Annotated in this window: 54 protein-coding genes, 1 pseudogene and 1 riboswitch (2 of these 56 cut by a window edge); of the genes and pseudogenes, 33 read left to right on the forward strand and 22 right to left on the reverse strand. The window is 71.5% G+C overall.

The window, feature by feature from the left end; translation table 11 throughout:
- The 3 genes in view from OG753_RS25890 to OG753_RS25900 are tightly spaced (at most 3 nt apart) and all read left to right on the forward strand, a layout consistent with a single transcriptional unit that may run on beyond the window.
- Positions 1-932, forward strand: partial view of a hypothetical protein gene (locus tag OG753_RS25890; RefSeq protein WP_405790310.1) — the 3' portion only. 301 nt of this gene lie to the left of the window's left edge; only the last 932 of its 1,233 coding nucleotides appear in the window; its start codon lies beyond the left edge, outside the window; it ends in the stop codon at positions 930-932.
- A complete protein-coding gene (locus tag OG753_RS25895; RefSeq protein WP_405790311.1) occupies positions 929-1,312 on the forward strand; it encodes a hypothetical protein in 384 nt (127 codons plus the stop codon). The genes OG753_RS25890 and OG753_RS25895 overlap by 4 nt, the downstream gene beginning before the upstream one ends.
- A 3-nt stretch (positions 1,313-1,315) precedes the next feature.
- Positions 1,316-2,056, forward strand: a complete 741-nt coding sequence (locus tag OG753_RS25900; protein ID WP_405790312.1) for a hypothetical protein — start codon at positions 1,316-1,318, stop codon at positions 2,054-2,056.
- Between the two features lie 17 nt (positions 2,057-2,073).
- Here the strand turns inward: OG753_RS25900 and OG753_RS25905 are convergent, their stop codons facing one another.
- On the reverse strand, positions 2,074-2,565 hold the full coding sequence (locus OG753_RS25905; RefSeq protein ID WP_327264074.1) for a carboxymuconolactone decarboxylase family protein: 492 nt from the start codon (positions 2,563-2,565) through the stop codon (positions 2,074-2,076).
- 47 nt (positions 2,566-2,612) lie between these two features.
- Between OG753_RS25905 and OG753_RS25910 the strand changes: the two genes are divergently transcribed.
- The gene (locus OG753_RS25910; RefSeq protein ID WP_405790313.1) at positions 2,613-4,010 is read left to right on the forward strand and encodes a PLP-dependent aminotransferase family protein; all 1,398 of its coding nucleotides are present in this window, start codon (positions 2,613-2,615) and stop codon (positions 4,008-4,010) included.
- Between the two features lie 123 nt (positions 4,011-4,133).
- Here the strand turns inward: OG753_RS25910 and OG753_RS25915 are convergent, their stop codons facing one another.
- Positions 4,134-4,955 carry a hypothetical protein gene (locus tag OG753_RS25915; RefSeq protein WP_327266896.1) on the reverse strand — a complete coding sequence of 274 codons (822 nt, stop codon included), beginning with the start codon at positions 4,953-4,955 and terminating at the stop codon, positions 4,134-4,136.
- Between the two features lie 116 nt (positions 4,956-5,071).
- Between OG753_RS25915 and OG753_RS25920 the strand changes: the two genes are divergently transcribed.
- Together OG753_RS25920 and OG753_RS25925 are read left to right on the forward strand one after the other, a co-directional pair.
- Positions 5,072-5,374, forward strand: a complete 303-nt coding sequence (locus OG753_RS25920) for a hypothetical protein (protein ID WP_327264076.1) — start codon at positions 5,072-5,074, stop codon at positions 5,372-5,374.
- Positions 5,375-5,382: 8 nt separating this feature from the next.
- On the forward strand, positions 5,383-6,585 hold the full coding sequence (locus OG753_RS25925) for a glutathionylspermidine synthase family protein (RefSeq protein WP_327264077.1): 1,203 nt from the start codon (positions 5,383-5,385) through the stop codon (positions 6,583-6,585).
- 16 nt (positions 6,586-6,601) lie between these two features.
- Here the strand turns inward: OG753_RS25925 and rocD are convergent, their stop codons facing one another.
- Positions 6,602-7,807 (reverse strand): ornithine--oxo-acid transaminase, encoded by a 1,206-nt coding sequence (gene rocD / locus OG753_RS25930; protein ID WP_327264078.1) that lies wholly within the window; start codon positions 7,805-7,807, stop codon positions 6,602-6,604.
- A 131-nt stretch (positions 7,808-7,938) separates the two neighbouring features.
- Positions 7,939-8,029, forward strand: a riboswitch (ZMP/ZTP riboswitch).
- Between the two features lie 34 nt (positions 8,030-8,063).
- On the opposite strand from rocD, the gene glyA reads away from it, so the two are divergent.
- The 4 genes from glyA to OG753_RS25950 all read left to right on the forward strand — a co-directional run bounded on the left by glyA (position 8,064) and on the right by OG753_RS25950 (position 12,341).
- Positions 8,064-9,332 carry a serine hydroxymethyltransferase gene (gene glyA / locus OG753_RS25935; RefSeq protein WP_327264079.1) on the forward strand — a complete coding sequence of 423 codons (1,269 nt, stop codon included), beginning with the start codon at positions 8,064-8,066 and terminating at the stop codon, positions 9,330-9,332.
- A 139-nt stretch (positions 9,333-9,471) separates the two neighbouring features.
- Complete coding sequence (trpS, locus tag OG753_RS25940) at positions 9,472-10,485, forward strand: tryptophan--tRNA ligase (protein WP_327264080.1); 1,014 nt, start codon at positions 9,472-9,474, stop codon at positions 10,483-10,485.
- A 97-nt stretch (positions 10,486-10,582) separates the two neighbouring features.
- On the forward strand, positions 10,583-11,215 hold the full coding sequence (locus OG753_RS25945; RefSeq protein WP_383198696.1) for a 2'-5' RNA ligase family protein: 633 nt from the start codon (positions 10,583-10,585) through the stop codon (positions 11,213-11,215).
- A gap of 190 nt (positions 11,216-11,405) precedes the next feature.
- A complete protein-coding gene (locus OG753_RS25950; protein ID WP_327264082.1) occupies positions 11,406-12,341 on the forward strand; it encodes a YihY/virulence factor BrkB family protein in 936 nt (311 codons plus the stop codon).
- A gap of 75 nt (positions 12,342-12,416) precedes the next feature.
- Here OG753_RS25950 and OG753_RS25955 read toward each other — a convergent pair whose 3' ends face one another.
- The 3 genes from OG753_RS25955 to OG753_RS25965 form a co-directional block, all read right to left on the reverse strand.
- Entirely contained in the window at positions 12,417-12,845 is a 429-nt protein-coding gene (locus OG753_RS25955; RefSeq protein ID WP_327264083.1) for a hypothetical protein, read from the reverse strand.
- Positions 12,846-12,902: 57 nt separating this feature from the next.
- Positions 12,903-13,811 carry a hypothetical protein gene (locus OG753_RS25960; RefSeq protein WP_405790315.1) on the reverse strand — a complete coding sequence of 303 codons (909 nt, stop codon included), beginning with the start codon at positions 13,809-13,811 and terminating at the stop codon, positions 12,903-12,905.
- A gap of 343 nt (positions 13,812-14,154) precedes the next feature.
- Positions 14,155-15,393, reverse strand: a complete 1,239-nt coding sequence (locus OG753_RS25965) for a D-alanyl-D-alanine carboxypeptidase family protein (RefSeq protein WP_405790316.1) — start codon at positions 15,391-15,393, stop codon at positions 14,155-14,157.
- A gap of 121 nt (positions 15,394-15,514) precedes the next feature.
- Between OG753_RS25965 and OG753_RS25970 the strand changes: the two genes are divergently transcribed.
- From OG753_RS25970 to OG753_RS25980, 3 genes are all read left to right on the forward strand, one after another.
- The gene (locus OG753_RS25970; protein ID WP_327266897.1) at positions 15,515-15,817 is read left to right on the forward strand and encodes an SCO4848 family membrane protein; all 303 of its coding nucleotides are present in this window, start codon (positions 15,515-15,517) and stop codon (positions 15,815-15,817) included.
- Positions 15,814-17,070, forward strand: a complete 1,257-nt coding sequence (locus OG753_RS25975; RefSeq protein ID WP_327264086.1) for a metallophosphoesterase — start codon at positions 15,814-15,816, stop codon at positions 17,068-17,070. Before OG753_RS25970 ends, OG753_RS25975 begins: the two co-directional genes overlap by 4 nt.
- Positions 17,071-17,191: 121 nt before the next feature.
- A complete protein-coding gene (locus OG753_RS25980) occupies positions 17,192-18,748 on the forward strand; it encodes an ABC transporter substrate-binding protein (RefSeq protein ID WP_405790317.1) in 1,557 nt (518 codons plus the stop codon).
- Positions 18,749-18,770: 22 nt separating this feature from the next.
- Here the strand turns inward: OG753_RS25980 and OG753_RS25985 are convergent, their stop codons facing one another.
- The 6 genes from OG753_RS25985 to OG753_RS26010 form a co-directional block, all read right to left on the reverse strand.
- Complete coding sequence (locus tag OG753_RS25985) at positions 18,771-19,511, reverse strand: TetR family transcriptional regulator (RefSeq protein ID WP_405790318.1); 741 nt, start codon at positions 19,509-19,511, stop codon at positions 18,771-18,773.
- A gap of 11 nt (positions 19,512-19,522) precedes the next feature.
- Entirely contained in the window at positions 19,523-19,951 is a 429-nt protein-coding gene (locus OG753_RS25990) for a DCC1-like thiol-disulfide oxidoreductase family protein (protein WP_327264089.1), read from the reverse strand.
- A gap of 3 nt (positions 19,952-19,954) precedes the next feature.
- A complete protein-coding gene (locus tag OG753_RS25995) occupies positions 19,955-20,359 on the reverse strand; it encodes a hypothetical protein (RefSeq protein WP_327264090.1) in 405 nt (134 codons plus the stop codon).
- A 155-nt stretch (positions 20,360-20,514) separates the two neighbouring features.
- Positions 20,515-21,273 (reverse strand): alpha/beta fold hydrolase, encoded by a 759-nt coding sequence (locus OG753_RS26000; RefSeq protein ID WP_405790319.1) that lies wholly within the window; start codon positions 21,271-21,273, stop codon positions 20,515-20,517.
- A gap of 1,362 nt (positions 21,274-22,635) precedes the next feature.
- Positions 22,636-23,199, reverse strand: a complete 564-nt coding sequence (locus OG753_RS26005) for a hypothetical protein (RefSeq protein ID WP_327264094.1) — start codon at positions 23,197-23,199, stop codon at positions 22,636-22,638.
- Positions 23,200-23,255: 56 nt separating this feature from the next.
- Positions 23,256-24,374 carry a serine hydrolase domain-containing protein gene (locus OG753_RS26010; RefSeq protein ID WP_405790321.1) on the reverse strand — a complete coding sequence of 373 codons (1,119 nt, stop codon included), beginning with the start codon at positions 24,372-24,374 and terminating at the stop codon, positions 23,256-23,258.
- A gap of 129 nt (positions 24,375-24,503) precedes the next feature.
- Between OG753_RS26010 and OG753_RS26015 the strand changes: the two genes are divergently transcribed.
- Positions 24,504-24,896 carry a hypothetical protein gene (locus OG753_RS26015; RefSeq protein WP_327264096.1) on the forward strand — a complete coding sequence of 131 codons (393 nt, stop codon included), beginning with the start codon at positions 24,504-24,506 and terminating at the stop codon, positions 24,894-24,896.
- Positions 24,896-27,325, forward strand: a complete 2,430-nt coding sequence (locus OG753_RS26020; RefSeq protein ID WP_405790322.1) for a DUF4132 domain-containing protein — start codon at positions 24,896-24,898, stop codon at positions 27,323-27,325. The genes OG753_RS26015 and OG753_RS26020 overlap by 1 nt, the downstream gene beginning before the upstream one ends.
- Before the next feature lie 77 nt (positions 27,326-27,402).
- Here OG753_RS26020 and OG753_RS26025 read toward each other — a convergent pair whose 3' ends face one another.
- The 5 genes from OG753_RS26025 to OG753_RS26045 form a co-directional block, all read right to left on the reverse strand.
- Positions 27,403-28,161: a succinate dehydrogenase iron-sulfur subunit gene (locus OG753_RS26025; RefSeq protein ID WP_136229770.1), complete on the reverse strand. Its 759-nt coding sequence runs from the start codon at positions 28,159-28,161 to the stop codon at positions 27,403-27,405.
- Positions 28,161-29,915 carry a succinate dehydrogenase flavoprotein subunit gene (gene sdhA / locus OG753_RS26030; protein ID WP_327264098.1) on the reverse strand — a complete coding sequence of 585 codons (1,755 nt, stop codon included), beginning with the start codon at positions 29,913-29,915 and terminating at the stop codon, positions 28,161-28,163. The genes OG753_RS26025 and sdhA overlap by 1 nt, the downstream gene beginning before the upstream one ends.
- Positions 29,916-29,938: 23 nt before the next feature.
- The gene (locus OG753_RS26035) at positions 29,939-30,421 is read right to left on the reverse strand and encodes a succinate dehydrogenase hydrophobic membrane anchor subunit (RefSeq protein WP_327264099.1); all 483 of its coding nucleotides are present in this window, start codon (positions 30,419-30,421) and stop codon (positions 29,939-29,941) included.
- A gap of 5 nt (positions 30,422-30,426) precedes the next feature.
- Positions 30,427-30,807: a succinate dehydrogenase, cytochrome b556 subunit gene (gene sdhC / locus OG753_RS26040; RefSeq protein WP_078892868.1), complete on the reverse strand. Its 381-nt coding sequence runs from the start codon at positions 30,805-30,807 to the stop codon at positions 30,427-30,429.
- 152 nt (positions 30,808-30,959) lie between these two features.
- The gene (locus tag OG753_RS26045; RefSeq protein WP_327266898.1) at positions 30,960-31,517 is read right to left on the reverse strand and encodes a 2-oxo-4-hydroxy-4-carboxy-5-ureidoimidazoline decarboxylase; all 558 of its coding nucleotides are present in this window, start codon (positions 31,515-31,517) and stop codon (positions 30,960-30,962) included.
- Positions 31,518-31,932: 415 nt separating this feature from the next.
- Between OG753_RS26045 and OG753_RS26050 the strand changes: the two genes are divergently transcribed.
- Together OG753_RS26050 and OG753_RS26055 are read left to right on the forward strand one after the other, a co-directional pair.
- Entirely contained in the window at positions 31,933-32,676 is a 744-nt protein-coding gene (locus OG753_RS26050; protein WP_405792805.1) for an RNA polymerase sigma factor, read from the forward strand.
- Complete coding sequence (locus OG753_RS26055) at positions 32,676-33,665, forward strand: hypothetical protein (RefSeq protein ID WP_405790324.1); 990 nt, start codon at positions 32,676-32,678, stop codon at positions 33,663-33,665. The genes OG753_RS26050 and OG753_RS26055 overlap by 1 nt, the downstream gene beginning before the upstream one ends.
- A gap of 263 nt (positions 33,666-33,928) precedes the next feature.
- Here OG753_RS26055 and OG753_RS26060 read toward each other — a convergent pair whose 3' ends face one another.
- Complete coding sequence (locus tag OG753_RS26060; RefSeq protein WP_383198129.1) at positions 33,929-34,798, reverse strand: peptidoglycan-binding protein; 870 nt, start codon at positions 34,796-34,798, stop codon at positions 33,929-33,931.
- Positions 34,799-35,000: 202 nt separating this feature from the next.
- Here OG753_RS26060 and OG753_RS26065 point away from each other — a divergent pair, with 202 nt between their 5' ends.
- Positions 35,001-36,581 (forward strand): methylmalonyl-CoA mutase, encoded by a 1,581-nt coding sequence (locus tag OG753_RS26065; protein ID WP_405790326.1) that lies wholly within the window; start codon positions 35,001-35,003, stop codon positions 36,579-36,581.
- 45 nt (positions 36,582-36,626) lie between these two features.
- Complete coding sequence (gene leuE / locus OG753_RS26070) at positions 36,627-37,277, forward strand: leucine efflux protein LeuE (RefSeq protein ID WP_327264103.1); 651 nt, start codon at positions 36,627-36,629, stop codon at positions 37,275-37,277.
- 6 nt (positions 37,278-37,283) lie between these two features.
- Here leuE and OG753_RS26075 read toward each other — a convergent pair whose 3' ends face one another.
- Together OG753_RS26075 and OG753_RS26080 are read right to left on the reverse strand one after the other, a co-directional pair.
- A complete protein-coding gene (locus OG753_RS26075) occupies positions 37,284-38,675 on the reverse strand; it encodes a polysialyltransferase family glycosyltransferase (RefSeq protein ID WP_327264104.1) in 1,392 nt (463 codons plus the stop codon).
- Positions 38,675-39,655, reverse strand: coding sequence for a glycosyltransferase family 2 protein (locus OG753_RS26080; protein ID WP_405790327.1), 981 nt, complete (start codon positions 39,653-39,655; stop codon positions 38,675-38,677). Before OG753_RS26080 ends, OG753_RS26075 begins: the two co-directional genes overlap by 1 nt.
- Positions 39,656-39,831: 176 nt before the next feature.
- Here OG753_RS26080 and OG753_RS26085 point away from each other — a divergent pair, with 176 nt between their 5' ends.
- The 12 genes and pseudogenes from OG753_RS26085 to OG753_RS26140 all read left to right on the forward strand — a co-directional run bounded on the left by OG753_RS26085 (position 39,832) and on the right by OG753_RS26140 (position 53,128).
- Complete coding sequence (locus tag OG753_RS26085; protein WP_405790328.1) at positions 39,832-41,253, forward strand: DUF6716 putative glycosyltransferase; 1,422 nt, start codon at positions 39,832-39,834, stop codon at positions 41,251-41,253.
- A gap of 11 nt (positions 41,254-41,264) precedes the next feature.
- A pseudogene (locus tag OG753_RS26090) lies at positions 41,265-41,615 on the forward strand (cytidylyltransferase domain-containing protein); the annotation flags it as partial.
- A 426-nt stretch (positions 41,616-42,041) separates the two neighbouring features.
- Complete coding sequence (locus OG753_RS26095) at positions 42,042-42,950, forward strand: N-acetylneuraminate synthase family protein (RefSeq protein ID WP_327266900.1); 909 nt, start codon at positions 42,042-42,044, stop codon at positions 42,948-42,950.
- A gap of 52 nt (positions 42,951-43,002) precedes the next feature.
- A complete protein-coding gene (locus tag OG753_RS26100; RefSeq protein WP_405792807.1) occupies positions 43,003-44,193 on the forward strand; it encodes a hypothetical protein in 1,191 nt (396 codons plus the stop codon).
- A gap of 137 nt (positions 44,194-44,330) precedes the next feature.
- Positions 44,331-45,575, forward strand: a complete 1,245-nt coding sequence (locus tag OG753_RS26105; RefSeq protein WP_327266902.1) for an amidohydrolase — start codon at positions 44,331-44,333, stop codon at positions 45,573-45,575.
- A 230-nt stretch (positions 45,576-45,805) separates the two neighbouring features.
- Entirely contained in the window at positions 45,806-46,864 is a 1,059-nt protein-coding gene (locus OG753_RS26110) for a BMP family ABC transporter substrate-binding protein (RefSeq protein WP_327264107.1), read from the forward strand.
- 231 nt (positions 46,865-47,095) lie between these two features.
- Complete coding sequence (locus tag OG753_RS26115; RefSeq protein ID WP_327266903.1) at positions 47,096-48,754, forward strand: ABC transporter ATP-binding protein; 1,659 nt, start codon at positions 47,096-47,098, stop codon at positions 48,752-48,754.
- Positions 48,751-49,866 (forward strand): ABC transporter permease, encoded by a 1,116-nt coding sequence (locus tag OG753_RS26120; protein WP_327264108.1) that lies wholly within the window; start codon positions 48,751-48,753, stop codon positions 49,864-49,866. Before OG753_RS26115 ends, OG753_RS26120 begins: the two co-directional genes overlap by 4 nt.
- Entirely contained in the window at positions 49,863-51,125 is a 1,263-nt protein-coding gene (locus OG753_RS26125) for an ABC transporter permease (protein ID WP_405790329.1), read from the forward strand. Before OG753_RS26120 ends, OG753_RS26125 begins: the two co-directional genes overlap by 4 nt.
- On the forward strand, positions 51,122-51,520 hold the full coding sequence (locus tag OG753_RS26130) for a cytidine deaminase (protein ID WP_327264110.1): 399 nt from the start codon (positions 51,122-51,124) through the stop codon (positions 51,518-51,520). The genes OG753_RS26125 and OG753_RS26130 overlap by 4 nt, the downstream gene beginning before the upstream one ends.
- A 103-nt stretch (positions 51,521-51,623) precedes the next feature.
- On the forward strand, positions 51,624-52,901 hold the full coding sequence (locus OG753_RS26135) for a thymidine phosphorylase (RefSeq protein WP_327264111.1): 1,278 nt from the start codon (positions 51,624-51,626) through the stop codon (positions 52,899-52,901).
- Between the two features lie 98 nt (positions 52,902-52,999).
- Complete coding sequence (locus tag OG753_RS26140) at positions 53,000-53,128, forward strand: hypothetical protein (RefSeq protein ID WP_327264112.1); 129 nt, start codon at positions 53,000-53,002, stop codon at positions 53,126-53,128.
- 2 nt (positions 53,129-53,130) lie between these two features.
- On the opposite strand, the gene OG753_RS26145 is transcribed toward OG753_RS26140, so the two are convergent.
- Positions 53,131-53,691 (reverse strand): ferredoxin, encoded by a 561-nt coding sequence (locus tag OG753_RS26145; protein ID WP_405790330.1) that lies wholly within the window; start codon positions 53,689-53,691, stop codon positions 53,131-53,133.
- 56 nt (positions 53,692-53,747) lie between these two features.
- On the opposite strand from OG753_RS26145, the gene OG753_RS26150 reads away from it, so the two are divergent.
- The gene (locus tag OG753_RS26150; RefSeq protein ID WP_405790331.1) at positions 53,748-54,083 is read left to right on the forward strand and encodes an STAS domain-containing protein; all 336 of its coding nucleotides are present in this window, start codon (positions 53,748-53,750) and stop codon (positions 54,081-54,083) included.
- Here the strand turns inward: OG753_RS26150 and OG753_RS26155 are convergent.
- Positions 53,979-54,980: a sigma-70 family RNA polymerase sigma factor gene (locus OG753_RS26155; protein WP_405790332.1), complete on the reverse strand. Its 1,002-nt coding sequence runs from the start codon at positions 54,978-54,980 to the stop codon at positions 53,979-53,981. The genes OG753_RS26150 and OG753_RS26155 overlap by 105 nt on opposite strands.
- A gap of 199 nt (positions 54,981-55,179) precedes the next feature.
- Between OG753_RS26155 and OG753_RS26160 the strand changes: the two genes are divergently transcribed.
- Positions 55,180-56,423, forward strand: partial view of an MFS transporter gene (locus OG753_RS26160; RefSeq protein WP_405790333.1) — the 5' portion only. It continues 115 nt past the right edge of the window; only the first 1,244 of its 1,359 coding nucleotides appear in the window; its start codon is at positions 55,180-55,182; the stop codon falls past the right edge of the window.

Here is a 56,423-nt window from a genome sequence, read left to right on the forward strand (position 1 = left end):
ACGATCCCTTCTGCGGCGCCGGCGCGGCGTACCGGCCCTGGCACCTGTCGGTCGAGCTGCGCCCCCGCACGGACGGGACCGAGCCCGAACCGCTGGACAACGAGCGGATCGTGGCCCGGATCCGGCCGCGCCTGGAGGCCCTGCGCGTCCCGTCGCCGCACGGCTCGCCGGAGGCGGAACAGGCCGTACTGGACCGGCTGCGGGAACTGGTCATCGACGAGTGCGTGTTCCTGCCGGCCTCCGGGCTGCCCGCCGGCCGCGAGCCGGACCTCTCGGACGACGCGTTCGACGCGCACCGGGCGCAGGCCGTGGAGGAGGGCGGAGAACGACGTCGCCACTTCCTGCGGGTACGGGTCGGCGGCTGGGACGAGAACCTCGTCATCACCGTCTTCGTACGCGTCCACACCCAGGGCGGGATGCTGATGCTGGAGGTGGCGCCGCACGTGCTGCTGCCCGTACGGCCCCAGTTCCAGGAGGCCGACGACATCGCCCGGCGGTACTTGCGGAACAACCCCTTCGCCAAGGCGGTCTGGGCGTTCCGGCACGCCCCGCGCTCGCTCGCCAAGGCGCTCAGCACCCTGTCCGGCGGCAGCCGCGGCCCGTGGCAGATCGCCACGGAGGGCCACGGCGGCGCGCTCCCGGCCGGGCCGGCCGTCTCCGTACGCGAGCTCGCGGCGCAGGAGGACGCCTCCCTGTTCCAGCTGATGGACCTGGACCGGTACCTCAAGACCATCCAGGACCGGATCGTCGGCGGCGTGACCCTCGCCCTGCACGAAGCGGGCTGGCACACCGAGGAGTTCGCGCAGCGGGCGGTCACCGTGGCGGAGGGCGGGGTGTTCATCCAGTCGGTGAGCCACAGCGCGTTCAGCGTCGGCGGCAGCGGACACAACAACCGGACGGGCCACCACACGGATGGGGGAGATGGGCAGTGACACACGACGGGGAGAGCGGGGGGACCGGTGAGGTGCGGATCAACCGGATCGAGGGCAGCGCCTTCAGCATCGGCGGCACGAACATCACCAACACCACCGTCAACCACGACGGCACCGGAGAGGGCGCCCCGGGCGCGGCAGAACTGCTGGAGGCCGTACGGGAGCTGCGCGCCGCGCTCGTCCGCCTGCCTCGCAGCACCGACCGGTCGGCGCTCGACGCCGAACTGGACGAGGCCGCGGGCGAGCTGGAGGAGGCCGGCGAGATCCGGCCCGGCCTGCCCGCCCGGCTGCGCGGCGCGCTCCAGCGGTGGGCCCCGCTGGTGGAATCGGTGAACGCGGCCGCCGCCCTCGGCGGGCTGCTCGCCGCGCTGGGGAGCTGACCGGTGGCCACCGGCGGCGCCCACTGGAACCCGCAGTCGCAGCGCTGGGAATGGGCGGACCAGCCGGCCCCGCCACCCCCGCCGCCGGGCGGCGACCGGCCGTGGAAGGTCCCGCTGCTGGTGGCCCTCGGCGCCGCGGTGGTGGGCGGCTGCGCCGTGGCGGGGTGGCTGATCCTGCGCGACGAGGAGCCGAAGCCACCCGCCGCGGCCCCGTCGGCCTCGGCCACCCCCGACCTGTCGCCCGGCACGGGACCGGACGGGGCACCGACCACTGCCTCCGCCTCCGCTTCCCCCTCCCCTTCGGTCCCGCCGGCCTACACGGTGGTCCGCGACGACGCGGGCTTCTCGGTGGCCGTCCCCACGGGCTGGGAGCGCAGCCACGACGAGAACGGCAGCGGTTCCTTCTACCGCCGGCCCGGGGACCGCAGCGCGCTGGTCCAGATCTTCCGCGTGACCGAGCCGGACAGCGTCGGAGCGTGCGAGCTGCTGCGGGTCTCCTCCCGGGCCCTCGGCGCCAATCCCGGCTACCGGGAGGTCTCCGTCGAAGCTGTGTCCGGGGAGTCCTGCGAGCTGGTCTACGAGTACGACAGCCAGGAGGCGGGCGGGCGCCGCCACGGGATCGAGCGGATCACCGTCGCCCCGGACGGCGGACGCTGGGCGCTGCTGGCGGCCGGGCCGGCCTCGGACGGTACGGCGGTGCGCGCGAACCTGACGGCGGCCGTGGAGTCGTTCAGGCCGCAGTGACCGGTCCCCGGCCGCCCCTACTTGTACATGCCCGGGGTGTAGTGGCCCGGCACCATGCGGGTGGTGACGCCGAAGCGGTTCCAGACGTTGATGGTCGCGATGACGGCGATCAGCTGGGCCAGCTCGCGCTCCTCGAACTGCCCGGCGGCCTTCTCGTAGACCTCGTCGGGCACGAAGCCGTCCGTCAGGACGGTGACGGCCTCGGTGAACTCGATCGCCGCGAGTTCCTTCTCGGTGTAGAAGTGCCGCGACTCCTCCCAGGCACCCAGCTGGACGATGCGCTCGACGCTCTCACCGGCGGCGATCGCGTCCTTGGTGTGCATGTCGAGGCAGAAGGCGCAGTGGTTGAGCTGGGAGGCCCGGATCTTGACGAGCTCGACCAGGGCCGGCTCCAGACCCTTCCTGGAGGCGATCTCCAGGGCCAGTACGGCCTTGTAGACCTCGGGGGCGAGCTTCGCCATGTGCATGCGCGGGGTGTGCTCGGGGGCGTGTGCGTGGGTGGTCGTCATGTGATCCACCGTAGGCGGCAGGCGGCCCGCCGATATGGTCCATATCCATGACGGATCCTTGGGCCACTTTCGGCGCCGACCTGCATCTGGACCTCACCGCCGGACGCGGTCTGCGGGCCGGGCTCACCGAGGCCCTGCGCGAGGCCGCGCGCAGCGGGCGGCTCGCTGCCGGCACCCGGCTGCCGTCCTCGAGGACCCTCGCCGCCGACCTGGGCATCGCCCGGAACACGGTCGCCGAGGCGTACGCCGAGCTCGTCGCGGAGGGCTGGCTGACGGCCCGCCGGGGCTCCGGCACCCGCGTCGCGGAGCGGGCCCGCCCGCGCCGGTCCTCGGCGGCGGCCGCTCCCGTACGGCGCCCCGCACGCACCGGGCCCGCGTACAGCCTGATCCCCGGCTCCCCGGACCTGGGCGGCTTCCCGCGCGCGGCCTGGCTGTCCGCGGCCCGCCGGGCCCTGACCGCCGCGCCGAACGAGGCCTTCGGGTACGCGTCCGACCCGCGCGGCCGCGTCGAGCTGCGGCAGGCGCTCGCCGGCTACCTGGCGCGGGCGCGCGGGGTGTACGCGGACCCCGAACGCATCGTGCTCTGCGCGGGCTTCCTGCACGGGCTGGCGCTGCTGGCGGGCGTACTGCGGGCGCGGCGGGTGCGGGAGGTGGCGGTGGAGGAGTACGGCCTGGACTTCCACCGGGACCTGCTGGTGCGGGCGGGACTGCGGACGCGCCCGCTGGGCCTGGACGGGGAAGGGGCCCGGACGGGGGAGCTGACCGCGACGTCGGGCGCGGTGCTGCTGACCCCGGCGCACCAGTTCCCGACGGGCGTCGCCCTGACCCCGGCGCGGCGGGCGGCCGCGGTCGACTGGGCCCGGACCTCGGGCGGGCTGATCCTGGAGGACGACTACGACGGGGAGTTCCGCTACGACCGCCAGCCGGTCGGGGCGCTCCAGGGCCTGGACCCCGACCGGGTGGTGTACCTCGGCACTGCCAGCAAGTCCCTGGCCCCCGGGCTGCGGATGGGCTGGATGGTGGTCCCGCCGGGGCTGCTGGAGGAGGTCCTGGCCGCCAAGGGACCCACGGAGTGGGCGAGCGGCGCGCCGGACCAGCTCACGCTGGCGGAGTTCATCACCTCGGGGGCCTACGACCGCCACGTGCGCGGCATGCGGCTGCGGTACCGGCGGCGCCGGGACGAGCTGGTGGCGGCCGTGGGGGACCGGGTGGCGGTCTCGGGGATCGCGGCGGGGCTGCACGCGGTGCTGGACCTGCCCGGGGGGACGGAGCGGTCGGTGCTGCAGGCCGCGGCCTGGCAGGACCTGGCCCTGCACGGGCTGGGTCGCTTCCGGCACCCGGAGGCCGGTGCGCTGCCGCGGGACGCGGTGGTGGTCGGGTACGGGACGCCGTCGGACAGTGCGTGGTCGCCGACGCTGGCGGCCCTGGCGGCGGCCCTGCCGTGACCTGCGGCGCCGTTGCCGGGGCGCCGCCCCGGACCCCGCGCCTCAAACGCCGGCGGGGCTGAGTGGGTGGCGGGGCTGAGTGGGTGGCGGGGCGGGGCGGAATTCCGGCATGCGCGGCCGCGGTCATTGCTCCGTCGGGGCCGACGGTTCGCCGAAGCGGGCCAGGGCCAGGGAGCCGGCGACCGCCACCGCGAAACCCGTCACCGCCAGCCAGGCCAGGCCCTCGCGGGTGCTGTCGCCGAGCCAGGCCACGCCCACCACCGCCGGGCCGACCGTCTCGCCGAGCACCATGCCCGCCGTGGCCACCGTCACCGAGCCGCGCGCGAGTGCCGAGGTGAGGAGCAGGAAGGCCGCACCGCCGCCCAGCAGGAGGGCGTACAGGGCCGGGTTGCGCAGGTCCCAGGGGGAGTCGATGAGCCGCACCGAGACCTCCACCACCCCGAAGCCCGTGCCCGCCGCAAGACCCAGGACCAGCGCCCGCGGCCCGTCCGGCAGCCGCCCCGCGAACACCCCGACCAGCAGCACCAGCCCCGCCACCGCCAGCAGTCCCAGCTTCAGCGCCAGCGACCCGGTCCCGGTGCCCTCCTCCCCGGCGGACAGCCCCAGCATCAGGAGCCCCGCGCACACCACCGCCACCGCGGCCCACTCGGTCCGGGACAGCCGCACCCGCAGCAGCCGCGCCGCGACCACCGCCGTCACCGCCAGGCTGGCCGCCAGCGCCGCCCCCACCGCGTAGATCGGGATGTGCCGCAGCGCGATGATCTGGAGCACGAAGCCGGCTCCGTCCAGGCCGAGACCCGCCAGGTACCGCCACTGCCGCACCGCCCGCAGGAACAGCGCCGTGTCCACCCCGGACCCCGTGCCCGGCTCCGCCGACCGCGCCGCGACCGCCTGCAGGACCGACGCCGTACCGAAGCAGACCGCCGCACCGAGCGCGCAAATCATCCCAATGAGCACGAACTGACTCTAGGTCACGGATCTCACGACGGCCGGATTCCATCGGCCGGGGACCCCGCTCTACTCTGTCGGCAGTACGCGAGGCCTCAGGGGGAACAGCAGACATGGACAGCAGCAGCACCAATCAGCGCCGTATGCGCTCCGGCGCGGTCGCCCTCGGCGGCATGGGCCTGCTCGCGGCCACGCTCGTGGCCTGCGGCAGCAGCGACGAACCGGACAAGCGCTGTGCCTCCCGCTCCACTTTGCAGCACCTGAACAACAAGGAGTGCAAGAGCGGCGGCACCGGCGCCTACTACTACGGCGGCCACGTCGCCGCCGGCAAGGTCTCCGGCGGCAGCTTCGACAAGTCCGCCGTCACCCGCGGCGGCATCGGCGGCCACAAGAGCTCCGGCTCCAGCGGCGGCTGACCGGCACCATGCAGCGGCACACCATCGAACCCCGTCCCGGCTGGCAGAAGACCGTCGAGGAGCAGGGGGTGATCTACCCCCTCACCCGCTACCCCGACGACTCGCTGCGCCCCTACTGGGACGAGAGCGCGTACTACTCCTTCTCGCTCCCCGAGGTCGAGGCCCTGGAGAACGTCGTCGAGGAGCTGCACGCCATGTGCCTGGCCGCGGCCGCGCACATCGTCGAGCACGACCGCTTCGCCGACCTCGGCATCACCGACCCGAAGCTGGCGGCGCTGATCGCCGAGTCGTGGCGGCGCCGCGCCGAGCAGCCCTCCCTCTACGGGCGCTTCGACCTGCGCTACGACGGCACCGGCAGCCCGGCCAAGATGCTGGAGTACAACGCCGACACCCCCACCTCCCTGGTGGAGGCGGCGAGCCCGCAGTGGTTCTGGATGGAGGAGCGCTTCCCCGGCGCCGACCAGTGGAACTCCCTCCACGAGCGCCTCGTCGACGCCTGGCGGCGCCAGGCCGAGCTGCTCCCGCCCGGCCCGCTGCACTTCGCGCACTCCGAGACCGACGAGCTCGGTGAGGACCTGATGACGGTCGCCTACCTCCAGGAGACCGCCGAGCAGGCCGGCCTGGACACCCAGGCGCTGTCCGTCGAGCAGATCGGCTGGGACAGCCTCTCCGGCCGGTTCGTGGACGAGAAGCTCCGCTTCATCCGCTCCTGCTTCAAGCTCTACCCGTGGGAGTGGCTGGCGACGGACGAGTTCGGCCCGCAGGTCCTCGGTACGTACGACCACGGCGGCGGCTCCGGCACCACCTGCTGGATCGAACCCCTTTGGAAGATGCTGCTGTCCAACAAGGCGCTGCTCGCGATCCTGTGGGAGCTCTTCCCGGACCACCCCAACCTGCTGCCCGCCTACCTCGACGGCCCGCGCGAACTGGCCGCCCCCGGGTCCGCCGGGTACGTGACCAAGCCCCTCCTCGGCCGTGAGGGCGCGGGGGTCACCCTCCACGAGGCGGGCGAGGACGGCGTGCCCTTCGCACCGGAGGAGGGGGAGCGGTACTGCTTCCAGGGCCTGGCCCCGCTGCCCGACTTCGACGGCAACCGGGTGGTGCTCGGCGCGTGGGTCGTCGAGGACGAGGCGGCGGGGCTCGGCATCCGGGAATCGGCGGGGCCGGTCACGGACGAGTACGCCCGCTTCCTGCCCCACGTCATCCTCTGACCCGCACGGACGGGGTCTACGCGCCCAGCACCGACCGGAGCTGGTCCAGGCCCCAGTCCAGGTCCTCCTTGCTGATCACCAGCGGCGGGGCGATCCGGATCGTCGACCCGTGCGTGTCCTTCACGAGCACCCCGAGCTCCATCAGCTTCTCGGAGATCTCCCGGCCGGTGCCGCGCGAGGGGTCGATGTCCACGCCCGCCCACAGTCCGCGCCCGCGCACGGCGGTCACCGCGCCGCCGCCGATCAGCAGGTTCAGTTCCCGGTGCAGGTGCTCGCCCAGCTCGGTGGCGCGGCCCTGGAACTCGCCGGTCCGCAGCATCGCGATCACCTCCAGGGCGACCGCGCACGCGAGCGGGTTCCCGCCGAAGGTGGACCCGTGCTCCCCGGGGCGGAACACCCCGAGCACGTCCCGGTCGGCGACGACGGCGGACACCGGCACCACGCCGCCGCCGAGCGCCTTGCCGAGGATGTAGACGTCCGGGACGACCCCCTCGTGCTCGCACGCGAAGGTCCGCCCGGTGCGCCCCAGACCCGACTGGATCTCGTCCGCCATGAACAGGACGTTCCGCTCGCGGGTCAGCTCCCGCACACCGCTCAGGTACCCGGCCGGCGGCACCAGCACCCCCGCCTCGCCCTGGATCGGCTCCAGCAGCACGGCCACGGTGTTCTCGGTGACGGCGTGGGCCAGCGCGGTGAGGTCCCCGTACGGAACGATCTCGAAGCCCGGCGTGTACGGGCCGAAGTGGTCGCGGGCCTCGTGGTCCGTGGAGAAGGACACGATCGTCGTGGTCCGGCCGTGGAAGTTGTCGGCGGCGACCACGATCTTGGCGTGCCCGTCCGGGACGCCCTTGACCTCGTAGCCCCACTTGCGGGCGGTCTTCACCGCCGTCTCCACGGCCTCCGCGCCCGTGTTCATGGGGAGCACCATGTCCTTGCCGCACAGCGCGGCGAGCTCGGTACAGAAGTCGGCGAAGCGGTCGTGGTGGAAGGCACGTGAGGTGAGCGTGACCCGTTCCAGCTGGGCCCGGGCGGCATCGATCAGCCGGCGGTTGCCGTGACCGAAGTTGAGGGCCGAGTAACCGGCGAGCATGTCGAGGTATCTGCGGCCCTCGACATCGGTCATCCACGCGCCTTCCGCGGAGGCGACGACCAAGGGCAGCGGATGGTAGTTGTGCGCGCTGTGCGCGTCTGCGGAGCGGATGGCATCAGCTGTTGTCGACACGGGGTCTCCGATCGTCCGTCTGGCCGGGTGTAGCGCCGGGTGAAGCGGTGACGAGGGTGGCGTCACCTTCTTATCGTCGCTCGTATCCCGGACGCAGAAACATCGTTCGCGGCGCGCCCGCTAAGGTGTGCGGTACGCACGGCGACTGGCGTACGGAGAACCAACTCCGGGGGAGTCGTGCGCGCTCGACCGCATTCAGGGCCGCTCGCCTGGGCCTCGCGGGGTACCGATCACATCGACCCCGGAGGAGCCCGCCATGTCCGCGAGCCGCCATCCCGCCCTTCTCGCCGCCGACCCCGAGCTGGCGTCCTTCGTCGCGGCGGAGGAAGTACTGCAGGCGCAGACCCTGCGCCTGATCCCCAGTGAGAACTACGTGTCCGCGGCCGTCCTCGAGGCCTCTGGCACCGTGCTGCAGAACAAGTACAGCGAGGGCTATCCCGGCCGCCGCTACTACGAGGGCCAGCAGAACATCGACCGCGTCGAGGCGCTGGCCGTGGAGCGGGCCAAGGGCCTGTTCGGCGTGGACCACGCGAACGTGCAGCCGTACTCCGGCTCGCCGGCGAACCTGGCCGTGTACCTGGCCTTCGCGAAGCCGGGCGACACCGTGATGGGCATGGCCCTGCCGATGGGCGGGCACCTCACCCACGGCTGGGGCGTCTCGGCGACGGGCTCCTGGTTCCGGGGCGTCCAGTACGGCGTCCGCCAGGACACCGGGCTGATCGACTACGACGCGGTGCGCGAGCTGGCCCTGGCCGAGCGGCCCAAGCTGATCTTCTGCGGCGGTACCGCCCTGCCGAGGACCATCGACTTCGCCGCCTTCGCCGAGATCGCCAAGGAGGCGGGCTCGATCCTGGTCGCGGACGTGGCCCACATCGCGGGCCTGATCGCGGGCGGCGCGCACCCGTCCCCGGCGGACCACGTCGACGTCGTCTCCACCACCACGCACAAGACCCTGCGCGGTCCGCGGGGCGCGATGCTGATGTGCCGGGAGGAGCACGCGAAGGCGATCGACAAGGCGGTCTTCCCGGGCCTCCAGGGCGGCCCGCACAACCAGACGACGGCCGGTATCGCGGTGGCGCTGCACGAGGCGGCCCAGCCGTCCTTCACGGCGTACGCGCACCAGGTCGTCGCCAATGCCAAGGCGCTTGCCGCGGAGCTGCTCCAGAAGGGCTTCGACCTGGTCTCGGGCGGTACGGACAACCACCTGATCCTGATCGACCTGACCGGCAAGGACGTGCCGGGCAAGATCGCGGCCAAGGCCCTGGACCGGGCGGGCATCGTCGTGAACTACAACACGGTGCCGTTCGACCCCCGCAAGCCGTTCGACCCGTCGGGCATCCGGATCGGCACTCCCTCGCTGACCTCGCGGGGCCTGTCCGCCGCGCACATGCCGGTCGTGGCCGACTGGATCTCGCGCGCGGTCGACGCCGCCGCCAAGGGCGACGAGCAGGCCCTCGCCGCGATCCGCGCGGAGGTCACGGACCTGATGGCGGCCTTCCCCGCCCCGGGCCTGCCGCTCGCCTGACCTGCGGCCCGGCGTCCGGGGCTCGGGCCCCGGACGCCGGCGGAGCCGGACGATCCGGCCCGCCCGGCGCTCGGGGCGAAGGCGTGACGGGGGCATCGGGCGGGCACGGGCCCGCCCCCGCACCTGAGAGAATGGGGGCATGGCTTCTGATCGTCCTCGCGCGCTCTCCGGCATCCAGCCCACCTCCGGCTCGTTCCACCTCGGGAACTACCTCGGAGCCATCCGCCAGTACGTCGCCCTGCAGGAGACGCACGACGCCTTCTACATGGTGGTCGACCTGCACGCGATCACCGTGCCGCAGGATCCGAAGGAACTGCGCGCGAACACCCGCCTCTCCGCCGCCCAGCTGCTGGCCGCCGGCCTGGACCCCGAGCGCTGCACGCTCTTCGTCCAGAGCCACGTGCCCGAGCACGCCCAGCTCGGCTGGGTCATGAACTGCATCACCGGTTTCGGCGAGGCCAGCCGGATGACCCAGTTCAAGGACAAGTCCGCCAAGGGCGGCGTCAACAACGCCACTGTCGGCCTGTTCACGTACCCGATCCTGCAGGTCGCCGACATCCTGCTGTACCAGGCGAACGCGGTCCCCGTCGGCGAGGACCAGCGCCAGCACATCGAGCTGACCCGCGACCTGGCGGAGCGCTTCAACCAGCGCTACGGCCGGACCTTCACCCTCCCCGCCGCGCACATCGTCAAGGAGGTCGCGAAGATCTACGACCTCCAGGACCCGGCGATCAAGATGTCGAAGTCCGCCTCGTCCCCCAAGGGCCTGATCAACCTCCTCGACGAGCCCAAGGTCACCGAGAAGAAGATCAAGAGCGCGGTCACGGACACCGAGGCGGAGGTCCGCTTCGACTCCGAGAAGAAGCCCGGCGTCAGCAACCTGCTCACGATCTACTCCACCCTCACGGGCGAGACGATCTCCGAGCTGGAGGCGAAGTACGAGGGCAAGGGCTACGGCGCGCTGAAGACCGACCTGGCCGGCGTGATGGTCGATTTCGTCACACCGTTCAAGAAGCGCACCCAGGAATACCTGGACGACCCCGAGACGCTGGACTCCATCCTGGCCAAGGGCGCGGAGAAGGCCCGAGCGGTCGCCGCCGAGACGCTCGCGCAGGCCTACGACAGCCTCGGTCTGCTGCCCGCCAAGCACTGACGAACGCAACTACGGACAGAGAGACCTGGCACGAACGGGGGTGCTGCCGCCACACTGGGGCGGCAGCAGTCCACAGCGACAAGCGGAGGAGAGATACGTGGGGACCGTAACGCTCGGCGTTTCGATCGCGGTCCCGGAGCCGTACGGCAGCCAGCTCCAGGAGCTGCGCGCGGGCTTCGGGGACGCGGCCGCGCACGGCATCCCCACGCATGTCACCCTCGTCCCGCCCACCGAGGTGGAGGCGGACCGGCTCCCCGCGATCAGGGCCCACCTGGTCGAGGTTGCGGCCGCCTTCCGGTCCTTCCGGATGCGGCTGGCCGGCACCGGAACCTTCCGCCCCCTCTCGCCCGTCGTCTTCGTCAGGATCGCCGAAGGGGCCGAGGGCTGCACCCGCCTGCAGAGCGAGGTCCGCGACCCCCACGGGCCGCTCGACCGCGAGCTGGCGTTCCCGTACCACCCGCACGTCACGGTCGCCCACGGGATCTCCGAGGAGGCGATGGACCTCGCGTTCACGACCCTCGCCGAGTACGGCGCCGAGTGGCTGTGCGAGGGCTTCGCGCTCTACGAGCAGGGCTCGGACGGGGTCTGGCGCAAGCTGCGCGAGTACCCGTTCGGGAACGGACCGGCCTGCGTCCCGGCGCAGGCGGGCTCACCCGGTGACCAGGCCGGAGAGGCGGCCGGGGCCGCAGGGGCAGCCGGGGCCGCGGGGGCGACCGTCCCGCCGTCCTGACGGAGCGGGCGCAGACCCAGGTGCAGGGAAAGCCGGGCGATGCGCCGGGCACGGAATCTCAGCCTTCGCAGGACCAGGGTGTGGAACGGGCGACCCGTAGGGCGCGTTTCGGGAAAAGTCACAATCGACGACCGTAGCCGCCGGAAGCGGCAATCCCGGCTATTTCCGGCGGCTGAATTACGGTGACCCCATGGACTGGCTGACGAAACTCCCGGTGATCGGGCCGCTCGCGGTCCGTCTGATGCGGACGCACGCGTGGCATTCGTACGAACGCCTCGACCGCGTGCACTGGACCCGCCTCGCCGCAGCCATCACCTTCATCAGCTTCCTCGCGCTCTTTCCGCTGATCACCGTGGCCGCCGCGATCGGCGCGGCGCTGCTCAGCCCGGAGCAGCTGGACCGGCTGGAGAAGAACCTCGCCGAACAGGTCCCGGGCATCTCCGACCAGCTCAACATCGGGGGACTCGTCGACAACGCCGGCACGGTCGGTCTCGTCGCCGGCGCCCTCCTGCTCGTCACCGGTGTCAGCTGGGTGGGCTCCATGCGGGACTGCCTGCGCGCGGTCTGGGACAAGGACGACGAGGACGACGGGAACCCGATCGTCCGCAAGGGCAAGGACGGGCTCGTCCTTCTCGGCCTCGGCGGAGTGGGCCTGGCCTCCGCCGCCGCCTCCATCCTCGGATCCAGTGCGGTCGGGAAGACCGCCGAATGGCTGGACATCCCGCGCGAGGGCGCGGGCGGCGCGCTGCTGCGCTCCTTCGCCTTCCTCGTCGGCGTCGTGGCCGCGTTCCTGCTGCTCCTCTACGTCCTGACCCTGCTCCCGGGCGTCGAACCGCCCCGCGGCCGCCTGATCCAGGCGGCCCTCATCGGCGCGGCCGGCTTCGAACTGCTGAAACTGCTGCTCAGCGGCTATATGCGGGAGGTCGCCGCGAAGAGCATGTACGGGGCCTTCGGCGTGCCGATCGCCCTGCTGCTCTGGATCAACTTCATGGCGAAACTGCTGCTGTTCGTCTCCTCCTGGACGGCGACCCGCGACGACGCGGACGGCGACGGGACGGAAGACCCGCCGGCCGCCCCTCCCGCCGCCCCTCCGGCCGTCGCACCGGAGGCCTCCGGCAGCCGCTGAAGCGACGGCCGGCCGCGCCGGTGGCGCACCGGTGTGGGGCCCGGTGCGCCACTGGATCCCGGGTGACGGGACGCCCTACCAGGTGCCGTTGCCGCAGCCGTACACCCAGCGGTGCGAGGCGGAGTTGTCGTGGACCTTCTCGCCCAGACCGCGGTTGTCCCCGTTGCGGGTCCAGCTGTACTTCTGCGCGTTGCCGCGCAGGTTCCACTCCGTGCCGTAGCCGATGCAGGCGTAGGCGCCGGTGTGGTTGTCACCCCAGTAGATGTTGACGTGGTGGCGGCCGGAAGGGATGCCGGAGTTGCGGACCCAGTCGGCCTTGTTCTTGACCTGGCCCGGCCACGAGGACGAGTTGCCGCCCTCCTGGTAGAGGTAGTTGGCGTCGTCCGAGTAGGCACAGAAGTTGCCGCTGCCGCAGCCGCCGTCGGCCTGCGCCGCGGTCGGAACGGCCACGACCGCCGCACCGGCGATCGCGATCCCCGCGAGGAGCGTCCTGAGCTTGTTCATGGTGTTCCCTCCCAGTCGTGCTGTGCGTGGTTCACCGCCGGTCGGCGGTACGCGATGTCAGGTCCCGGACAGCCGGGCGACCACATCGCGAGCTGTGGGCAGGGCCGCCACCTGCATCCGACGCATGGCGTCGAAGGCGGCCCGGTTGTCGGAGCGGATCTTGTCCGAAAGACGCCGGTGCAGGTCCTGCGCGGTGTCGGCAAGCCCGCTCGAGCGGGCGCACTCGGCCTGGGCGGCCGCCATCGGCACGTCCTGCGCCTCGGCCTCCGGGCCGGTCCGCGCCAGCTGTTCCTCGCGCTGGCGCACCGGGTGCCCGGCCGGATGACCACGGCGGCCGACGCACTCGCTCCAGGCGGCGAGCGACGTGCGGAAGGCGGGGTCCTGGTTGACCCGGCCGGTGCGCACCGCGGCGAGCTGGTTCACCGTCTCGCTGGAGCGGTACCACAGACGCACGTCCCCGTAGAGCTGCCGCCAGGACTCGGTGACACAGCCGCGGTCGCTGTGGCCGAGGGTGCCGCCGAGCGGACTCTCGACCTCCAGCCCCCGCGCATCCGGACCCAGCAGGGCGGCGCCCCTGGCCTCCCGCTGCCCGGCGGAGAGGCCGCGTTCGTACTGCCCGGCCGGGCCCGACACCGCCTCCTCGTCCAGCAGGCGCTCGATCCCGCGCCCGAAGCCGTGGCTGCGGGCCCAGTCCACGTCGTCCACGCCGTACGGGAAGTCCCGCAGGTCCGGGTGCGGCACGCGCGGCACCGGCCAGTACGAGAACCCCTGCGCCCGCATGCAGTCCCGTACGAGCAGTTCTCCCGCGGTGTGCAGCAGGTCCAGCTCGGCGGCGTCCACCGCGCGCACCGGGGCCCGCTGCGCGGCGCCGTCCGCCGGGAGGGCGGTCCAGGCCGCCACTGCGAGCAGTGCGACGCCGGCCGCGAGGGAGGCGGAGATCCAGTTCCGCCGGGCGGTGTTCAGCACGGAGCGCTCGCCGGCGTCGACCCGACCCCCGTGCGGACGACGTCGCCGTGCTCGGCGGGATTCCCCGCCGGGACCGTGCCGTCGGCCGTGACGACGGCCAGCCATCTCCTCCGCATGGGAGGACCCCCTTCCCGTGGGCGCCTTGCCGACAGGAGTGAGCCAACCGTGCCGAAGTCCTCCGGTGAACCTGTGAGTTGATAGGTGGTGCGGGCCCGGGAAGCCGGTTAGGGGACGGTCCCCCGGGCCGGCCGCGGCGGACGAGGGCATACGAACGCCCCCCGTCCGGTGGCGCTGCCGGGGGGCGGTGGGTACGGCGGGAAGGGGGCGGGCCGGCCGGGTGACCTCAGACCAGTTCTTCGCCCCGGCCGCGGCGGCCGCGGGGCCAGCGGCGGTTGATCACGAAGGCGCCGCCCGCCAGTACGGCCAGTGCACCGCCCGCGACGCCCAGCGCGGTGCCCGCACCGCCGCCGGAGCCCTTGCCGGCCGACGGGTTGTTCTCGTGCGACTGGGCCGGGGAGCCGTGCGAGGAGGTGTCCGCGCTCTTCGGCGGCACGAGCTCACCCACCGGCTTGACCTTCCCGGCGGCCGCGAAACCCCAGTCGAAGAGCGCTGCGGTCTCCTCGTAGACCGAGTTCGCGCCGCCCGCGTTCGGGTTCATCACCGTGACCAGCAGCTTCCTCTCGCCCTGCTGCGCGGCGCCGGTGAAGGTGGAACCGGCCATGGTGGTGTTGCCGTTCTTGACCCCGGCGATGCCCTTGTAGGGGGTGATGCCGCCCGCACCGGTCATCAGCCGGTTGGTGTTCTGGATCTCGAAGTGGTCCCGCGGCTTCCCGGCCTCCTGCAGCCCGGGGAACTTCGCGCTCACGGTGCCGCAGTACTCCCTGAAGTCGTGCTTCTGCAGTCCGGAGCGGGCGATCAGCGTCAGGTCGTACGCGCTCGACACCTGCTCGGGGGCGTCGTACCCGTCGGGGGACACCACGTGCGTGTCGAGGGCCTGCAGCTCCTCGGCGTGGGCCTGCATGTCCTTGACGGTCTTCTCGACGCCGCCGTTCATGGCCGAAAGCACATGCACGGCGTCGTTCCCCGACCGCAGGAACACCCCGAGCCACAGGTCGTGGACGGAGTACTCGAGGTCCTCCTTGACCCCGACCAGGCTGCTGCCCGAGCCCACGCCCTCCATGTCCTTGTCGGTGACCTTGCGTACCTGCTCCTTGGGCAGGTTCGGCAGCACGGTGTCCGCGAAGAGCATCTTCATGGTCGAGGCCGGGGGCAGCCGCCAGTGCGCGTTGTGTGCGGCCAGCACCTCGCCGGACTCGGCGTCCGCCACGATCCACGACCGCCCGGTGAGGTTCGCCGGCAGGGCGGGCGCGCCGGGCAGCAGGTTCACCTGGGTCCCGGGCTGTCCGAGCAGGGAGCCGCCGACCGTGGACATCGAGACGGGCGGCGCGGGCGCCGGGGCCTTGGGCGGCTGGGCCTTTCCGTCGGCCGGCGGGGTCGGCGCGGCATGTGCGGGGGCCGCCAGCAGGGCGGGGACCAGCAACGCGGCGGAAAGGACCGACAGCGCGGTCTTCTTGGCAGACACGCAGGTGAAAGTACATGCCGATGAGCTGGACAGCGTCGCTGACCGGCCAATCGGCGGCAACCACCCCCGGGACAGCCCACCCCGGCGCGTCCGTCCTGGGGACGAATCCGATACTGAAGACATGAGACTCAGCCGTACCGCCTCCTGGTTCCTGCTCGCGTTCGGAGTGTGGAGCTGGTTCATCTGGGTGTCTTTCGTCCGGAACCTGTGGAGGAACGGCAGTGGTCTTGCCTTCGATGCGGCGGGCGGTCCCACTTCCTACTTCTGGGTGCACCTGACGCTTGCGGTGTCGTCCTTTCTCCTGGGGACGGCGGTCGGACTGATCGGGTTGCGTGCCGTCCTCGCCCTGCGGCGTGAATCACGTGCGGAGCGTGCGGACGGCACGGACCGTACGAACCGAGCGGATTCGGACACACAGGCATGAGAATTCTGATCTTCGCCCTCGTCGCACTGGCGGTCTGCGCCCTGCTGGTCGTGGTCCACCGCTGGCTCTGGGTCCGGCTCGTCCGCGACACCACGACCCCCGGCGGCCTCCCCCGGCGCATCGGCACGGCCTCGGCCATCGCCCTGCCCCTCCTCTCCGTGGCCGCGCTGACCGCGGGACGCGCGGGCGCCCCCTTCTGGCTCGAGCAGACGGTGGCCTGGCCCGGGTACCTCTGGCTCGCGGTACTCCTGTACCTGACCCTGACGATGCTGGTCGCGGAGCCGGTCCGCGCGCTGTTGCTCCGCCGTCCGGCCCACCGCGATTCCTCCGGGGCGGTGACCGGCCGGCCCGAGCCCGTGGAGGTCCCCGCCGCGGCCGCACCCGCGGCCGCCACGGTCACCGCCGAGCGGCCCGCCACGGGCGACGGGCTGAGCCGCCGGCGCTTCGTGTCGCGCACGGTCGGAGGGACGGCCGCCGCCGTCGCCCTCGGGACCGTCGGGGCCGGGACGTACGGAGTCATGCGCGGTCCGCGGGTGAAGCGGGTGCAGGTCCCCCTCGCCAAACTGCCGCGCGCGGCCCACGGTTTCCGGATCGCCGTCGTCAGCGACGTCCACCTCGGACCGGTGCTCGGCCGCGCCCACGCCCAGCGCATCGTCGACACCGTCAACCGCACCCAGCCCGACCTCATCGCCATCGTCGGCGACCTCGTCGACGGCAGCGTCCCCGACCTCGGGCCCTCCGCGGAGCCGCTGCGCCGGCTCACCGCACGCCACGGCTCGTTCTTCGTCACCGGGAACCACGAGTACTTCTCAGGCGCCGAGCAGTGGATCGAGCACGTCCGCGAACTGGGCCTGACCCCGCTGGAGAACGCCCGCCAGGAGATGCCGCACTTCGACCTCGCCGGCGTCAACGACATCCAGGGGGAACTGGAGGGCAGCGGCCCCGACTTCCAGGCCGCCCTCGGTGACCGCGACCGGTCGCGGGCCGCCGTACTCCTCGCGCACCAGCCCGTCGTCATCCACGACGCAATCCGCCACGGGGTCGACCTCCAGCTGTCCGGCCACACCCACGGCGGCCAGCTCTGGCCGGGCAATTACCTCGCCGAGCTCGCCAACCCCACCGTGGCCGGTCTGGAGCGCTACGGCGACACCCAGCTCTACGTCTCCCGCGGGGCCGGAGCCTGGGGACCGCCGGTCCGTGTGGGAGCGCCGTCCGACATCACCGTCGTCGAACTCGCCTCATATCAGGCCTGACCCGCCTCAAACGCCGGAGCACCCTCACAAACCGGCCTTCCGGCGGCTGATATTCCGTGATGGGATGACCGTTAATCGGACAGCGCGACGCTGTCAGCGGTCAAGGGGTGGGGTTCAGGGGATGCGGTCTGTCCGCTCGAAGATAATCGCGGCCGGGCTGGTCCTCGGCGTGGCCGGCGTCGGAGCCTGGCAGTTGCTGCCCGAGGACGGCAACGGCCGCGGTGCGGTCCGGGTCGGAACGAGTGACGTGGTCTCCTCCCTCGACCCGGCCGGGGCGTACGACGCCGGCTCCTGGGCCCTGTTCAGCAACATCTACCAGTCGCTGCTGACCATCAAGCCCGGCTCCGACGCCCCCGTGCCGGACGCCGCCGCCTCCTGCAACTTCGTCGGCCAGAAGCTCACCACCTACCAGTGCGAGCTCCGCCCCGACGTGAAGTTCGCCGGCGGGCGCACCATCACCGCCGAGGACGTCAAGCACTCCTTCGACCGCATCAAGGCGATCAACTCCGACCAGGGCCCGGCCCCGCTCTTCAACACGCTGGAGTCGGTCAAGGCCGAGGGGCGCACGGTCACCTTCAACCTCTCCGCCCGCGACGCCACCTTCCCCTTCAAGATCGCGACCGGCGCCGCCGCGATCGTCGACAAGGACAAGTACCCGGCGAAGTCCCTGCGCGAGGACGGCAAGGCCGACGGCTCCGGCCCGTACACGCTGGGCGCGTACCGGACCGGAACGAGCGTCGAGCTCAAGCCCAACGCCTCGTACAAGGGCCAGGGCAAGCCCGCCCGCAGACCCGTCAACATCAAGTACTTCAAGGACTCGCAGCAGCTCGACCAGGCCTGGAAGGCCCACCAGATCGACGTCGCCCACCGGGACATGCCGCCCGCCGTGCTCGCCGACCTCAACCCGGGCATGAAGGACACCCGTTACCAGGCCTCCGGCGGCAGCGAGATCCGCTCCATCGTCTTCAACGTCCGGCCCGGCTCCACCGCGGCCCCGCTCGCCGTCCGCCAGGCCGTCGCCGCCGTGCTCGACCGCTCCAAGGTGGCCGCCGACGTCCACCTCGGCACCGTCACCCCGCTGTACTCCCTGGTACCGGCCGGCATCGGCGGCCACAGCACGCCGTTCTTCGACGCCTACCCGACGCCCAACGGGGCCACCGCCAAGAAGCTCCTCAAGGAGGCCGGGGTCACCGCCCCCGTGCACCTCAAGCTCGGTGTGAACGTACGCGGCGCGAACCTGCCCGAGGCCGAGGAGCTCAAGCGCCAGCTGGAGTCCACCGGCCTCTTCCAGCTGACGATCAAGCCGGTCGAGCAGTGGAGCGACTTCCAGAAGGGCTACGCGGCGGGCGAGTTCGACGCCTACACCATCGGCTGGATCGCCGACTTCCCGGACGCGGACAACTTCCTCGCCCCGCTCGTCGGCGCCGACTCGTCCATGAACAACGGCTTCTCCGACAAGCAGGTCGACGAGCTGATCACCCGCACCCAGTCCCACTCGGAGCGCGGCAACGCGGCCGCGGAATTCCGCGACCTCCAGAAGCTGGTCGCCCAGCAGGCCCCGATGGTGCCGATCTGGCAGAAGAAGGACTACGTGATGTCCCGCGAGGACGTCACCGGAGCCCAGAACCTGTCCGACGGCACCGGCGTCTGGCGCCTGTGGGAACTCGACTGGCTGTAGGGGAGCCGGGGGAGTCCGACGGCTACGCGGGGTCCTTGTCCGGGTACGGGTCCGAGGCCCTGCGCCGGGCCCCCGCCGTCGCCGTCTGGGCCATGCCCGGCAGGAAGTCCGCGAACAGCTCGTGCACTTCCCGCACCAGCGGCCGCAGCACCCGGAACCGGGCCAGCACGATGCCCCGCGTCGTCAGCTGCGCGCCGCGCTCGGCGAGTCGGCGCGTCTTCTCGCTGTTCGGCGAGCGGTCGAAGACCCAGTACAGGACCAGGCCCATCTGCGCGAGCCACATCAGCTCGGGCAGTACGTCGGCCAGCTCGGCCGGAACCTTGGTCTTCGCGCCGGCCAGCACCTCGCGGTGTATGCGGATCGCCGCCTGCCGCGCCTGCTCGGACTCCGGCGAGAACGGGCTGAGCGGGCTCTCGGGGTCCGCCGCGTTCTTGAAGAACTGCGAGGCGAACTCGTGGTACGGGGCGGCGATGTCCATCCAGCTCGTCAGCACGCCCGCGTACCGCTTCTGCAGATCGGTCTCGTTGTCCAGGATGGGCCGGACCGCCGCCTGGTGGGCGGCGCCGATCCGGTCGTAGAACCCCTGGACCAGGTGTTCCTTCGATTCGAAGTAGTAGTAGGCGTTGCCGACCGAGACGCCGGCCTCCTTCGCGATACCCCGCATCGTCGTCTTGTCGAACCCGCGCTCCTGGAAGAGACGGAGCGCGGTTTCGAGGATGAGCGTGCGGGTCTGCTCGCTCTTGGGAGCCTTCTGATCAGTCACGGTGCACGAGCCTATCCGGGGACGGGGCAGTGGTCGTCACAGGCCGGTCCTTCCGCCCCCTCGGGGTCGCCCTCGCTGCGCACGGCCTGCCGCCAGGCGGAGGCCGTGTACATGGCCGCCCGGGCGAAGGGCCGGCCGGCCGCGGTGGCGAGCCAGTTCGCCTTCGGCCGGTGTTCGGCCAGTGCCCACAGGCACACGATGAAGGCGTCCGTCCCGGTCCACACCTGCCCCGAGTCACCGACGACGGTGATCTCCTTGAGCGTCGACGCGTGGTCGAGGCGGGGGAAGCGCCGGTGCGCCTCCCAGGACGCGGCGGGGACCAGGGCGAGCGGGACCAGCCACCGCTGTGCGAGCAGCCAGTGCCGGATGTGTACGCAGAGCGGGCATCCGGCGTCGTAGAGGACGGTCAGGCGCTGTACGGGAGCGGTGGCGGTCGGCATGGCTCAGGCCCCGACCGGCGCGGTCCACCCCTGCGGGGCGACGGGCGGGGTCTGCTGGCGCTCCATGATTCCGCGGCGGCGCATCTTGTTCAGGACCCACACGTTCCCGAGGTGCATGACACCGAGGACCAGCAGGACGACGCCGAGCTTGACCGAGAGCGCCTCGAAGAGGCCGCGGGCGTCGGTGATCTCGTCCTTCGACCGGAGGTAGAGGGTCACGAAGCCGATGTTCACGAGGTAGAAGCCGACGACGAGGAGCTGATTGACGGCGTCCGCGAGCTTCTCGTTGCCGTGCAGGACGTCACCGATGAAGACGCGGCCGTTACGGCTGAGCGTGCGGGCCACCCAGACGGTGAGGCTGATGCTGATGAGCAGGTAGATGACATACGTGATGACGGTGAGGTCCATTGTCCCCAGCCCCTTTGAACGTGTTCAACTGCTGACGGGGATGACTGTAGGCCTCTTTTTGAACAAGTTCAAGCGACCTGTCGACGGCAGCACGAAGCCCCCGGGAATCCGCATGCGGATTGCCGGGGGCTTCGCCTCGAGGGTGGGGCGGTGCGTCAGGCGGTGGGCAGGAACTCCAGCATCAGACGGGTGGTCTCCGCCGGACGCTCCAGCGAGGGCAGGTGCCCCGCCCACGGCAGCTCGACGTGCTCGGCGCCCGGGACCAGGCCGGGGAGCTCGGCGGCGATGCCGCGGAAGTCCGGGTGGTCGTGCGCACCACCGACGACCAGGGTCGGGGCGGCGACCGCGGCCAGGTCGACCGGGGACTCCGGGAGCTCGTGGCTCTCGGTGACGGCCAGGGCGATCTCGAAGTTCCGGAGCTGCATGGCCCGCACGAGCGCGTGGGCACCGGCGTCGGCGTCCGGGCCGAGCCAGGTCTGCGCGTTGAACCCGGCGGCGCCGGCCAGGTCGCCCGCGTCCAGGAAGACGTCCTCCGCGGCCCCGAACTTCCGCAGCTCCGCACTCGGCACGTGGCCCGGCCGTCCCGGGCAGAGCAGGAGCAGCGAGGCCACCCGCTCCGGATGCAGCGCGGCGACCTGCAGGGCGATCCGGCCGCCGTACGAACTCCCCACCAGGGACGCCCGGTGCGCGCCGAGGTGGTCCAGGAGGTCCCGTACGTCACCGGCGTCGCTGTACGGGGCCTGGCCGGCGGGGGATTCCCCGCAGGTTCGGAAGTCCATCCGGACCACCCGGAACCCGGCCTCCATCAGAGGCTGCCACTGCGGTTCCCACATCCGCCGGTCGCATACGGAGGAGTGCAGCAGAACGACGACGGGCCCCTCGACGGGTCCGTCCACATCATGAGAAACGATCATCCGCTGATCCTCGCCGGGCGCGGGCGGCCTGTCACTGTGATTCGGGGCGGGGGGCCGAGAGGCGCGGGGTGGCGGGGGGATGGCGGGGGCGGACGCGGAGGCGGAGGCGGGGACGGGGGCGGCGAGGTTCGGTCGGGCGGGGGCCTGAGAGGCACGGGGTGGCTTCGGGGGTGGCGGGAGCCGCTCGGTCGGCATCGGAGATGCGTATGGGGGTTTCCCGTCAGTCTCATCGTCTCTCCGTGTCGGGCCGGCCCCTCAAGGGCGCTCCCTACGGTCGCGTCGCTGCGCGATGGCCTGCGGCCACCCTTGACCGACCGTCCCGCCCCGGACATACGAAGACTGCCGGGAAGCCCCCAAAGGAACGGGCCGGGGGACAGGAGGCAGGAACGGGGCGGCCGGGGAAGCCCTGCCCTGTCGGGGGCGGCACGTCCCCGAGACGGGGCCCATCCAGACCCAGGGCCCGGGTCGGGGGAAGCGCGTCCAATCGCTACGCGCTCCTCATGTCTCAGCGTCTCCAGCCGGTCTTGGGCCGGACATAGGCCGCCCACGGTCCCGGTGCGACTGTGTCGCCATGCGACCGACGGCCGGCAGGGGCTGATGGGGACCGGTGAGAGGGGCTGACGGCTGTTTCCCCTGCTATTCCGTCGTGGATCCGGGTCGGTGCGCAAGTGACACCACAAACCCGCCCCCAAACAGGGGCAATTGGGGCAAACGGTCGGCGATTCGAGCGGTCCGCTCTCGCTGACCCGACTCCACGACGAAATAGCCGCTGTCAGGCGTTTTTCCACCCCGGACAGCCCTCAGACGCCCTCCATGAGGGGCACTGGGGCGTCTTGGCGGCTTATGACCGGCCACAGGCGGTCGTCGGACGCATCTGGTGAGACGAACCCAGGCCGTGGGCGGCCTATGTCCGGCCTCGGACGGTCGTCGGACGCTGAGATATGAGGAGCGCGTAGCGATTGGACGCGCCCACCGACCCGGCCGGTAGTGCGCATGGGCCCCGCCTCGGGAAGAGGCTCACCCCCGACCGGGCAGGGCTTCTCCGGCCACCCCGCTCCTGTCTCTTGTCCCCCGGCCCGTTCCTTTGGGGGCTTCCCGACAGTCTTCGTATGTCCGGGGCGGGACGGGCGGTCAAGGGTGGAGCGCAGCGACATCGCGCAGCGACGCGACGACGAAGGAGGAGCGCCCTTGAGGGGCCGGCCCGACACGGAGAGACGATGAGACTGACGGGAAACCCCCATACACGTCACTGACCGCCGACCGAGCGGCTCCCGCCACCCCCGAAGCCACCCCGCGCCTCTCAGGCCCCCGCCCGGCCGAACCTCGCCATCCCCGCCTCCGCCCCCGCCTCCGCCCCCGCCCTCACATGCTCAGCGACCGCGCGTAGTTCAGCTGGGACATCACCCACTGGTAGGTGTGCGGGCCTGCCGCCGGGATCATCGTGGAGTGGTGGCGGCCGCCGCTGGTGACCGTGACCTGGACGTAGCCCGTGGTGGTCTTCTCCTTCATGAGGAGGAAGAGCAGGCCGAGCAGGCAGAAGATGAAGAAGATGATGGCGAGCACGATCGCGTGCGGCGGGATCTTCTCCTCGGTGCGCGAGAAGTCGGTCGCGTTCCACATCGCGCCCCTGAGCGGCATCGGGCCCGACGGGGTCATGATCTGGTCCCCGACCACGGTGATGTCGCCGAGGGAGAAGCCCGATCCTGCGCCGGCCGGGGCGGCCATGGGGTAGGCGGGGGTCGGCATGCCGGCGCCGCCGATGGTCGGCTGGTAGGCCGGGGCCGCCGGGTAGGGCTGCGGGTAGCCGTAACTGGCCTCGCCGGGGCCCCACCTGTAGTCGCCCTCGCCGGGTGTGGCGGGCGTGCCGGGCTGACCGCCCTGGCCGGCGGGGTCGCTTGTGTACGGATTCGGCTGCTGCTCGCTCATACAGCCGATCCTTCCACAGGGACTCGTGCCCTGTACCCCCGGTCCGGCAACCCAGGTCAGAGCGCCGCGCCGACCAGAGCGGTGAGGTGCTTGCGCATCAACTCGCGGTCCCTGCTTGCCGGAAGGAGCGAATACACGACCGTGCGGCGTCCGGCCTCGGTGGCGAACACCCCGCTCGTGGACGGGCCCATGGAGCCTGTCTTGCCCCAGACGACGGTGCCGTCGATCTCGTTGCGCAGCAGCCCGCCCATGCTGAAGCGGTCCTCGGCGCCCACGGAGAGCGCGGGCATGACGAACAACTGCCGCTGCTGGGCGGGCTTCAGCAGGCGGCCGCGCAGCAGGTTCGTCATGAAGCGTTCCAGATCGGGGGCGTTGGAGATCATGCCCCCCTCGGCCCAGGCCCACGGCTCGATCTCGCCGGACTCGGTGAGTGCCGGGCCGGGGACGGTGCGGTCCCCGGGCCCCGGGACGTACGTGTGGCGCAGCCCGAGCGGGCGGGCGATGCGGCGCTGGACCTCGTCGGCGTAGGAGCGGCCGGTGGTCTTCTCGACGACCATGCCGAGGAGGAAGTAGTTGGCGCCGTTGTACTGCTGTGCGAGCACGGGGTACTGGGGCGCCGCGCACTTCGGGTCGGTCCAGTGGGAGACGACCTGCTCCGGGGTCGGCGTCTCGCCCTGCCCGAAGTCCACGCAGGGCTTCTGGAGGCCGCTGGTGTGGCTCAGGAGCTGCCCTACGGTGATCGGCTCCCAGTGCGCCGGGAGGGTCCCCGGGAGCAGCTCCTGGACGGGGGTGTCCAGGGTGAAGCGGCCCTCGCCGACGAGCTGGAGGACCAGGGCGGAGGTGAACAGCTTGGTGATGCTGCCGATACGGAAGTTCGCGGCCGGGTCCTGCGACAGCGGGCCCGTGGCCCGGGTCCGTGCGTGGCCTGTCCCACCGACCCGGACCATGGTGCCGCTCGCCATCGGGCCGGGCTCCATCAGCGCGGTCAGGGCGACGGTGTCGACCGTCTGATGCCCCCGGACGGTGCCGTGCACCCGTGCGCGCTGCGGCTCGGCGGCCGAGGCCGGCAGGACGGCGCCGACCGTGACGGACACGAGGGCCGCGCCGGTGAGGGCCAGGGTGGCCCAGCGGGCCGGGCGGGTGGTGGCGGGCGCGGCGTACGGGGTCTTCGTCATGTCCACGAGTCTGTTGCGGGGAAGATCCACGGGCCATCGGGGAAGCCCCCCACCGGCCCCTGACGGCCCCCTGACCGGTGTGGGGGTCCGGACGGCCCGTTGTCAGTGCTCACCCCTACTGTCGGCCGTATGGGAATGGTGACCTTCGTCGACGAGACGACCTCCGGAAGCCGGGGCGACGGCTGGGCGTTCGAGATCGCCGAGGAGCGGCTCGCGCTGCGCGAGGTGATCCGGCGCAGGGTGTTCCAGGAGGTTGCGGAGTACCACGCGAAGCGGCCGGAGGTCTTCCAGGGGCTGGTCCGGCCGGAGGGGGCCGAACGCACCCTTAACGGGTACGCGCTGCGGACGCCGCGCCGTATCGACCCGGAGAGGCAGACCGAGCTGGCGCTGCGGGCCTTCGAGCGGAACGGCTTCCTGGTGCTGGTGGGGGACCGGCAGATCCTCGGTCTGGACGAGGAGATCGCCCTGCCGTTCGGCGTCGAGGTCACCTTCCTGAGGCTCGTCGCGCTGGTGGGTGGCTGATGACGCGCGATGCCGTGGCGGAGGTCGCCCTGCTCGTCCGCAAGGCCGTGCACTCCATGTCCCACCACCAGGCCTTCCAGTCGCAGCTCGACGGAATGCTGGAGCTTCCCGAGGAGGACCGGCGCGGGCTGCTGGAGGCTCTCGCCGACCGCTACCGGCGCAAGGTCGACACCGACCCGGTGCGCGTGAAGCTGCTGACTCTGATCGCTCTCGTCGGCCGGGGCCTGGACGGCCTTCCGCTGGAGGAGGAGCGGGCCGCCCGGCTGGAGGTCGCAGCCCGCTGCCACTCCTTCTGGTACGCCGACCGGTACGAGGCCCTGGCCATGGCGGAGATCACCGCCGGGAGGCCCCTCGCGCCAGCGGTCGTCGCCACCGTCCGGCGCAGCGCCGTCAACGGCTACGGCGACGGGGATCTCGTCGCGTTCGCGGGGCAGCTCACCGAGCCCGTGCTCAACGTCGGCGAGGAGTGGGCGGAGCGGGCCATGGCGGACGGGCCGCGGCGCGAGCTGCTCGCGTACGCGCTGACCGCCACCGCCGCCAAGCCCTCCGCCAGGTGGGAGAAGGGCGGCCGGGCCCTCATCGCGTCACTCGGCGCCGATGCGGTGCGCGAGGCCGTGCTGTCGTGGCTCGCGCTCGTCCGGCGGCCGCGCACTCTGGAACTGGACCGGGCCGCGCACGAGCCGGACGTCAACCAGGCCTTCGACCCGTACAACGCCAAAGCCCTGCGCGGACTCGCCCAGCTGCTGTCCTTCCTCCCGCCGCACCCCGGCACGGTCCGCGCGCTCGGTGCTCTGGTGGAGAGCGCGCTGCGCAAGGTCGCCGGGATGGGGCCGCGCAACCCCAAGGTGGCCAACGCGGCCGTCAACTCCCTGGCCCGCCTGGAGGGTGAGGCGTCCCTCGCCGAACTGGCGCGTCTGGGAACCAAGGTGATGTACAAGGGCACGGCCAAGCTCATCGACGCGGCGCTGGAGGCGCGTGCCGCCGAGCTCGGCATGAGCCGCGAGGAGGTCGAGGAACTGGCCGTCCCCGCGCACGGGTTGACGGAGGTCGGCCGGGCCGAGTTCGCTCTGGGAGAGGCCACCGCACTGCTGGAGGTGCGCGGGAGCAAGGCCGTCGTCGGCTGGCGCAATGCCGCGGGCAAGCAGGTCAAGAGCGTGCCCGCCCCCGTCCGGCGGGATCGCGCCGAGGAGCTCAAGGAGCTCAAGGCCGCGGTCAAGGACATCGACAAGTCGCTGTCCGCGCAGGCGGAGCGGCTCGACGGGCAGTTCCTGGCCCGGCGCCGGTGGGCGTACGGGCAGTGGCGCGAGCGGTACCTGGACCACCCGCTGGTCGGGACGCTGGCCCGGCGGCTGATCTGGACCGTGGACGGCACGGCGGTCGGCTTCGCGGACGGCCGGCTGCGCACCCTCACGGGCGAGCCCCTGGCCCCGGACGCCGGGCAGGATGCCACCGTCGAGCTGTGGCATCCCGTCGGGAGGGAGCCCGCCGAGGTGGTCGCCTGGCGACGGTGGCTGGAGCGGTACGGCGTGACGCAGCCCTTCAAGCAGGCCCACCGCGAGGTGTACCTGCTGACCGAGGCCGAGCGGAACGCGGGGAGCTACTCCAACCGCTTCGCCGCGCACGTGCTGCGTCAGCACCAGTTCAACTCGCTCGCCGCGGCCCGGGGCTGGCGCAACACGCTCCGCCTCTGCGTGGACGACTTCGCTCCGCCGGCCACCCGCGAGCTGCCGCACTGGGGGCTGCGCGCCGAGTACTGGATCGAGGGCGAGGGGCACGAGGACGGCGTCGACACCACCGAGTCGGGGAGCTACCTGCGGCTGCGGACCGACCAGGTGCGCTTCTACCCGATCGACGCCCCGCACAACGAGGCCAGTACGTACGGCGGCGAATACACGATGCGGCTGCCGGGCGGCCGGGACCCCGTCGACCCGCTGCCGCTCACCGCGATTCCGGCGCTGGTGCTGAGCGAGGTGCTGCGGGACGTGGACCTCTTCGTCGGCGTGGCCAGTGTCGGCAACGATCCGACCTGGTCCGACGGCGGGCCCGAAGGCCGCTTCCGCGCGTACTGGAACGCGTACGGCTTCGGCGAGCTGAATCAGAGCGCCGAGACCCGGCGGGCGCTGCTGGAGCGGCTGGTGCCGCGGCTGGCCATCGCCGACCGCTGCACCTTCGAGGGCCGCTTCCTGCACGTGCGCGGCGAGCTGCGCACCTATCGGATCCACCTGGGCTCGGGGAACATCCTGATGACGCCCAACGACCAGTACCTGTGCATCGTGCCGGGCGGATCGGCGGGCACGGCGGGTGCCGATTCAGGCTATCTGCCCTTCGAGGGGGACCGTACCCTCGCGATCGTCCTCTCCAAGGCCGTGCTCCTCGCGAAGGACAGCGAGATCACCGACCCGACGATCACCGGCCAGATCCGCCGCTGACGGGCCTCGGGGGAACGGCGAGGGCCCCGCCCCCGGACGAACCGGGGACGGGGCCCTCGCACACGCGGACCGGAAGGTCAGAAACGGCGCGTGATCAGCGCACGCTTGACTTCCTGGATCGCCTTCGTGACCTCGATGCCACGCGGGCACGCGTCGGTGCAGTTGAAGGTCGTGCGGCAGCGCCACACGCCGTCCTTGTCGTTCAGGATCTCCAGCCGCTGCTCGCCGGCCTCGTCGCGCGAGTCGAAGATGAAGCGGTGCGCGTTGACGATCGCCGCCGGGCCGAAGTACTGGCCGTCGTTCCAGAACACCGGGCACGAGGACGTGCACGCGGCGCACAGGATGCACTTGGTGGTGTCGTCGAAGCGCTCGCGGTCCTCGGCGGACTGCAGCCGCTCGCGCGTCGGCTCGTTGCCCTTGGTGACCAGGAACGGCATGACGTCGCGGTACGCCTGGAAGAAGGGCTCCATGTCGACGACAAGGTCCTTCATCACGGTGAGGCCCTTGATGGCCTCGACGGTGATCGGCTTCTCCGGGTTGATGTCCTTGATCAGCGTCTTGCAGGCGAGCCTGTTCTTGCCGTTGATCCGCATCGCGTCGGAGCCGCAGATGCCGTGCGCGCACGAGCGACGGAACGTCAGCGTGCCGTCGAGGTCCCACTTGATCTTGTGGAGACCGTCGAGCACGCGCTCCTTCGGGTCGATCTCGACCTGGAAGTCCTGCCAGACCGACTCGTCCGAGATCTCCGGGTTGAAGCGGCGGATCCGGAAGGTGACCGTGATGAACGGCGAGGCGGCGGCCGCCGCCTCCATCTTGTCCAGGGTGGGGGTGGCCATCAGTACTTACGCTCCATCGGCTGGTAGCGGGTGACGACGACGGGCTTGTAGTCCAGCCGGACGGAGTCCTTGCCGTCGTCGCCGACCTCGCGGTACGCCATGGTGTGGCGCATGAAGTTGACGTCGTCGCGGTTCGGGTAGTCCTCGCGGTAGTGACCGCCGCGGGACTCCTTGCGCGCCAGCGCGGACACGGCCATGACCTCGGCCAGGTCGAGCAGGTTGCCCAGCTCGATGGCTTCCAGCAGGTCCGTGTTGAAGCGCTTGCCCTTGTCCTGGACGGACACGTTCTTGTAGCGCTCGCGCAGTTCCGCGATCTTCTCGACCGCGGTCTTGATGGTCTGCTCCGTACGGAACACCATCACGCACGCGTCCATCGTCTCCTGGAGCTCCAGACGCAGCTCGGCGACCCGCTCGTTGCCCGTGGAGTTGCGCAGGTGCTCGACGAGGTCGATGACCTGCTGCGCCGGGTTCTCCGGGAGCTCGACGTAGTCGTTCTCCTGCGAGTAACGGGCCGCGGCGATACCCGAGCGCTTGCCGAAGACGTTGATGTCCAGCAGCGAGTTGGTGCCCAGGCGGTTCGCGCCGTGCACCGACACGCACGCGACCTCGCCGGCCGCGTACAGGCCCGGGACGACGGTGGTGTTGTCCGACAGGACCTCACCCTCGACGTTGGTCGGGATGCCGCCCATGGCGTAGTGCGCGGTGGGCTGGATCGGGATCGGGTCCGTGTACGGCTCGATGCCCAGGTAGGTGCGCGCGAACTCGGTGATGTCCGGGAGCTTCGCGTCGAGCTGCTCCGGCGGGAGGTGCGTCAGGTCCAGGTACACGTGGTCACCGGCCGGACCGCAGCCGCGGCCCTCACGGATCTCGGTGTAGATGGAGCGCGAGACGACGTCACGGGACGCGAGGTCCTTCATGACCGGCGCGTACTTCTCCATGAAGCGCTCGCCGTCCTTGTTGCGGAGGATGCCGCCCTCACCGCGGGCGCCCTCCGTCAGCAGGATGCCCATGCGCCAGATGCCCGTCGGGTGGAACTGGAAGAACTCCATGTCCTCCAGCGGCAGACCGCGGCGGTAGCAGGCCGCCTGGCCGTCACCCGTGAGGGTGTGCGCGTTGGAGGTCACCTTGAAGAACTTGCCGGTGCCGCCGGAGGCGTAGATGACGGCCTTGGCCTGGAACACGTGGATCTCGCCGGTGGCGAGCTCGTACGCGACCACACCGGCCGACTTCTTGACTCCGTCCTCCTCGACCAGGAGCTGGTCCAGGACGTAGAACTCGTTGAAGAACTCCACGCCCTCCTTGACACAGTTCTGGTAGAGCGTCTGGAGGATCATGTGACCCGTGCGGTCCGCGGCGTAGCAGGACCGGCGGACCGGGGCCTCGCCGTGGTTGCGCGAGTGGCCGCCGAAGCGGCGCTGGTCGATGGTGCCGTCCGGGGTGCGGTTGAACGGCAGGCCCATCTTCTCCAGGTCGAGGACCGCGTCGATGGCCTCCTTCGCCAGGATCTCGGCGGCGTCCTGGTCGACCAGGTAGTCACCGCCCTTGACCGTGTCGAAGGTGTGCCACTCCCAGTTGTCCTCTTCCACGTTGGCCAGCGCGGCAGCCATGCCGCCCTGCGCGGCGCCCGTGTGGGAGCGGGTGGGGTAGAGCTTCGTCAGTACCGCGGTGCGGCTGCGCTTCGTCGACTCGATGGCGGCGCGCATGCCGGCGCCACCTGCGCCGACGATGACGGTGTCGTACTTGTGGATCTTCATTGGTTTCGCCTCAGCCCCGTTGCCTAGCGGATGTTCGGGTCGAAGGTGAAGATCACCAGCGTGCCCAGAAGGATGGTGAACACCGTGGCGGTGTAGAGCAGGCCCTTCAGCCACAGCCGCGTGTTGGCGCGCTCCGCGTAGTCGTTGATGACGGTACGCAGACCGTTGGCGCCGTGCAGCATGGCCAGCCACAGCATCAGCAGGTCCCAGACCTGCCAGAACGGGGAAGCCCATCGGCCGGCCACGAAGGCGAAGCCGATCTTGGAGACGCCGCCGTCGAGCACCAGCTGGATCAGCAGGTGGCCGATGACCAGGACGACGAGCACGATGCCCGAGAGGCGCATGAAGAGCCACGCGACCATCTCGAAGTTGCCGCGGGTCGAGCGCGGGGTCTTGCCCGTGCGCTTGCGCGGGGCCTCGATGTAGGGCGCCGGGTTGTCGGTGTCGTAGAGGGAAACGCCCTCCACGCCCTTGGTCATGTCGACGGAAGAAGTGTCAGAAGACATGCGTGTCACTTCCCGAACAGTTCAAGGTAGGCGTGGCCCAGGACGGGGTACAGGGCCCCGACCATCAGCACGATCCAGATGCCCACGACGGTCCAGAGCATCTGCTTCTGGTAGCGCGGGCCCTTGGACCAGAAATCCACGGCGATGACACGGAGACCGTTGAGCGCGTGGAACAGGATGGCGGCGACGAGGCCGTATTCCAGCAGCGCGACGATCGGAGTCTTGTAGGTAGCCACGACATCGTCGTACGCCTCGGGGGAGACGCGGACGAGAGCGGTGTCGAGGACGTGTACGAACAGGAAGAAGAAGATGAGGACGCCGGTGACTCGATGAGCCACCCAGGACCACATTCCTTCCCGGCCGCGGTACAACGTTCCAGCCGGCACGGAAAACCCTCCGGAAGCGGGGCGGGGGCCAGCCGGCTTCTTTGTCGGTCGGGCCCGGCCGGGTACGGTCCTCCGGCCCCGGACATCGTAGCGACGCTTTGTCGGTTCCCTTGCGCGGGGGCCATCGGTGTGATCAAACAGGCACGTACGGACTATCCCACAGGGGCGAATAGCCCGATTTCCGTGGCAGTCGGCCCATCGGTAGAGGTCAGCCAGCGTGTCAGATCCCGCAGCCGGGACTGGGCGACGCGTCGCAGCTCGTCGGCGGAGAGCGAGCGCTCCTCGTCCACCTCGTGGCCCATCCTGCGGCGGATCGCGCCCAGCAGCTGGTCGGCCTGTTCCTCCGGCGGGTGTCTGTCGAGGCAGATCACGAAGGCGTGCCCGAACTTTCGTTCGTACTCCGCATGGGCCGCGTCGAGGGCCAGCAGGGCGGCGTACGGGGCCCCGTGCTCCAGCTCCGCCGAGGACTCCGCGGCCAGCGCCTCGCTCAGGTCGCGCTGCGAGAGGTCGTACGAGGCCTCGTCGGCGGCGGCGAACAGGGCGTCGGGATCCGGGTAGGGGCGGTGCGCCGCCACCCGGTGCGCCCAGCGCGGGCTTCCGCAGCAGTGCAGCAGGACGGCCCGGGCGGTTTCGGGGGACAGGGCGTTGAACCGAGCCAGCCCGGAGCCGTGAGAAGGGTGGGAGGTTGCCCCGGATGCGGTGCGGGAAATGCCCCCTGGGGCCTGTGCCGGAAGGTGGCTGGACAGCAGGGGGCTCCTCGGGGCGCGGCGGGGGTGTACCGCCACGCTATCGACGCAGGGCAGGGTGTGTCGTACCGATTCGGGGATTTCACCCGGAAGTGAGCCGAAAGGATGACGTGAGCGCCACGGGCAGGCATGGTGAAGGCCCCGGGAAGGGGAGGGCGACCGAGGCCGCCACCCCCCACAGGAGAGGCCCCGGCCGCCATCCGTCACGGGCTCGTGCGACAAGCCCGTATCCCTGTCAGCGCCTCGGGTGCGTTTTGTGTCACACCTCGCTCCGCACAGGGTTGGTTGCACGTTGTATCACTCGTGGACGCGAGGTACTTGAAAGCCGTAACGTGCTGATTTGCGCCACACGTACAGGACAGTGAACGGGTTGGGGACTTTGCTGGGGGACGACGCGGAGCTGACCACCGCGGTGCTCGCGGCACAGGACGGCGACGAGAACGCGTTCCGTGCTGTGTACCGCGCGGTGCACCCACGCCTGCTCGGTTACGTACGCACGCTCGTCGGGGACGGCGACGCGGAGGACGTGACCTCGGAGGCCTGGCTGCAGATAGCCCGCGACCTCGACTCCTTCACAGGCGACGCCGACCGCTTCCGCGGCTGGGCCGCCCGCATCGCCCGCAACCGGGCCCTCGACCACATCCGCATGCGCGGCCGTCGTCCGGCCATCGGCGGCGACGACACCGAGCTGACCGGCTGGGCCGCCGAGTGCGACACCGCCGGCGCGGCGATGGAGTCCCTCGCCACCGGGCGGACCATGGCTCTCATCGCGCAGCTTCCGCAGGACCAGGCCGAGGCCGTCGTCCTGCGGGTCGTGGTCGGACTCGATGCCAAGAGCGCGGCCGAGACCCTCGGCAAGCGGCCCGGTGCCGTACGGACGGCCGCCCACCGGGGCCTGAAGAAGCTGGCCGAGCTGCTCGGCGCGGAGGGCGGGTTCGAGCCGGACCCGGACACCGGCTCCGACCCGCGCGCGACGGTCGGTCATAATGCCCGTGGCCAGGTGTGGGACGGCGGGGGCGGGAGGGATCTCGACGCCGTACCCGCACAGCGTGGCCGGGGCGGGGGCTTCGTAGAGCAAACCGGTGTGACGGATTCACGTTGGCGGACGCAGAAGGACATGTGATGGCCGACGAGCGCAACAGGTGGCTGGACAAAGCCGCAGCGGAAAAACTGCTGCGCGGTGAACCGGTGGAACCTGTGGGGCCGGCCGCCGGTCAGCGGGCCCGGACCGAGGCCGCGCGGCTGCGTGCCGCCCTGGACGCCCTGGGCGGCGTGACCGGGCCGCCGCCCGGAGAACTTCGCGGCGAGGCCGCGGCCATGGCCGCCTTCCGTACCGCCCGTGGCGCCGCGGAGGCCTCCGCCGTGTCCGCCGAACCCGTGGTCGACCTCGGCCGCATCGTTCCCGTGCCCGCTCCCCGGCGCAGCCGGACCGTGAGCTTCGGCCTGGCGGCCGCGCTGGCCAGTGTCGCCGTCGGCGGACTCGCCGCGGCGGCGGGCGCCGGGCTGCTGGAGCGGCCCCGTCACGACAGCGCCGGCCCCGGTCCGGCGATGTCCGTGAGCGCCGGCGAGGACCCCGTTCCGGGCACCGGCAGCGGAGCGCCGACCGCGAAGCCGACGCCGGCGCCCACCCGGCTTCTGGAGGGCGCGAACGCGACGGTCACGGCGGGCACCCCGCAGCCGCCGGGCTCGGACGGTCCTGCGACACCCGGGACCGGTGCGAGCACCGGCACCTCCTCGGGCACGGCGACGGGCGGCACCGGCAAGGACGTCCAGGGCGGCCAGAGCGGCACGGGCGGCAAGGACGGCGACCGGGACACCTTGGGCGGCGGGGACGCGAGCGAGGACCGCGAGCGCAACCGGGAGACCCTGATCAAGGCCATGGACCTGTGCGAGGCGTTCAAGTCGGGCCGGCTCGACGACGCCCGCCGCGAGCGGCTCTCGCGCCTCGCCAACGGCCTCACCCGGATCCCGGCCTACTGCAAGTCGCTGCTGGACGAAGAGGGCTCCGGAGGCGGCAAGCGCAGCGACGCCCCGCTGGGCGGGACGCTCCGGGCGCCGAGCCTGGAACCGGCGGTCCCGCAGGGTTCGGCCGGCCTGCGCAGCGACCGCTGAACATGTGCTGACCTGCCTGTAACACTTTTCGAACCGGTGGCGCAGTACATATCGAGCCGACTGGTCATCGGCCGCGCATGAGCCGGGGTTCCCCCCGTACCCCTGGGCTCTGCGCAACCGGCGCGGGCGGGGCACGTTCCCCCGGCCCTGCCCGCGCCCTTTACGTCAGACCAGAAGCCCGAGGCATCGCCTCGGGCTTCTTGTTTTCCGTGTGCGGGAAAGCTCGCGGGGCCGGTCACCGGCCCCGGTCCCGGCCCTCGGCATCACCAGTAGACGACGACCTTGTCGCCGACCTTGACCTGGTCGAACAGTGCCGACAGCTTGCCCTTGTCCCGGACGTTCACGCAGCCGTGCGAGGCTCCGTTGTAGCCGCGGGCCGCGAAGTCGGCCGAGTAGTGCACGGCCTGGCCGCCGCTGAAGAACATCGCGTACGGCATCGGCGTGTGGTAGATCGTCGACGTCCATTCCTTGGCCTTCCAGCCCACGTTGAACACGCCCTCACGGGTCGGGGTGTTCTCGGAGCCGAAGCGGACGTCCATCGTCGAGACGACCTTGCCGTCGATCATCCAGGCGAGGGTGCGGCTCTCCTTGCTGATGCACATGACGCGGCCCTCCATGCAGCGAGGGTCCGGCGCGTCGACCTCGTTGACGGTCGGCGGGCGCAGCTCGTCGGCGGAGGGCTTCTTGCTGGAGCTCTGGATCTTCTTCCAGGTGGCGTCGTCGACCGAACCGGTGGCGTTCAGCCCGTTCTTCGACTGGAAGGACTTGACCGCGGCCGTCGTCTTCGAGCCGTAGAAGCCGGTCGGGGCCACCGACATCAGCTTGAGCTGCTTGAGCCGGGCCTGGAGCTCGCGCACCTGCTCGCTCTCGTCGCCGTTGGCCATGATCTGCTTCACCGACGGCGAAGGAGAGGCCGACGCGGAGGCCGACGCGGACGCGGACGGCGAGGGCGAGCCCGAGGGCTTGTCGTCGGTGGACGGGGAGGCTTCGGGGGAGGCGCCCGCCGTGGGCGAGGAAGCGGCCGAGGAGGCGGAGGCAACGGGCTCCGTCTTCTGCGGTCCGCAGGCGGTCGCGGCGAGCGCGACGGCGGTTGCCACCCCGATCGTGCGGATTATGAATCTCTGGCGCTGCATTGCAGTCCCCCGGTTTCTACGTCGTGTATCTAGGTGATGCTCCGCATGCGCGGACAGTTGCACACGGCTCCGGGATGTTGCGCCATTGTGACCGGCAGTCGTCCGCAGCCTTACGAAGCGATACGCGCCGGGGCGTCCCGGCGGTGGCTCGGGGAGGTTTTATCAGTCCTGGGCCCGCTTGCTCTACGGAGGACTACGTCACATGGCACGCACCGAGAGCGGACTGCCCATCGAACCGGTCTACGGGCCGGGCGACCTGACGGGATGGGACCCGTCCGCCGCGCTCGGCCATCCGGGCGACTTCCCCTATACTCGGGGGATTTATCCGAACATGTACACCGGTCGGCCGTGGACCATGCGGCAGTACGCCGGCTTCGGCGCGGCCGCCGAGTCCAACGCCCGTTACCGGCAGCTCATCGAGGGCGGCGGCACCGGGCTGTCCGTCGCCTTCGACCTGCCCACGCAGATGGGACACGACTCCGACGCGCCCCTCGCGCAGGGCGAGGTGGGCAAGGTCGGCGTCGCCGTCGACTCGCTCGACGACATGCGGACGCTGTTCGACGGGATCCCCCTCGACCGGGTCTCCACCTCGATGACGATCAACGCACCCGCCGCACTGCTCCTGCTGCTCTACCAGCTGGTTGCGGAGGAACAGGGCATCTCGGGCACGGAACTGACGGGAACGGTCCAGAACGACGTGCTCAAGGAGTACATCGCCCGCGGGACGTACATCTTCCCGCCCGGCCCCTCGCTGCGGCTGACGGCCGACACCTTCCGCTACTGCCGGGCCGAGATCCCCCGCTGGAACACCATCTCCATCTCCGGCTACCACATGGCCGAAGCCGGCGCCTCGCCCGCGCAGGAGGTGGCCTTCACCCTCGCCGACGGCATCGCCTACGTCCGTACGGCCCTGGCGGCGGGGATGGTGGTCGACGAGTTCGCACCCCGGCTCTCCTTCTTCTTCGTCGCCCGCACCACCCTTCTGGAGGAGGTCGCGAAGTTCCGCGCGGCCCGGCGGATCTGGGCCCGCGTCATGCGGGAGGAGTTCGGGGCGCGCGATCCGAAGTCGCTGATGCTGCGCTTCCACACCCAGACGGCCGGGGTCCAGCTGACCGCGCAGCAGCCCGAGCTGAACCTCGTACGGGTGGCCGTGCAGGCCCTGGCCGCCGTGTTCGGCGGCACGCAGTCCCTGCACACCAACTCCTTCGACGAGGCGATCGCCCTGCCGACCGAGAAGTCCGCCCGCCTCGCGCTGCGCACCCAGCAGGTCCTCGCGCACGAGACGGACGTGCCGCACACCGTGGACCCCTTCGCCGGTTCGTACGCGGTGGAGCGGATGACGGACGAACTGGAGGAGGCGGCGCTCGCGCTGATGCGCAGGGTCGAGGAGCAGGGCGGGGCGGTGGCGGCGATCGAGGCCGGGTTCCAGAAGGCCGAGATCGAGCGGAACGCCTACCGCATCGCGCAGGAGACCGAGAGCGGCGAGCGGGTGGTCGTCGGGGTCAACCGGTTCGCACTGGAGCGCGAGGACGCGTACGAGCCGCTGCGCGTGGACCCGGCGATCGAGGCACGGCAGTGCGCGGCGCTGGCGAGGCTGCGCGCGGAGCGGAACGGCGCGACCGTCACGGCGGCGCTCGCGTCCCTGAAGGAGGCGGCGGCGGGAACGGCGAACGTGCTCTACCCGATGAAGGAGGCGCTGCGCGCCCGGGCCACGGTGGGCGAGGTGTGCGGCGCGCTGAGGGAGGTCTGGGGGACCTACGAGCCGTCCGGTTCCACCTGGTGAAACACACTGGCGCGACAGGTGCAACCGTATGGGACACTCCTGCGCATGCTGGGTGTGACCGATCTTCCGACTTATCTCGCCGGCCTGGTGCTGATCATTCTGCTGCCGGGCCCGAACTCGCTCTACGTGCTCTCCGCGGCCGCCCGCCGCGGGGTGCGCACCGGGTACAAGGCCGCCGCCGGGGTGTTCACCGGCGACGCCGTGCTCATGCTGCTCACCGCCGTGGGCGCCGGAGCGCTGCTGCGGGCGAGCCCGCTGGTGTTCACCGTGGTGAAGGTCCTCGGAGCCGGCTACCTGGCGTGGCTGGCCGTGGGGATGCTGCGCGGCGCGTGGGCGCTGTGGCGCACGCGCGCCGAGCGGGCCGAGGCCGAGGACACCGCCCCCGCCGACCCGGCCGAGAACGAACGGCCCTACCGGCGGGCGCTGCTGATCAGCCTCCTGAACCCGAAGGCCATCCTCTTCCTGATGTCCTTCTTCGTGCAGTTCGTGGACCCGTCCTACGCCTACCCGGCCCTGTCCTTCCTGCTGCTGGGCGGACTGCTGCAGACGGGCAGCTTCCTCTACCTGACGCTGCTGATCTTCGGCGGGACCCGTCTCTCGGCGGCGTTCCGGCGTCGCAAGCGGCTGTCGGCCGGGGCCACCTCGGCGGCGGGCGTGCTCTTCCTCGGCTTCGCGGCCAAGCTCGCCGTCAGCTGAGACCTCTCAGTCGACCACGCGGCGCAGCCACCCCATCCGCCGCACGGCCCGGCGCACCGCCCGGCTGCGCGGCAGGAACGAGAGCTGCGCCGGGATGCCTCCCGGCAGGCCCAGGGCCGTAAGCCGGCGGCGGGTGAAGCAGCGCCGGGTATGCGGGTTCAGATGCCCGGCCAGGTAGGCCTCGGCCGCCGGCCGGCGCGCGGCCAGGATCTGCGGCTGCATCGTGAACCCGACGGCGGTCAGCAGCGCGGCCGGTTCCGCCCGGACCTCCTCGGGGGTCGGGGGCGTCCAGGCGCGGACCGCCGCGGCGTCGGCGAGGTCCGGGAGCAGGGCGTCCACCAGCGCGAGCGGGACGCGGTTGCTGTTCGGGTACGGGGTCAGCGCGTCCAGGACCGCGCCGGTGCCGGTCCGGGCCACCGGGAGCCCGTACAGCGTGGCGGCGGTCAGCAGCCCGGTGGAGAAGCAGCCGACGACCAGCGCGGGGCGCAGCCGCTGGTAGAGGGTCTCGGCCAGGACCGGGGCGGCGGCGACGGTCAGCCGGACGCCGAGCCGCCCGGCCTCCTCCTCGGCCCGGCGCCAGTAAGCGGCCGGGGCGCCGGGGTGCGGTTTGAAGACCAGCTCCCGGTGGCCCAGGGCGTGGGCGCCCCGGACCATCGACACGTGCAGTTCCTCCTCCTCGGCCGGGGTCATCAGGTCGAGGGCGGAGAGGTACTGGCCCAGGAGGAGGGCCGGGGGCCCGGCCGGCCCGTCCGTGCCGGTTTTCGTTTCCGCGGTGGTCCCGGTGGTCCCGGTGGTCCCGGTGTCCGCGGTGGCTTCGGCGAGCTCGGCGAGGACCTTGAGGAACGGCTCCGACGGCACCACCTCCGCCCGCACGCCGAACTCCGTCAGCAGCAGCGGCTCCAGACCGGGCACCAGGTCCAGGTGGAGCACCCGCCGCACCCGCATCCCGAGCTGCGGGTCGAGGCGGAAGCGGGTGGGTCCGTAGCTCATGAGCCCGTCGGCGTAGACGTCGACGGCCGCACCCGGGAAGAGCCGGCACAGGGTCTGGGCCGGCGGGACCTGGAGCGACTCCACGATCAGCTCGACACGGTCCTCGCCGAGGTTCCACAGGCCGCGCAGCTGCCGCTCCCAGATCGGGACGTCCTCCGCGCGCGGTGCCCAGGTGCTGGGGTGCTGCGGCTCGATGACGCTGTTCCAGTCCAGGACCTCGTCGAAGCGGGGGCGCAGGGCGGCGAAGCCGGGCATGTCCGCGACCCCCGGGGTGACCTCGGCGGTGACGGCGTGGTTGCTGGTCAGCAGGATGCGCCGGCCGGCGGGCGGGAAGAGGCCCGCGTCGATGCCCGCCGCGAGCGTGGCCGTGCCGTAGAGGGTGGAGGCCAGGAAGATCTGGGTGGGCATCAGGCGTTCGCTCCCGACGGGACGCGGCGGCCGGGACGCAGCCGGCGCAGCACGGTGGAGCGTTCAACGTCCATCGAGTCCAGGACCCGGTCCAGTACGTCCTGCGGCATGCGGCCGAGTGCGGCCGAGCTCATGAGGCGGAGTTTCCTGGCCACGTCCGGTTCGAACCTTTCGATGGATCCGAAATGGTGGGCGATGATTGCACAATATGTTCGGACGGCTTTCGGGAGCAGTCGGCCGGAATCCCGGTCCGTGCGCACGTCCGCGAGTACTTGATCGAATGCGCGGATGAAATCGAGCTGCCGTTCGTCACCCACTTGCGTCAACGAGGTGGAAATGCCGCGACGGTAGAAGATTCCGGGCAGCCCGACCGGGGCGAAGGACGACGCCTCCCGGTGCAGCCGCCAGATCCACGGCCGGTCCTCCGCGGTCCGCAGCCCGTCGGTGAAATGCAGCACCCCGCGGTCCAGCAGTCGCCGGTGGTACATGCCGGCCCAGGCGTACGGATAGTCCACCGAAGTGGCCCGGTCGGCGGGCAGGATCGCGGTGCGCGGATCGGCGACGACGGACTGCGGGCCGAAGGGGACGCGCTGCACGCTCCGCGTCCGGCCCGTGCAGCGCACATGGTCCGTACGGACGAAATCGCAGTTCAGGCTCTCGATGGCGGCCAGCGTCCGGGCCAGGTGGCCGGGCGCCAGCCAGTCGTCCCCGTCCAGGAAGGCCAGGTACTCGCCGCGGGCCGCGTCCAGACCGGTGTTCCGCGTGGCGGCCAGGCCGCTGTTGCGCCCGTGTCTGAGGTGCACCGCCCCCGGCAGCTCGCGCGCCGCCCGCTCCAGCAGGCCGGCGGTCCCGTCCGTCGAGCAGTCGTCGACGAGCAGGAACTCGAAATCGTCCCGGGCGTTGAGTTCGAGACTCTTGAGGGCATCCGGTGCGTATGTCTGTGCGTTGTAGAAAGGCACGACAACAGAGAGCTTGGGCACCTGCGAGACCATAGGGCGCCGCCCGGCATTCACCGTGGCCCGGACGCGGATTCCATGTGAACGGCGCCGGGCGGGCGAGTTAACCCGCACGCTTTCGCATTCAGTCGACACTTTGTTAACCCGCTGTTGTGCGCTCGTTGGGCCGATCACCGAAATCGCGGAATAGCTTCTGCCGCGTGCCAGAACGCAAACGCGTCGCCGTCCTCGCCGATTCCGATACGAGATGGAAATGGGGCGCACTCACCGCCCGCCGTCTCGTGCCCGACCATCAGCTCACCGGATTCCTGCTGCGCGGCCGCGCCACTCCCACCGCGCGCCAGCTCGGTGAGGTGGGGGTGCGGGCCGACCGGCTGTCCGAGGTGACCTGCGCCGCGTTCCTCGCCGAGATCGAACGCGAGCGCTACGACGTGGTCGTCCTCGCGCTCGTCGGCGGGGCCGTCCAGGCGGTCCTGCACGGGGCCCGCGCCCTGTGGCCCGCCCCGGCGGGGCGCCCCGTGTTCGTCACCGGCTACGTGGGCGTCGTCTACGAGAAGCTTGCCGACGGGCTCCTGCTGCGGCACGGCGCCGACCTCGTCCTCGCCAACTCCCGCCACGACGCCCAGCGGTTCCGCGCCGTGTACGAGGGCGTCGGCGCGGACGCCGCCGCCGTCACCGAGACCGCGCTGCCCTTCCTGGGCGGGGCGCCGTACGAGCAGGCCGGGAGCCGGGCCCACACGGTGGTCTTCGCCGTCCAGCCCTCCGTGCCCGACAGCCGCGCCGACCGCGCCTACCTGCTGGAACGGGCCGCCGGGCACGCCCGGCTGCACCCCGAGCGCGAGGTGCTGATCAAACTCCGCAGCAAGCCCGGGGAGCACACCACGCACCTGGAGGAGCAGCCGTACCAGCGGCTCGCGGAGCGCCTCCCCGGCGGCCTGCCCACCAACTGCCGCCTGGTGTACGGGAACATGGGCGAGGTCCTGGACGGCACGGACCTGCTGGTCACCGTCTCCTCCACGGCCGCCCTGGAATCCCTGCACCGGTCCGTCCCGACGGCGATCCTGACCGACCTCGGGATCCGCGAGTCCCTCGGCAACCACCACTTCCTGGGCTCGGGCTGCCTGGCCTCCTGGGACCAGATCGACTCCGGGCTCCTCCCGCAGGGGGACCCGGTCTGGCTGGCGGCACAGGGCGTCCTGCCCCCGGCGGGCGCGGACGGTCGTACGGATCGGGGCGTGGACAGGGGTACGGACCGGGGTGCGGACGGTCGTGCGGAACGACGTGCGGACGGCCCCGCGGAGAGAGGCACCGACGGGGGCGCCGGCCCCGACGCCTACGCCCTCGCGCGGGCCAAGGTCGCCGGGCTGCTGGCCGCCGCCCGGCTGCCCTCGCCCGCCCCCTACTACACGCTCACCACCGCCCCCGGATACCTCCCCGGGATCCTCGCCCGCCACCACCTCGCGCCCGACGGCACCCCGCTGCCCGGCGCGGTGCGCCCGGCGGCAGGCGAGTCCCGGCTGCGCCGCCGGCTCCGCTCGCATCTGCGCGAAGCCGCCCGCGGGGCCTACCGGCACGGCGTGCAGCGCGTGGCCCCGGTGATCCGAAGGCTGGGGGAGCTGTGAGGGTCCTCGCCGTGATCCCGGCCCGCGGCGGCTCCAAGGGAGTGCCCGGCAAGAACCTCGCCGAGGTCGCCGGCACCCCGCTCGTCGCCCGCGCCGTCCTTGCCTGCCGCTCCGCGCCGACCGTCACCGACGTGGTGGTCTCCACCGACTCCGAGGCCATCGCCGCCGCCGCCCGCGCCGCGGGCGCCGACGTGATCGCGCGCCCCCACGCCATCTCCGGCGACACCGCCAGCAGCGAGGCCGCGGTCCTGCACGCGCTCGCCGCCTTCGAGGAACTGCACTCCCTCGTCGTGGACGTGGTCCTCCTCGTCCAGTGCACCAGCCCCTTCCTCGCCACCTCCGACGTCGAGTCGGTCGCCGTCGCCGTCGCCTCCGGGGCAGCCGACTCGGCCCTGACCGTGGCCCCCTTCCACGGGTTCCTCTGGCGGGACGGGGCCGACGGCTCCGGGACCGGCGTCAACCACGACCGGGCACGACGCCCCCGGCGCCAGGACCGGCCGCAGGACCTGCTGGAGACGGGCGCCGCCTACGCCATGGACGCCGCGGGCTTCCGCAGCGCCCGGCACCGGTTCTTCGGCCGCACCCTCCCCGTCGCCACCGACCCCGCACGGGTCCTGGAGATCGACGACCCGCACGACCTGGCCCGCGCCCGCCTGCTCGCACCCCTGCTCGACCCGCGCCCCGGGGCACACCCCGCACAGCCCGCCCCGGAGCACGACGCGCATCTCGACCCGCAGCCCACACCCCGTACTCCCCGTACATCCCCGCACCGAAGGACGCCCCCTGCCATGACCGCAACGCCCGACTCCCGTCTGCGCACCTTCGGCTCCCGCACCGCGGGCACCGGCCGCCCCGTCTACGTCGTCGGCGAGATCGGCATCAACCACAACGGCGACCTCGGCAACGCCTTCGCCCTCATCGACGCCGCCGCCGAAGCCGGCTGCGACGCCGTGAAGTTCCAGAAGCGCACCCCGGAGATCTGCACCCCGCGCGACCAGTGGGACATCGAACGCGACACCCCCTGGGGCCGGATGACCTACATCGACTACCGCCACAGGGTCGAGTTCGGCGAGGACGAGTACCGCGCCATCGACGACCACTGCGCCAAGCGCGGCATCGACTGGTTCGCCTCCCCGTGGGACACCGAGGCCGTCGCCTTCCTGGAGAAGTTCGACGTCCCCGCACACAAGGTGGCCTCCGCCTCCCTCACCGACGACGAACTGCTGCGCGCCCTGCGCGCCACCGGCCGCACCGTCGTCCTGTCCACCGGCATGTCCACCCCGCACCAGATCCGCCACGCGGTGGAGGTGCTCGGCAGCGCCAACATCCTTCTCTGCCACGCGACTTCCACGTACCCGGCCAAGGCCGAGGAGCTCAACCTGCGCGTGATCAACACCCTGCGCGACGAGTACCCGAACGTCCCGATCGGCTACTCCGGCCACGAGACGGGCCTGCAGACCACCCTCGCCGCCGTCGCCCTCGGCGCCACCTTCGTCGAGCGCCACATCACCCTCGACCGCGCGATGTGGGGCTCCGACCAGGCCGCCTCGGTCGAGCCCGGTGGCCTGGCCCGCCTGGTCCGCGACATCCGCACCATCGAGACCGCCCTCGGCGACGGCATCAAGCGGGTCTACGAGTCCGAGCTCGGCCCGATGAAGAAGCTCCGCCGCGTCCGGGGCGAGCTGGCAGCCGTCTGACCTCCGCTCCGGCGCGTCCGCGTTCCGCCCCCCGAAGGAGTACGTGGTGACCCTGACCCCCTCCGGCACCCCCGCCCCCTCCGCCTCCACCCTGGCGTTCGTCGAGAGTCCGGTCCAGCTCCTGAACGTGCTGGAGTGGGCGTACGCGCACACCGGGGAGCGGCAGCCGCGGCTGGACGGCGTCCCGCGCCAGGGCAGGCGCCGTGGCGACGGCGGGGCGCGGCGGCCCGGACCGGCCGACCGGCCGACGGGCGCCGCCGCGTCACCCCTGAGCATCGTGGTGCTGCCGCCCACCGACCCGATGTCCCGCGGCCAGCTGCGCCGGATGGCCGCGCTGGCGCGGGACGAGGGGCACGAGGTCCGCTGGCAGGAGGCGCGCGGCAGCCGGTTCGCGCCGCTGAAGGCGCTCGCCGCGCTGGCGCGCGACGTGCGCGCCGCGCGCACGGTCGTGGTCGGCGACCCCTTCTCGCGCTACGTGCAGCTGCTGCTGACCCTCGTACGCGCCGAGGAGCTCGTCGTCGTCGACGACGGCACGGCCACCATGGAGTTCATGGCCCAGACCGCCCGCGGCGAACGCCTCGTACGGTGGCACCGGGTCGGCGGCGGCGGACTGCCCGGCCGGATCCGCGAGCTGGCGTACGCACCCGTCTCGGCGGCCGCGCGCCGCCGCTTCGTCCCGGCCGGACGCCGCGGCCACCGCGTCGAGGTGTTCAGCTCGATGCCCGTCACCGCCCACGGCGGGATGACGCTGCGGGTCAACGACTTCGCCTGGACCCGCGCCCGGTTCGGGCCGCCCCGCCCGACCAGGGGCACCGACCTGGTCGGCACCTCGCTGGTGGAGACCGGGGTGGTGGACCCGGACCGCTATCTGGACGCGGTGCGCGCCCTGACCGTGGAGCACGGCGCCACCCGCTACTTCGCCCACCGCCGCGAGTCACCCGAGAAGCTGCGCGCGCTGAGCCGGGCGACCAGTCTGGAGATCGTGCGCCCGGACCTGCCGCTGGAGCTGATCGCCCGGCGCGGCCCGGTCGGCCGGACGATCGTCAGCTTTCCGTCCACCGTCGTCCACACCCTGCCGTACGCCCTGACCGGTACCGGTGTCACGGTGGCCGTATGCGATGTGGACCCCGCATGGCTCACCGGGTCCGCCTCCCCCCGCGCCCGGAGCTTTCTCGCCGGGGTCACGGACACCGCCCGCGATGTGCGCAGACTGCCTGCCCAGGCGGCTCCCACAGCCGGATGAGCGCGCGAGTTTACCCCCGGGTGCATCCGGTCATGCGTCCAGAGGCCGGGTTTCTTTCCCCTAACGGCATGAACTTTTCGTGATCCCCGGCCAGTTGACCCGCAGGTGCGCCTACCCTTCAACGGGTGAACCAGTTGATGTCCCGCGAGTCCCAGACCGCCCAGCCCGCCGCGTCCGACCGGCCCGAGCTGCCCGGCAAGCTTCCGGACCACCTGCGTACCGAACTGATCGCCTTCCGCCGGGACTTGCACATGCACCCGGAGCTCGGACACCAGGAATTCCGCACCACCGCGGCGATCAAGGCCAGGCTGGAGAAAGCCGGCCTGCGACCACGGGTGCTGAAGTCCGGCACGGGCCTGATCTGTGACGTCGGCACCTGGGACGGGGGCCGGCCGATGCTGGCCCTGCGCGCGGACATCGACGCCCTGCCCATTCCGGACGCCAAGACGCACGTCGCGTACCGCTCGACCTTCCCGGACCGCGCCCACGCCTGCGGCCACGACGTGCACACCTCGGTCGTCCTCGGTGCCGGCCTGGTCCTCGCGGAGCTCGACCGGCAGGGGCTGCTGCCCCGCCCCGTACGCCTGCTCTTCCAGCCCGCCGAGGAGGTGCTCCCGGGCGGTGCCACCGACGCGATCGAGTCCGGGGTCCTGGACGGCGTGGGCCGGATCGTCGCCGTGCACTGCGACCCCCGGGTCGACGCGGGGCGCATCGGGCTGCGGGCCGGCCCCATCACCTCGGCCTGCGACCGGCTGGAGGTCAGCCTCTCCGGCCCCGGCGGGCACACCGCGCGGCCGCACCTGACCACCGACCTGGTGACGGCCGCCGCCCGGGTGGCCGTCGACGCCCCCGCCCTGCTGGCCCGCCGGATGGACGCCCGCTCGGGCATGTCGGTCACCTGGGGCCGGATCGAGGCCGGGCACGCCTGCAACGTCATCCCGATGCACGCCGAGCTGTCCGGAACCGTGCGCTGCCTGGACCTGAACGCCTGGCACGAGGCGCCGGACATGATCCACGCGGCGATCGACGAGATCGCGACCATGCACGGGGCCAAGTTCGAGATCAATCACGTGCGCGGGGTGCCCCCGGTGGTCAACGACCCGGTGATCACCGAGCTGCTGCGGGAGGCCATGGGGGCCCGTTGCGGAACGGAGTCGGTCGAGGACACCGAGCAGAGCCTGGGCGGCGAGGACTTCTCCTGGTACCTGGAGCATGTCCCGGGCGCGATGGCCCGGCTGGGGGTCCGTACGCCGGGCGACACCGCCAAGCGTGATCTGCACCGCGGGGACTTCGACGTGGACGAGTCCGCGATCGCGGTCGGCGTGGAGTTCTTCACGGCCGCCGCGCTGCTCGACGGACGTCGCTCCGGCCCCGTCCGGTAGCGGGCCGGACCGAACTCCTTACAACATCCGCGGGACTCCCGGCGGGCGTGTCCAGCCCTTGGTACGCAAGGGTTGGGCGCGTAGGGAGTCACCAATCGGTCACTGTCCGGTTCACGACGATCCGATAACGACTCATGAACGGGCCTTTAACTGACATCTACGCGCGTTACGATCGCCGCGAAACCAGCGCCGGTCGTGGCGCTTCGGTCAGGTTTTGAAGGAGCCTCCCCTTGCGCCGGATCACCAGGATCGCCACCGTGGGCATCGCGTCCGCGGCGCTGGCCCTCTCGGCCACCGCCTGTGGCGGAAAGAAGTCGTCGGACGCCTCGGCCTCCCCCTCGGAGTCGGGTCAGAAGTCCGCAGCCATCGCGTACGACATCGGTGGCCGCGGCGACCAGTCGTTCAACGACGCCGCTTACGCCGGTCTGAAGAAGGCGGAAGCCGATCTGAAGATCAAGGGCGCCGAGGCCGAGCCCACCGACGGTGAAGGCGAGGCCGACAAGGTCCAGCGCCTCACCGAGCTTGCCCGCAAGGGCAACAACCCGGTCATCGGTGTCGGCTTCGCCTACGCCCCGGCCATCAAGAAGGTCGCGCCGAAGTTCCCGAACACCACGTTCGGCATCATCGACGACACCTCGGTGACCGGCCCGAACGTCGCCAACATGGTCTTCAACGAGGAGCAGGGCTCCTACCTGGCCGGCGTCGCCGCCGCCAAGGCGTCGAAGACCGGCACGGTCGGCTTCATCGGCGGTGTCGAGGTTCCGCTGATCAAGAAGTTCGAGGCGGGCTTCGCCCAGGGTGTCAAGGACACCAACCCGAACGCCAAGGTGCTCTCCCAGTACCTGACCCAGCCGCCGAACTTCGACGGTTTCGCCAAGCCCGACCTCGGCAAGGCCGCTGCGCAGGGCCAGCTCGACGCGGGCGCCGACGTGGTCTACGCCGCCGCCGGTCTCGCGGGTTCCGGTGCCATCGAGGCCGCCTCGGCCAAGGGCAAGTGGGCCATCGGTGTCGACTCCGACCAGTACAACCAGGCCGGCCTGGCGAAGTACAAGGACTCCATCCTGACCTCGGTCACGAAGGACGTCTCGGACTCCGTCTTCAACCTGATCAAGTCGGTCGAGGACGGCAAGCCCACCACGGGCGAGATCCGCTACGGCCTGGACAAGGACGGCGTCGGCCTGGCCGACTCCAACCCGAAGTACAAGGAGATGGCTGACGTCATCGCCGCGGTGGAGAAGGCCAAGGCCGACATCATCGCCAAGAAGATCACCGTCAAGACCGCCCCGTAAGGCCGTTCCTGACATGTAGTCCTGGTCTCCGGGGTCCGGGAAGCGGTCGTTATCGCTCCCGGGCCCCGAGCCACGTTCTGTGATCATTAGTCTGTGACCACGTGGCCGCCTGGCCGCAAGTTTTCACTTCCGACAGTGCTACGCGCGTAGAAGCATCGTGGACGCGATACTTTCTCTCCCCGCCCTGTCCCCCCCTGCCTTCCGCTCCTTCCGCGCCAAGGAGAGTGCGTCATCAACGCGTCCAGCCCGCCCCCCGCCGTAGAACTGCACGGCATCACCAAGCGCTTCCCCGGCGTCGTCGCCAACAAGGACATCGCGATCACGGTCCGCAAGGGCACGGTCCATGCCTTGATCGGCGAGAACGGCGCCGGCAAGTCGACCCTGATGAAGATCCTCTACGGCATGCAGAAGCCGGACGAGGGCACCATCGCCATCGACGGGGAGCAGGTCTCCTTCAACAGCCCCGGCGAGGCCATCGTCCGCGGCATCGGCATGGTGCACCAGCACTTCATGCTCGCCGACAACCTCACCGTCCTGGAGAACGTGGTTCTCGGCGGCGAGAAGCTGTACGGCATCGGCGCCAAGGCCCGTAAGAAGATCAAGGAGATCTCGGACGCGTACGGCCTCGGCGTGCGCCCCGACGCCCTGGTCGAGGACCTGGGTGTCGCCGACCGGCAGCGGGTGGAGATCCTCAAGGTCCTCTACCGCGGCGCGAAGATCCTCATCCTCGACGAGCCGACCGCAGTGCTCGTGCCGCAGGAGGTGGACGCACTCTTCGACAACCTGCGCGAGCTCAAGGCCGAGGGCCTGACCGTCATCTTCATTTCGCACAAGCTGGGCGAAGTGCTGAAGGTCGCGGACGACATCACCGTCATCCGGCGCGGCACCACGGTCGGCACCGCCGACCCGAAGACCGCCACCCCCAAGCAGCTCGCCGAGCTGATGGTCGGCGCGGAGCTGCCCTCGCCGGAAACCCGTGAGTCGACGGTGACGAACGTCCCGATGCTCCAGGTGGCGGGCCTTACCGTCGCCGCCGGCGACGCGGTCGTCGCCGAGCCGGAGGTCCTGGTACCCGCACCCGCCGCGGACTCCGCCACCCTGGAGCACATCGGGGCCGGCCGCCTCCTGCTGGACGACATCAGCCTGACCATCCACAAGGGCGAGATCCTCGGTATCGCCGGTGTCGAGGGCAACGGCCAGACGGAGCTGATCGAGGCCCTCATGGGCATGATGGCTCCCGACACGGGCGTCATCACCCTGGACGGCGCCGACATCACCAAGATGTCGGTGCGCAAGCGCCGCGAGGGCGGCATCGGCTACATCCCCGAGGACCGTCACCGCCACGGCCTGCTGCTGGAGTCCCCGCTGTGGGAGAACCGGATCCTCGGTCACGTCACCGAGGCGCCCAACTCCAAGAGGGGCATCCTCGACCCGAAGGCGGCCCGCAAGGACACCGAGCGGATCGTGCGCGAGTACGACGTCCGTACGCCCGGCATCGATGTCACCGCGGCGTCCCTCTCCGGCGGCAACCAGCAGAAGCTGATCGTCGGCCGCGAGATGAGCCACAACCCGAAGTTCCTGATCGCCGCCCACCCCACGCGTGGTGTGGACGTCGGCGCGCAGGCCCAGATCTGGGACGCGATCCGCGAGGCCCGCCGCGAGGGCCTGGCCGTGCTGCTGATCTCCGCCGACCTGGACGAGCTCATCGGCCTGTCCGACACCCTGCGGGTGATCTACCGCGGCCGCCTGGTCGCGGACGCCGACCCGGCGACCGTCACCCCCGAGGAGCTCGGCACCGCCATGACGGGCGCCGCCTCCGGGCGCCTGGAATCAACCGACAACCACTCCGCCGCTGCCGACGGTGACACGACGGAGGACGAGGCCCGATGAAGAAATTCGACAAGGACCGGCTGATCCTCGGCTTCGCCGGGCCCGCGCTCGCGCTGGTCAGCGCCTTTCTGCTGACCATGATCGTGCTGGGGGCCTCGGGCATCGACCCGATCGAGCCGCTGCGCATCATGGTCGAGCACGGTACGTACGAGGACGTCCAGGTCCTCATCGTCAATCAGACGGGCACGTACTACCTGGCAGCCCTGGCCGTCGCCATCGGCTTCCGGATGAACCTCTTCAACATCGGCGTCGACGGCCAGTACCGTCTCGCGGCGATGATCTCCGCCGTGGTCGGCGGCGCCATCGCCCTGCCCGGCCCGCTGCACATCCTGCTGATCGTGCTCGTCGCGATGGCGACCGGTGCCTTCTGGGCCGGTATCGCGGGCCTCCTGAAGGCCAAGCGCGGCGTCAGCGAGGTCGTCTCGACGATCATGCTCAACGCGATCGCGACGAGCCTCATCGCCTGGCTGCTCCTGCCGAAGAACCTCGGCGTCCAGGTGGAGGGCTCCAACGACCTCACCACCGGCGAGATCGCCCAGTCCGGCTGGTTCCCCGCCCTCTCCATGGGCGAGTCGGGCGAGATCTACGGCTTCACCTTCGTGGCCTTCGCCCTCGGCGTCGTCTACTGGTTCGTGCTCAACCGCACCCGCTTCGGCTTCGACCTGCGCGCCAGCGGCGCGAGCGAGTCCGCCGCCGCGGCCTCCGGTGTCGACTCCAAGAAGATGATCATCACTGCGATGCTCATCTCGGGTGCCGTCGCCGGTCTGTCCGGCATGCCGGTGCTGCTCGGCGAGAGCCACACGTACACCCTCGTCTTCCCCGTGGGTGTCGGCTTCACCGGCATCACCATCGCCCTGCTCGGCCGCAACAGCCCCGTGGGCATGCTCTTCGCCGCGCTCCTGATGGCCTTCATCGACAAGGCGTCCGGCGGCCTCGACTCGGCCGGCTACGCCAAGGAGATCGGCACGATCATGAAGGGCCTGATCGTGATCGCGGTCGTCGTCTCCTACGAGCTCGTCCGTCGTTACGGCATCCGGCGCCAGCAGCAGAAGGTCGGCGAGGAGCTGGCCGCGGGCCACGCCATGAAGACCGAGAAGGAGGTCGCGGCGTGAGCGCCAGCACCGTCTCCACGAAGAAAGCGGCACCCGCCACGAGCGGCCGCAAGAAGCTCACCCTGCCCTGGATCATGCTGATCATCGCGGGTGGCCTCGCCCTGATCTCGCTGGTCCGCCTGATCTCCGGGGCCGACGACCTGACCTCCATCGGCCAGGTCTCCGGTGCCCTCTCGCTCGCCGTGCCGATCGGCCTCGCCGGACTCGGCGGTCTGTGGGCCGAGCGCGCGGGCGTCGTCAACATCGGCCTCGAGGGCATGATGATCCTCGGCACCTGGTTCGGTGCCTGGGCCGGCTACCAGTGGGGTCCGTGGACCGGCGTGGCCGCCGGCATCATCGGCGGCGCCATCGGCGGCCTGCTGCACGCGATCATCACGATCACCTTCAACGTCAACCACATCGTCTCCGGTGTGGCGGTCAACATCCTGGCGCTGGGCTTCACCCAGTACCTGTCGAACTTCACGTTCGCGGACGCGCCGGGCGGCTCCTCCAAGCAGTCGCCGCAGGTCGAGCCGATCTACAAGATCACAATCCCGGGGTTGTCCGACTGGATGGCCGACCTCCAGGGCAAGCACTGGTTCTTCGTCTCGGACCTCGCCGGTGTCATCGGCGGTCTGATCACCGAGCTGTCGCTGCTGACGGTCGTCGCCCTGCTGCTGATCCCGGCCACCTGGTGGGTGCTGTGGCGGACCACCTTCGGTCTGCGGCTGCGCTCCTGCGGTGAGAACCCCATCGCCGCGGAGTCGCTGGGCGTCAACGTCTACAAGTACAAGTACATCGCCGTGATCGTTTCCGGTGGCCTCGCGGGCCTCGGCGGCGCGTTCCTGTCGATCGTCGCCAGCCCCATCTACCAGGAGGGCCAGACCGGCGGCCGCGGCTACATCGGTCTCGCCGCGATGATCTTCGGTAACTGGATGCCGGGCGGCATGGCGCTGGGCGCGGGCCTGTTCGGCTTCATCGACAGCCTCAAGCTGCGCGGTGGCGCCGAGAACGTCCACGCGATGCTGCTGCTGATCGCGATCCTGCTGGTCATCGTGTGCGTCTGGCAGCTCTACAAGAAGAAGTACATCCAGGCCGGCATCTCGGCGGCCTTCGCCGCGCTGCTGTTCGTCTGGTACGCGCTGACCGACTCGGTGCCGAGCCAGTTCGTCGACGCGGCCCCGTACCTGACCACGCTGCTCGTGCTCGCCCTGTCGGCGCAGCGCCTGCGGATGCCCAAGGCGGACGGCATGCCGTACCGCAAGGGTCAGGGCAAGTGACCGCGGAGCACGCGGTGGACTGGGAAGTCCTGCGGACGGCCGCCCGGGAAGCGATGACCCGGGCGTACGCCCCGTACTCGGGCTTCCCGGTCGGGGTCGCCGCCAGGGTGGACGACGGCCGCGTCGTGACCGGCTGCAACGTGGAGAACGCCAGCTACGGGCTGGGCCTGTGCGCCGAGTGCGGGCTGGTCTCCTCCCTCCAGGCCACCGGCGGCGGCCGCCTCACGCACTTCACGTGCGTGGACGGCAAGGGCGAGATCCTCGTCCCGTGCGGCCGCTGTCGCCAGCTGCTGTACGAATTCGGCGGCGACGAGCTGCTGGTGGAGACCCCTGACGGGATCCTCCCGCTGGCGGCGATGCTGCCGCAGGCCTTCGGGCCCGACCACCTGAGATAGCCGTGTCGACGGCCCTTCGCCCCTGCCGGGGCGGAGGGCCGTCGTACTTCCGTTCCTGAACCCCTCATCTCCCCCTCTCTATGCGCGTAGAAGGAAGCACCACATGGACGTCATCTCCGTCATCCGGACCAAGCGGGACCGCGGTGAGCTGAGCCCCGAGCAGATCGACTGGGTCATCGACGCCTACACCCGCGGCGTCGTGGCCGACGAGCAGATGTCCGCCCTGGCCATGGCCATCCTGCTCAACGGCATGAACCGGACCGAGATCGCCCGCTGGACCGCGGCGATGATCGCGTCCGGCGAGCGCATGAACTTCGACTCCCTCTCCCGCCCCACCGCCGACAAGCACTCCACCGGCGGCGTCGGCGACAAGATCACCCTCCCGCTGGCCCCGCTCGTCGCCGCGTGCGGCGCGGCCGTGCCGCAGCTCTCGGGCCGCGGCCTCGGCCACACGGGCGGCACCCTCGACAAGCTGGAGTCCATCCCCGGCTGGCGCGCGCTGCTCTCCAACGAGGAGATGCTGCACGTCTTGGACACCACCGGCGCGGTCATCTGCGCGGCGGGCGACGGCCTGGCCCCTGCGGACAAGAAGCTCTACGCGCTGCGCGATGTCACCGGCACGGTCGAGGCCATCCCGCTGATCGCCTCCTCGATCATGTCGAAGAAGATCGCCGAGGGCACCGGCTCGCTCGTCCTGGACGTCAAGGTCGGCACCGGCGCCTTCATGAAGAACCTCGCGGACGCGCAGGAGCTGGCCCACACGATGGTCGGCCTCGGCACGGACAGCGGCGTCAAGACCGTCGCGCTCCTCACCGACATGTCCACCCCGCTCGGCCTGACCGCCGGAAACGCCCTCGAAGTCCGCGAGTCGGTCGAGGTCCTGGCCGGCGGCGGCCCCGCCGACGTGGTCGAGCTGACCATCGCGCTGGCCAAGGAGATGCTGGAAGCGGCGGGCATCAAGGACGCCGACCCGGCGAAGGCCCTTGCCGACGGCTCCGCGATGGACCACTGGCGCCGGATGATCGCGGCCCAGGGCGGCGACCCGGACGCGACCCTGCCGGTGGCCCGCGAGCAGCACGTGGTCACCGCCCCCGAGTCGGGCGTCCTGACCCGCCTGGACGCGTACGGCGTCGGTGTCGCGGCGTGGCGCCTGGGCGCCGGCCGCGCGCGCAAGGAGGACCCGGTGCAGGCGGGCGCGGGCGTCGAGCTCCACGCGAAGCCCGGCGACACGGTGACGGCGGGCCAGCCGCTGATGACCCTGCACACGGACACCCCGGAGAAGTTCGACTACGCCCTCGCCTCCCTGGCGGGCACGTACGACATCGCCCCGGCGGGCACGGCCTTCTCCGCCACGCCGATCGTCCTGGACCGCATCGCCTGACCTGCGGCTTCCCCTTCGAATGAACGGGGCCGGTGGACCCCCACCGGTCCCGTTCGCCGTGCTGGGATCGGTGCCGACCGGTTCCTGAGGAGCAGCCCATGAGTGCACCAGCCCCGTACCTGTCCGCGTACGACAGCTGGGAGGGCCTGGTGGCGGCCGCCGAGGAGCACTACGTGCCCGCCCCGTTCGGCATCGACCTCGACACCTCCGACTTCCCGGTCCCCTGACCTCAGAGCGCCGGCAGGGCCTGGCCCGGCCCCGGTTCGAAGAGGTGCTCCAGCCAGAACAGGTAGCCCCGCAGGTAGGCCTCCAGGCCGCCGTCGTCGATGTACGCGACGAAGTCCCGGTGGCCCTGGGCGGCCTCCCGGTAGTGCCCGGAGTACGGCGACTCCGGGTCGTAGGCGGCCCACCCGGCCCCGATGGCCACGGCCCACTCCCGCACCCGGCCCCGGTCCGCCCACCAGTCGCGGACCGACTCCACCGTCCAGTGATCGTCGCCGTCGCAGGCGTAGGCGGTGTACAGCTCCAGCCCCGCGCCGTGCACGAAGGCCCCGGTCTCCTCGGCGGTGACGGGCTGGCGGAAGACGAACTCGCGCTCGCCGTCGTAGGCGATGTGGTGCGGGGCCTCCAGGCGGCCCATCATCATGCAGTCGGTGTCCGCCCCGTAGAACGGGCCCGGGACGTTGCGCCAGTTCCGGTCGGCCCACCTGCCCTGGAACACCGGGAACCTCGCATCGGCCGCGGCGAGGGCGCGGGCGGTCGGCAGGGGATCCCAGTAGGCAGGCGGCATCCGGCCATTGTGCGCGTCCGCCGATGAATTCGGGCGGGCGGGGGAGTCACCCCCTCGTGGAGATCATTCGGCTCGTGCTGCCCGGACCCGCCCCGACCGCCCGGGACGCGGCACGGCTGTGCGCCCGGCTGGTCCTGCTGTACGAGGACGGGGCGGCGGCCGTGGAATGCGACGCCGGGGCCGTCACCGCGCCGGGCCTCGGCACCGTCGAGGTGCTGGCCCGGCTGCGACTGGCCGCCCGGGGGCGGCCGCTGCGGGTGACCGGGGCCGCGCCCGCGCTGCGGGCCCTACTGGACCTCGTAGGCCTCGTCGAGCTGCTCGGGGAGGCCGAACAGCGGGAACCACCGGGCGGTGTCCAGGAAGGCGTTGAGCCCGACGATCTTGCCCTCTGAGACCTCCAGCACCTGCAGGGCCCACGGGGTGTGGCCGGGCGCGCCGTCCTCGCGCGGACGGTACTGGCCGAAGGCGGGCATGCCGTTCGCCGTCGTCGGGATCAGCCGGGATCCCTTGCAGCCGATGCCCTGGTTCAGGTGCCAGGCCGCGATGTCCTCGTGGCCCTGGAGCCACAGGTCGAACGGCGGCATCGAGAGCACCGCGTCCTCGTGCAGGAGCGAGGTGAGCCGCGTGATGTCGTAGGCCTCGAAGGCGGAGAGGTACTGCTCCAGCAGCTTCGCCTGGTCCGCGTCGAGCGGATCCGCCGGGTCGCTGTCGCGCAGCGCCTGTCCGGCGAGGGTGGCCCGCGCCCGCTGGAGGGCGCTGTTCACCGAGGCCGTCGTGGTCTCCAGGAGCTGGGCCACCTCGTCGGCCTTCCAGGCCAGCACCTCGCGCAGGATCAGCACCGCCCGCTGCTTGGCGGGCAGGTGCTGGAGGGCCGCGACGAAGGCCAGCCGGACGGACTCCTTCGCCAGCGCCATCTCCGCCGGGTCGGCGGTCTGCGGCAGCACTCGGCCGTCCGGGACCGGCTCCAGCCAGGTCACCTCGGGGCGCTCGTTGAGTACGGCGGAGGACTGGTGCTGCGGGGCGGTGAGGTCCATCGGGCGGGCCCGCCTGTTCCCGGCGTTCAGCAGGTCCAGGCAGACGTTGGTGGCGATCCGGTACAGCCACGACCGCAGCGAGGAGCGGCCCTCGAACGTGGAGTGGCTCCGCCAGGCGCGGACGTAGGTGTCCTGCACCGCGTCCTCGGCGTCGAAGGAGGAGCCGAGCATCCGGTAGCAGTAACCGGTGAGCTCGACCCGGTACCGGTCCATGGCCGTGTCGAGGTCCATGTCATTGGTCGCGAGATCGCTCATGTCCGTCCGTCCCCCTGGTGGTTCCGCTCCTTCGGAACCTACCGGAGGGGTCCGACAACGGCAGCCGGAACCGTCACGGCGACCCGGTCTGTCGATGTCAAGTTTCTTGACGTCAAGATTAATCTGCGGCAGGCTTCATCCAGGTATCTCGATGTCGAGATACCTGGGACGGTGGACGCGGTCGAAGCGGGGGACTGGGATGCGGCGCGGCAGGAAGATCCGCAGGACGCAGGAGCGCCAGGAGGCCGGACTGCTGGCGCAACTGCGCCGGCCGCCCGGCGGCCGGGACGCGCGGATCATGCTGCTCACCCAGGCGCTGGACCGCGCGGGTACCGGCGTGTGGGCCGCGTCCTCCGTCCTCTACTTCACCTTCGTCGTCGGCCTCGACGCCGGGCAGCTCGGCCTGCTGCTGGGTGCGGCCGGCGTGGCGGGCATCGCCGGATCCCCGCTCGCCGGCCACCTCGCCGACCGCTTCCAGGTGCGCACCCTGCTGATCGGCTGCCACCTCATCCGGCTCGCGGCCCTGGGCGCACTGCTGCTGGTCACCGACTTCCGCCTGCTGCTGCTCCTGTTCGCCGTGACCCACCTGGGAGACCGGGCCGCCAAGACGCTGGAGATGCTCTTCGCCACCCGGGTCGCGGGTGAACGGCGCTCCACCTACCAGGCACTGTCGCGCAGTTCGGCGAACGCCGGCTACGCCCTCGGCGCGGGCCTCGCCGCCATCGGCCTCGCCGTGGGCACCCGGGGCGCCTACCAGGTGCTGATCCTGGCCAACGCGCTGTCGTTCCTCATCGCCGCGGTCCTGGTGTGGCGCACCCGGGAGCCGCGCGGCGGCGGGCTCGTGGTCGCCCGGCCCGGAGCGGAGGCAGGCGCCCCGGCGTCCGGGGCCGGCCCCTGGCGGGACCGCGGCTACCTGCGCTTCGTCCTGCTCGACATCCCGATGAACCTCGACGACTCGATCATCGGCGTCGGCCTGCCGCTGTGGCTGGTCGGCCACACCACGGCCCCGCACGCCCTGATCCCGGCCTTCCTCGTCATCAACACCGTGCTCGTCGTCGCCCTGCAGCTACGGGTGTCGGCGCGGGTCCCGGACGCCCGCCGGGCGGCCGGCGCGGTCGCCGTGTACGGCCTGCTGACCCTGGCCTGCTGCGTCTTCCTGGCCGCCGCTCCCGCGGGCGGGGTCTGGGCCGCCTCGGCCGCCCTCCTCACCGCGGCGGTGCTGGCCACCGCGGCCGAGCTGATGCGTTCGGTGAGCTCCTGGGAGCTCGCGGTCTCCCTCGCGCCCCGGGAGGCGCGAGCCTCCTACCTCGGGGTCGCCGGCATGGCCCAGTCCGTGCAGAAGTCCGCGGGCCCGCTGCTGCTCACCGGCGCGGTGATGGCGGCCGGCCCGGCGGGATGGCTGGCACTCGGCGCGGGCGTGGCGGGACTGTCCCTCGTCCAGCG

This window comes from Streptomyces sp. NBC_00029, assembly GCF_045160505.1.
Classification (GTDB): Bacteria; Actinomycetota; Actinomycetes; order Streptomycetales; family Streptomycetaceae; genus Streptomyces.

Bases quoted from the DNA above. Each gene is read 5' to 3' on its own strand.
- OG753_RS25905 (WP_327264074.1), bottom strand. From the start codon at position 2,565: ATGACGACCACCCACGCACACGCCCCCGAGCACACCCCGCGCATGCAC.
- OG753_RS25910 (WP_405790313.1), top strand. From the start codon at position 2,613: ATGACGGATCCTTGGGCCACTTTCGGCGCCGACCTGCATCTGGACCTC.
- OG753_RS25915 (WP_327266896.1), bottom strand. From the start codon at position 4,955: ATGATTTGCGCGCTCGGTGCGGCGGTCTGCTTCGGTACGGCGTCGGTC.
- OG753_RS25920 (WP_327264076.1), top strand. From the start codon at position 5,072: ATGGACAGCAGCAGCACCAATCAGCGCCGTATGCGCTCCGGCGCGGTC.
- OG753_RS25925 (WP_327264077.1), top strand. From the start codon at position 5,383: ATGCAGCGGCACACCATCGAACCCCGTCCCGGCTGGCAGAAGACCGTC.
- glyA (WP_327264079.1), top strand. From the start codon at position 8,064: ATGTCCGCGAGCCGCCATCCCGCCCTTCTCGCCGCCGACCCCGAGCTG.
- trpS (WP_327264080.1), top strand. From the start codon at position 9,472: ATGGCTTCTGATCGTCCTCGCGCGCTCTCCGGCATCCAGCCCACCTCC.
- OG753_RS25950 (WP_327264082.1), top strand. From the start codon at position 11,406: ATGGACTGGCTGACGAAACTCCCGGTGATCGGGCCGCTCGCGGTCCGT.
- OG753_RS25955 (WP_327264083.1), bottom strand. From the start codon at position 12,845: ATGAACAAGCTCAGGACGCTCCTCGCGGGGATCGCGATCGCCGGTGCG.
- OG753_RS25970 (WP_327266897.1), top strand. From the start codon at position 15,515: ATGAGACTCAGCCGTACCGCCTCCTGGTTCCTGCTCGCGTTCGGAGTG.
- OG753_RS25975 (WP_327264086.1), top strand. From the start codon at position 15,814: ATGAGAATTCTGATCTTCGCCCTCGTCGCACTGGCGGTCTGCGCCCTG.
- OG753_RS25980 (WP_405790317.1), top strand. From the start codon at position 17,192: ATGCGGTCTGTCCGCTCGAAGATAATCGCGGCCGGGCTGGTCCTCGGC.
- OG753_RS25990 (WP_327264089.1), bottom strand. From the start codon at position 19,951: ATGCCGACCGCCACCGCTCCCGTACAGCGCCTGACCGTCCTCTACGAC.
- OG753_RS25995 (WP_327264090.1), bottom strand. From the start codon at position 20,359: ATGGACCTCACCGTCATCACGTATGTCATCTACCTGCTCATCAGCATC.
- OG753_RS26000 (WP_405790319.1), bottom strand. From the start codon at position 21,273: ATGATCGTTTCTCATGATGTGGACGGACCCGTCGAGGGGCCCGTCGTC.
- OG753_RS26005 (WP_327264094.1), bottom strand. From the start codon at position 23,199: ATGAGCGAGCAGCAGCCGAATCCGTACACAAGCGACCCCGCCGGCCAG.
- OG753_RS26010 (WP_405790321.1), bottom strand. From the start codon at position 24,374: ATGACGAAGACCCCGTACGCCGCGCCCGCCACCACCCGCCCGGCCCGC.
- OG753_RS26015 (WP_327264096.1), top strand. From the start codon at position 24,504: ATGGGAATGGTGACCTTCGTCGACGAGACGACCTCCGGAAGCCGGGGC.
- OG753_RS26020 (WP_405790322.1), top strand. From the start codon at position 24,896: ATGACGCGCGATGCCGTGGCGGAGGTCGCCCTGCTCGTCCGCAAGGCC.
- OG753_RS26025 (WP_136229770.1), bottom strand. From the start codon at position 28,161: ATGGCCACCCCCACCCTGGACAAGATGGAGGCGGCGGCCGCCGCCTCG.
- sdhA (WP_327264098.1), bottom strand. From the start codon at position 29,915: ATGAAGATCCACAAGTACGACACCGTCATCGTCGGCGCAGGTGGCGCC.
- OG753_RS26035 (WP_327264099.1), bottom strand. From the start codon at position 30,421: ATGTCTTCTGACACTTCTTCCGTCGACATGACCAAGGGCGTGGAGGGC.
- OG753_RS26055 (WP_405790324.1), top strand. From the start codon at position 32,676: ATGGCCGACGAGCGCAACAGGTGGCTGGACAAAGCCGCAGCGGAAAAA.
- OG753_RS26060 (WP_383198129.1), bottom strand. From the start codon at position 34,798: ATGCAGCGCCAGAGATTCATAATCCGCACGATCGGGGTGGCAACCGCC.
- OG753_RS26065 (WP_405790326.1), top strand. From the start codon at position 35,001: ATGGCACGCACCGAGAGCGGACTGCCCATCGAACCGGTCTACGGGCCG.
- leuE (WP_327264103.1), top strand. From the start codon at position 36,627: ATGCTGGGTGTGACCGATCTTCCGACTTATCTCGCCGGCCTGGTGCTG.
- OG753_RS26075 (WP_327264104.1), bottom strand. From the start codon at position 38,675: ATGCCCACCCAGATCTTCCTGGCCTCCACCCTCTACGGCACGGCCACG.
- OG753_RS26095 (WP_327266900.1), top strand. From the start codon at position 42,042: ATGACCGCAACGCCCGACTCCCGTCTGCGCACCTTCGGCTCCCGCACC.
- OG753_RS26105 (WP_327266902.1), top strand. From the start codon at position 44,331: ATGTCCCGCGAGTCCCAGACCGCCCAGCCCGCCGCGTCCGACCGGCCC.
- OG753_RS26120 (WP_327264108.1), top strand. From the start codon at position 48,751: ATGAAGAAATTCGACAAGGACCGGCTGATCCTCGGCTTCGCCGGGCCC.
- OG753_RS26135 (WP_327264111.1), top strand. From the start codon at position 51,624: ATGGACGTCATCTCCGTCATCCGGACCAAGCGGGACCGCGGTGAGCTG.
- OG753_RS26140 (WP_327264112.1), top strand. From the start codon at position 53,000: ATGAGTGCACCAGCCCCGTACCTGTCCGCGTACGACAGCTGGGAGGGC.
- OG753_RS26145 (WP_405790330.1), bottom strand. From the start codon at position 53,691: ATGCCGCCTGCCTACTGGGATCCCCTGCCGACCGCCCGCGCCCTCGCC.
- OG753_RS26155 (WP_405790332.1), bottom strand. From the start codon at position 54,980: ATGAGCGATCTCGCGACCAATGACATGGACCTCGACACGGCCATGGAC.